This is a genomic window from Methylothermus subterraneus, assembly GCF_054656915.1.
In genome coordinates this window covers 56,739-112,098 of record NZ_BAAHXK010000002.1, presented here as the reverse complement: position 1 = coordinate 112,098, position 55,360 = coordinate 56,739, and the positions used below count along the sequence as shown (strand labels likewise).

The 55,360-nt window shown below is 61.9% G+C and carries 55 protein-coding genes and 1 CRISPR repeat array (2 of these 56 only partly in view); of the genes, 26 read left to right on the top strand and 29 right to left on the bottom strand.

The annotated features are described in order from the left end of the window. The 5 genes from ACYQ3M_RS02380 to ACYQ3M_RS02360 form a co-directional block, all read left to right on the top strand. Positions 1 to 235 carry the 3' end of an OmpA family protein gene (locus ACYQ3M_RS02380; RefSeq protein ID WP_460034449.1) on the top strand. The gene continues 311 nt to the left of window position 1, outside the view, so the window shows 235 of its 546 coding nt (coding positions 312-546); its start codon lies off the left edge, out of view; the stop codon is at positions 233 to 235. An 8-nt stretch (positions 236 to 243) separates the two neighbouring features. Beyond that, complete coding sequence (locus tag ACYQ3M_RS02375; RefSeq protein ID WP_460034448.1) at positions 244 to 927, top strand: head GIN domain-containing protein; 684 nt, start codon at positions 244 to 246, stop codon at positions 925 to 927. 13 nt (positions 928 to 940) lie between these two features. After that, positions 941 to 1,372, top strand: a complete 432-nt coding sequence (locus ACYQ3M_RS02370) for a hypothetical protein (protein WP_460034447.1) — start codon at positions 941 to 943, stop codon at positions 1,370 to 1,372. 404 nt (positions 1,373 to 1,776) lie between these two features. Beyond that, a complete protein-coding gene (locus tag ACYQ3M_RS02365; protein WP_460034446.1) occupies positions 1,777 to 2,541 on the top strand; it encodes an O-antigen ligase family protein in 765 nt (254 codons plus the stop codon). After that, a complete protein-coding gene (locus ACYQ3M_RS02360; RefSeq protein ID WP_460034445.1) occupies positions 2,538 to 3,899 on the top strand; it encodes an autotransporter outer membrane beta-barrel domain-containing protein in 1,362 nt (453 codons plus the stop codon). The genes ACYQ3M_RS02365 and ACYQ3M_RS02360 overlap by 4 nt, the downstream gene beginning before the upstream one ends. A gap of 2 nt (positions 3,900 to 3,901) precedes the next feature. Here ACYQ3M_RS02360 and ACYQ3M_RS02355 read toward each other — a convergent pair whose 3' ends face one another. Next, positions 3,902 to 6,547: a caspase family protein gene (locus tag ACYQ3M_RS02355; protein ID WP_460034444.1), complete on the bottom strand. Its 2,646-nt coding sequence runs from the start codon at positions 6,545 to 6,547 to the stop codon at positions 3,902 to 3,904. A gap of 168 nt (positions 6,548 to 6,715) precedes the next feature. On the opposite strand from ACYQ3M_RS02355, the gene ACYQ3M_RS02350 reads away from it, so the two are divergent. From ACYQ3M_RS02350 to ACYQ3M_RS02300, 11 genes are all read left to right on the top strand, one after another. Then, positions 6,716 to 7,588, top strand: coding sequence for an alpha/beta fold hydrolase (locus tag ACYQ3M_RS02350; protein ID WP_460034443.1), 873 nt, complete (start codon positions 6,716 to 6,718; stop codon positions 7,586 to 7,588). An 83-nt stretch (positions 7,589 to 7,671) separates the two neighbouring features. Continuing rightward, positions 7,672 to 8,493 carry a hypothetical protein gene (locus tag ACYQ3M_RS02345; protein ID WP_460034442.1) on the top strand — a complete coding sequence of 274 codons (822 nt, stop codon included), beginning with the start codon at positions 7,672 to 7,674 and terminating at the stop codon, positions 8,491 to 8,493. A gap of 26 nt (positions 8,494 to 8,519) precedes the next feature. Continuing rightward, positions 8,520 to 9,407 carry a zf-HC2 domain-containing protein gene (locus ACYQ3M_RS02340; RefSeq protein ID WP_460034441.1) on the top strand — a complete coding sequence of 296 codons (888 nt, stop codon included), beginning with the start codon at positions 8,520 to 8,522 and terminating at the stop codon, positions 9,405 to 9,407. 5 nt (positions 9,408 to 9,412) lie between these two features. Beyond that, positions 9,413 to 11,197 (top strand): M48 family metalloprotease, encoded by a 1,785-nt coding sequence (locus ACYQ3M_RS02335; protein ID WP_460034440.1) that lies wholly within the window; start codon positions 9,413 to 9,415, stop codon positions 11,195 to 11,197. After that, entirely contained in the window at positions 11,194 to 12,156 is a 963-nt protein-coding gene (gene rluD, locus ACYQ3M_RS02330) for a 23S rRNA pseudouridine(1911/1915/1917) synthase RluD (RefSeq protein ID WP_460034439.1), read from the top strand. Before ACYQ3M_RS02335 ends, rluD begins: the two co-directional genes overlap by 4 nt. 22 nt (positions 12,157 to 12,178) lie before the next feature. Beyond that, on the top strand, positions 12,179 to 12,397 hold the full coding sequence (locus ACYQ3M_RS02325; protein ID WP_460034438.1) for a hypothetical protein: 219 nt from the start codon (positions 12,179 to 12,181) through the stop codon (positions 12,395 to 12,397). Further along, positions 12,394 to 13,110, top strand: a complete 717-nt coding sequence (pgeF, locus tag ACYQ3M_RS02320) for a peptidoglycan editing factor PgeF (RefSeq protein WP_460034437.1) — start codon at positions 12,394 to 12,396, stop codon at positions 13,108 to 13,110. Before ACYQ3M_RS02325 ends, pgeF begins: the two co-directional genes overlap by 4 nt. Before the next feature lie 65 nt (positions 13,111 to 13,175). Beyond that, positions 13,176 to 15,758 carry an ATP-dependent chaperone ClpB gene (clpB, locus tag ACYQ3M_RS02315; RefSeq protein WP_460034436.1) on the top strand — a complete coding sequence of 861 codons (2,583 nt, stop codon included), beginning with the start codon at positions 13,176 to 13,178 and terminating at the stop codon, positions 15,756 to 15,758. Positions 15,759 to 15,821: 63 nt separating this feature from the next. Continuing rightward, positions 15,822 to 16,940, top strand: coding sequence for a methyltransferase domain-containing protein (locus ACYQ3M_RS02310; RefSeq protein ID WP_460034435.1), 1,119 nt, complete (start codon positions 15,822 to 15,824; stop codon positions 16,938 to 16,940). 2 nt (positions 16,941 to 16,942) lie between these two features. Beyond that, on the top strand, positions 16,943 to 17,629 hold the full coding sequence (locus ACYQ3M_RS02305) for a TIGR04283 family arsenosugar biosynthesis glycosyltransferase (protein ID WP_460034434.1): 687 nt from the start codon (positions 16,943 to 16,945) through the stop codon (positions 17,627 to 17,629). After that, positions 17,626 to 18,276, top strand: a complete 651-nt coding sequence (locus ACYQ3M_RS02300; protein ID WP_460034433.1) for a TIGR04282 family arsenosugar biosynthesis glycosyltransferase — start codon at positions 17,626 to 17,628, stop codon at positions 18,274 to 18,276. The genes ACYQ3M_RS02305 and ACYQ3M_RS02300 overlap by 4 nt, the downstream gene beginning before the upstream one ends. Here ACYQ3M_RS02300 and ACYQ3M_RS02295 read toward each other — a convergent pair. The 8 genes from ACYQ3M_RS02295 to sdhC are packed head-to-tail and all read right to left on the bottom strand — an operon-like array spanning position 18,225 to position 22,971. After that, the gene (locus tag ACYQ3M_RS02295; RefSeq protein ID WP_460034432.1) at positions 18,225 to 18,629 is read right to left on the bottom strand and encodes a protein YgfX; all 405 of its coding nucleotides are present in this window, start codon (positions 18,627 to 18,629) and stop codon (positions 18,225 to 18,227) included. The genes ACYQ3M_RS02300 and ACYQ3M_RS02295 overlap by 52 nt on opposite strands. Then, complete coding sequence (locus ACYQ3M_RS02290) at positions 18,590 to 18,856, bottom strand: FAD assembly factor SdhE (protein WP_460034431.1); 267 nt, start codon at positions 18,854 to 18,856, stop codon at positions 18,590 to 18,592. Before ACYQ3M_RS02290 ends, ACYQ3M_RS02295 begins: the two co-directional genes overlap by 40 nt. After that, positions 18,846 to 19,091 carry an anti-sigma factor family protein gene (locus ACYQ3M_RS02285; protein ID WP_460034430.1) on the bottom strand — a complete coding sequence of 82 codons (246 nt, stop codon included), beginning with the start codon at positions 19,089 to 19,091 and terminating at the stop codon, positions 18,846 to 18,848. Before ACYQ3M_RS02285 ends, ACYQ3M_RS02290 begins: the two co-directional genes overlap by 11 nt. Further along, the gene (locus tag ACYQ3M_RS02280) at positions 19,091 to 19,639 is read right to left on the bottom strand and encodes a sigma-70 family RNA polymerase sigma factor (RefSeq protein WP_460034429.1); all 549 of its coding nucleotides are present in this window, start codon (positions 19,637 to 19,639) and stop codon (positions 19,091 to 19,093) included. Before ACYQ3M_RS02280 ends, ACYQ3M_RS02285 begins: the two co-directional genes overlap by 1 nt. Next, positions 19,636 to 20,418, bottom strand: a complete 783-nt coding sequence (locus ACYQ3M_RS02275) for a succinate dehydrogenase iron-sulfur subunit (protein ID WP_460034428.1) — start codon at positions 20,416 to 20,418, stop codon at positions 19,636 to 19,638. Before ACYQ3M_RS02275 ends, ACYQ3M_RS02280 begins: the two co-directional genes overlap by 4 nt. Continuing rightward, on the bottom strand, positions 20,418 to 22,205 hold the full coding sequence (gene sdhA / locus ACYQ3M_RS02270; RefSeq protein ID WP_460034427.1) for a succinate dehydrogenase flavoprotein subunit: 1,788 nt from the start codon (positions 22,203 to 22,205) through the stop codon (positions 20,418 to 20,420). Before sdhA ends, ACYQ3M_RS02275 begins: the two co-directional genes overlap by 1 nt. Before the next feature lie 5 nt (positions 22,206 to 22,210). Further along, positions 22,211 to 22,591: a succinate dehydrogenase, hydrophobic membrane anchor protein gene (sdhD, locus tag ACYQ3M_RS02265; protein ID WP_460034426.1), complete on the bottom strand. Its 381-nt coding sequence runs from the start codon at positions 22,589 to 22,591 to the stop codon at positions 22,211 to 22,213. Then, positions 22,588 to 22,971: a succinate dehydrogenase, cytochrome b556 subunit gene (gene sdhC, locus ACYQ3M_RS02260; RefSeq protein WP_460034425.1), complete on the bottom strand. Its 384-nt coding sequence runs from the start codon at positions 22,969 to 22,971 to the stop codon at positions 22,588 to 22,590. Before sdhC ends, sdhD begins: the two co-directional genes overlap by 4 nt. Positions 22,972 to 23,200: 229 nt before the next feature. Between sdhC and ygfZ the strand changes: the two genes are divergently transcribed. The 3 genes from ygfZ to ACYQ3M_RS02245 all read left to right on the top strand — a co-directional run bounded on the left by ygfZ (position 23,201) and on the right by ACYQ3M_RS02245 (position 26,079). Further along, entirely contained in the window at positions 23,201 to 24,169 is a 969-nt protein-coding gene (ygfZ, locus tag ACYQ3M_RS02255) for a CAF17-like 4Fe-4S cluster assembly/insertion protein YgfZ (RefSeq protein ID WP_460034424.1), read from the top strand. A gap of 25 nt (positions 24,170 to 24,194) precedes the next feature. After that, positions 24,195 to 25,025, top strand: coding sequence for an HDOD domain-containing protein (locus ACYQ3M_RS02250; protein WP_460034423.1), 831 nt, complete (start codon positions 24,195 to 24,197; stop codon positions 25,023 to 25,025). A 64-nt stretch (positions 25,026 to 25,089) separates the two neighbouring features. After that, positions 25,090 to 26,079, top strand: coding sequence for a COX15/CtaA family protein (locus tag ACYQ3M_RS02245; protein ID WP_460034422.1), 990 nt, complete (start codon positions 25,090 to 25,092; stop codon positions 26,077 to 26,079). Here the strand turns inward: ACYQ3M_RS02245 and ACYQ3M_RS02240 are convergent. The 6 genes from ACYQ3M_RS02240 to ACYQ3M_RS02215 all read right to left on the bottom strand — a co-directional run bounded on the left by ACYQ3M_RS02240 (position 26,076) and on the right by ACYQ3M_RS02215 (position 30,873). After that, on the bottom strand, positions 26,076 to 26,837 hold the full coding sequence (locus tag ACYQ3M_RS02240) for a type III pantothenate kinase (protein ID WP_460034421.1): 762 nt from the start codon (positions 26,835 to 26,837) through the stop codon (positions 26,076 to 26,078). The genes ACYQ3M_RS02245 and ACYQ3M_RS02240 overlap by 4 nt on opposite strands. After that, positions 26,827 to 27,813 carry a biotin--[acetyl-CoA-carboxylase] ligase gene (locus tag ACYQ3M_RS02235; protein WP_460034420.1) on the bottom strand — a complete coding sequence of 329 codons (987 nt, stop codon included), beginning with the start codon at positions 27,811 to 27,813 and terminating at the stop codon, positions 26,827 to 26,829. The genes ACYQ3M_RS02240 and ACYQ3M_RS02235 overlap by 11 nt, the downstream gene beginning before the upstream one ends. Positions 27,814 to 27,850: 37 nt before the next feature. Then, positions 27,851 to 28,447, bottom strand: coding sequence for a PilZ domain-containing protein (locus ACYQ3M_RS02230; protein ID WP_460034419.1), 597 nt, complete (start codon positions 28,445 to 28,447; stop codon positions 27,851 to 27,853). Next, positions 28,444 to 29,310: a MotB family protein gene (locus ACYQ3M_RS02225; RefSeq protein ID WP_460034418.1), complete on the bottom strand. Its 867-nt coding sequence runs from the start codon at positions 29,308 to 29,310 to the stop codon at positions 28,444 to 28,446. Before ACYQ3M_RS02225 ends, ACYQ3M_RS02230 begins: the two co-directional genes overlap by 4 nt. 9 nt (positions 29,311 to 29,319) lie before the next feature. After that, the gene (gene pomA / locus ACYQ3M_RS02220; RefSeq protein WP_460034417.1) at positions 29,320 to 30,075 is read right to left on the bottom strand and encodes a flagellar motor protein PomA; all 756 of its coding nucleotides are present in this window, start codon (positions 30,073 to 30,075) and stop codon (positions 29,320 to 29,322) included. A 72-nt stretch (positions 30,076 to 30,147) separates the two neighbouring features. Continuing rightward, positions 30,148 to 30,873, bottom strand: a complete 726-nt coding sequence (locus tag ACYQ3M_RS02215; RefSeq protein WP_460034416.1) for a metallophosphoesterase — start codon at positions 30,871 to 30,873, stop codon at positions 30,148 to 30,150. A gap of 69 nt (positions 30,874 to 30,942) precedes the next feature. On the opposite strand from ACYQ3M_RS02215, the gene ispG reads away from it, so the two are divergent. After that, complete coding sequence (ispG, locus tag ACYQ3M_RS02210) at positions 30,943 to 32,163, top strand: flavodoxin-dependent (E)-4-hydroxy-3-methylbut-2-enyl-diphosphate synthase (protein WP_460034415.1); 1,221 nt, start codon at positions 30,943 to 30,945, stop codon at positions 32,161 to 32,163. A gap of 28 nt (positions 32,164 to 32,191) precedes the next feature. On the opposite strand, the gene ACYQ3M_RS02205 is transcribed toward ispG, so the two are convergent. From ACYQ3M_RS02205 to ACYQ3M_RS02145, 13 genes are all read right to left on the bottom strand, one after another. Next, positions 32,192 to 32,623 (bottom strand): YybH family protein, encoded by a 432-nt coding sequence (locus ACYQ3M_RS02205; RefSeq protein ID WP_460034414.1) that lies wholly within the window; start codon positions 32,621 to 32,623, stop codon positions 32,192 to 32,194. Positions 32,624 to 32,824: 201 nt separating this feature from the next. Further along, entirely contained in the window at positions 32,825 to 34,108 is a 1,284-nt protein-coding gene (folC, locus tag ACYQ3M_RS02200) for a bifunctional tetrahydrofolate synthase/dihydrofolate synthase (RefSeq protein ID WP_460034413.1), read from the bottom strand. After that, positions 34,109 to 35,065, bottom strand: coding sequence for an acetyl-CoA carboxylase, carboxyltransferase subunit beta (accD, locus tag ACYQ3M_RS02195; protein ID WP_460034412.1), 957 nt, complete (start codon positions 35,063 to 35,065; stop codon positions 34,109 to 34,111). Then, the gene (gene trpA, locus ACYQ3M_RS02190) at positions 35,062 to 35,871 is read right to left on the bottom strand and encodes a tryptophan synthase subunit alpha (RefSeq protein WP_460034411.1); all 810 of its coding nucleotides are present in this window, start codon (positions 35,869 to 35,871) and stop codon (positions 35,062 to 35,064) included. The genes accD and trpA overlap by 4 nt, the downstream gene beginning before the upstream one ends. Then, positions 35,868 to 37,085, bottom strand: a complete 1,218-nt coding sequence (gene trpB / locus ACYQ3M_RS02185; protein ID WP_460034410.1) for a tryptophan synthase subunit beta — start codon at positions 37,083 to 37,085, stop codon at positions 35,868 to 35,870. The genes trpA and trpB overlap by 4 nt, the downstream gene beginning before the upstream one ends. Continuing rightward, complete coding sequence (locus ACYQ3M_RS02180) at positions 37,069 to 37,698, bottom strand: phosphoribosylanthranilate isomerase (RefSeq protein WP_460034409.1); 630 nt, start codon at positions 37,696 to 37,698, stop codon at positions 37,069 to 37,071. The genes trpB and ACYQ3M_RS02180 overlap by 17 nt, the downstream gene beginning before the upstream one ends. Positions 37,699 to 37,701: 3 nt before the next feature. Beyond that, positions 37,702 to 38,508, bottom strand: coding sequence for a tRNA pseudouridine(38-40) synthase TruA (gene truA / locus ACYQ3M_RS02175; protein WP_460034408.1), 807 nt, complete (start codon positions 38,506 to 38,508; stop codon positions 37,702 to 37,704). Continuing rightward, positions 38,508 to 38,990, bottom strand: coding sequence for a hypothetical protein (locus ACYQ3M_RS02170; protein WP_460034407.1), 483 nt, complete (start codon positions 38,988 to 38,990; stop codon positions 38,508 to 38,510). Before ACYQ3M_RS02170 ends, truA begins: the two co-directional genes overlap by 1 nt. After that, entirely contained in the window at positions 38,987 to 39,760 is a 774-nt protein-coding gene (gene rluB, locus ACYQ3M_RS02165; RefSeq protein WP_460034406.1) for a 23S rRNA pseudouridine(2605) synthase RluB, read from the bottom strand. The genes ACYQ3M_RS02170 and rluB overlap by 4 nt, the downstream gene beginning before the upstream one ends. Further along, on the bottom strand, positions 39,720 to 40,259 hold the full coding sequence (gene scpB, locus ACYQ3M_RS02160; protein ID WP_460034405.1) for an SMC-Scp complex subunit ScpB: 540 nt from the start codon (positions 40,257 to 40,259) through the stop codon (positions 39,720 to 39,722). The genes rluB and scpB overlap by 41 nt, the downstream gene beginning before the upstream one ends. After that, entirely contained in the window at positions 40,250 to 41,029 is a 780-nt protein-coding gene (locus tag ACYQ3M_RS02155) for a segregation and condensation protein A (protein ID WP_460034404.1), read from the bottom strand. The genes scpB and ACYQ3M_RS02155 overlap by 10 nt, the downstream gene beginning before the upstream one ends. Next, complete coding sequence (locus ACYQ3M_RS02150; protein ID WP_460034403.1) at positions 41,026 to 41,676, bottom strand: site-2 protease family protein; 651 nt, start codon at positions 41,674 to 41,676, stop codon at positions 41,026 to 41,028. The genes ACYQ3M_RS02155 and ACYQ3M_RS02150 overlap by 4 nt, the downstream gene beginning before the upstream one ends. 2 nt (positions 41,677 to 41,678) lie before the next feature. After that, the gene (locus ACYQ3M_RS02145; RefSeq protein WP_460034402.1) at positions 41,679 to 42,308 is read right to left on the bottom strand and encodes an L-threonylcarbamoyladenylate synthase; all 630 of its coding nucleotides are present in this window, start codon (positions 42,306 to 42,308) and stop codon (positions 41,679 to 41,681) included. Positions 42,309 to 42,444: 136 nt separating this feature from the next. Here ACYQ3M_RS02145 and cas1f point away from each other — a divergent pair, with 136 nt between their 5' ends. The 6 genes from cas1f to cas6f are packed head-to-tail and all read left to right on the top strand — an operon-like array spanning position 42,445 to position 50,478. Further along, positions 42,445 to 43,416 (top strand): type I-F CRISPR-associated endonuclease Cas1f, encoded by a 972-nt coding sequence (gene cas1f / locus ACYQ3M_RS02140; RefSeq protein WP_460034401.1) that lies wholly within the window; start codon positions 42,445 to 42,447, stop codon positions 43,414 to 43,416. Continuing rightward, entirely contained in the window at positions 43,413 to 46,640 is a 3,228-nt protein-coding gene (cas3f, locus tag ACYQ3M_RS02135) for a type I-F CRISPR-associated helicase Cas3f (protein ID WP_460034400.1), read from the top strand. Before cas1f ends, cas3f begins: the two co-directional genes overlap by 4 nt. Positions 46,641 to 46,644: 4 nt before the next feature. Continuing rightward, a complete protein-coding gene (gene csy1, locus ACYQ3M_RS02130) occupies positions 46,645 to 47,913 on the top strand; it encodes a type I-F CRISPR-associated protein Csy1 (protein WP_460034399.1) in 1,269 nt (422 codons plus the stop codon). Then, entirely contained in the window at positions 47,910 to 48,866 is a 957-nt protein-coding gene (csy2, locus tag ACYQ3M_RS02125) for a type I-F CRISPR-associated protein Csy2 (RefSeq protein ID WP_460034398.1), read from the top strand. Before csy1 ends, csy2 begins: the two co-directional genes overlap by 4 nt. Beyond that, the gene (gene csy3, locus ACYQ3M_RS02120) at positions 48,853 to 49,893 is read left to right on the top strand and encodes a type I-F CRISPR-associated protein Csy3 (protein WP_460034397.1); all 1,041 of its coding nucleotides are present in this window, start codon (positions 48,853 to 48,855) and stop codon (positions 49,891 to 49,893) included. The genes csy2 and csy3 overlap by 14 nt, the downstream gene beginning before the upstream one ends. 3 nt (positions 49,894 to 49,896) lie before the next feature. Continuing rightward, positions 49,897 to 50,478 (top strand): type I-F CRISPR-associated endoribonuclease Cas6/Csy4, encoded by a 582-nt coding sequence (gene cas6f, locus ACYQ3M_RS02115; protein ID WP_460034396.1) that lies wholly within the window; start codon positions 49,897 to 49,899, stop codon positions 50,476 to 50,478. 128 nt (positions 50,479 to 50,606) lie between these two features. Beyond that, positions 50,607 to 54,718: a CRISPR direct-repeat array (repeat unit 28 nt; unit sequence GTTCACTGCCGCGTAGGCAGCTCAGAAA). A 33-nt stretch (positions 54,719 to 54,751) separates the two neighbouring features. On the opposite strand, the gene tsaB is transcribed toward cas6f, so the two are convergent. Continuing rightward, positions 54,752 to 55,360, bottom strand: partial view of a tRNA (adenosine(37)-N6)-threonylcarbamoyltransferase complex dimerization subunit type 1 TsaB gene (gene tsaB, locus ACYQ3M_RS02110; protein ID WP_460034395.1) — the 3' portion only. Its footprint extends 60 nt past the window's final position; the window shows 609 of its 669 coding nt (coding positions 61-669); its start codon lies off the right edge, out of view; it ends in the stop codon at positions 54,752 to 54,754.

The following is a 55,360-nucleotide window of genomic DNA, read 5'->3' as shown; positions in this document are numbered from 1 at the left end:
CTTTGCCGGCGAGAGCCTAGTGATCGAGGGCCACACCGACGCCAAAGGTTCCGACGCTTACAACTTAAAGCTGTCGCAGCAGCGCGCCCAGGCGGTCAAAAAATACCTGACCGCGCAGTTTGCCATTCCGCCCGAGCGCCTGCGCGTGGTCGGCCAGGGCGAGCGCAAGCCCTTGCCGGGCAAGGACCCTTATGATCCTTTGAACCGCCGGGTCGAACTCCATCGGGTGCAATGATGAAAATAATGTACACGCTAGTTGGCCTGCTCGTCCCGGCGCTCGCCGCCTCTGAGGCGTATACTGGAAAAATCGTAATCGACGGGGTGGAATACGGTGGAGGTGAAGTCGTGCGCGGCAACCACCGCCGCGCCGAGGAGACAAGAACCTTGCCTTGCTTTGAGCAAATTACGGTCGAGGCTGGGATTGATTTAATCTACCGTCCGGGAAGCCGCTGCCAGGCAAAGCTTGCCGGAGATTCCAATCTGCTCGGCCTGATCCTCACCGAAGTCGACGGTAAGCGCTTGCGCCTTGGAATCAGCCGTTCGATCCAAAGCCAAGCCCCTTTGCGCGTCGAGGTCCAAAGTCCCAAGCTGAGCGCGCTTGAGGTCGAAGGCTCGGGCGATGTCGAACTCAGCGGCATGGACACTCCAAATCTTAGGATAACCGTCGGCGGCAGCGGCAACGTGCGCGGCGAAGGCCGCGTAGGCGCTCTGGAAGCCCTCGCCGAGGGCAGCGGCAACTTGGACCTGGCCAGGCTCAAGGCCGACGAGGCTTTGATCCGCATCTCCGGCGCCGCCGACGCCAAGGTTTACGCCGCGCGCAGGCTGCAAGTAAGCATCTCCGGGGCAGGCAACGTGGTCTATTACGGCCGCCCGGCGCAGGTCGTCACCGATATCTCCGGGGCGGGCGATGTCGAACCCGGAGAATAACAAGCCTTCCTTCATGGTCTTCGGGTTCCTTGGCCTCATCGCCTCGATGCCGCAAGTCTCCCCAAGCGCAGATGACGGCATGATCCCGACCACCGCGATTTTTCAAAACCGCTCTGCAAACGGCAATCCAGTCACCGACTACCGCCGTCGTTTTGCGAAAGGCGCGTGGATTCGAGTGGGTGGATTTGCCGATTCCAAGTATTTCTACGGCCAGGTGCAGCTTATTGGCAAGCGCAAAGCAGCAGGCTATTTGTACTTCTCTACCCCGCCCCCCAAATCCGAACCTGCAAACCCTTTAGCACCCGATTTCCCACGGCAAAAGCCGGCTCAAATCAGGCAAGAGCAGATTTATGTCTACGGCGAAGTCGTCCGCCCGGGGGAGTTCCGCATGTTCGACCAACAGGGCACGCTGTATCGCCTGCTGGAGATCAAAAACCAGCGCTAGCGGCATGAGCCCGGCCGAGGCGGCGGTTTGGTTTTACCTTTTGACTTTCGCCCTGCCGCTGCCTTGGGACCTTGGTCTTATCGGCCTAAGTCTACTCGGAACCTGGGCCGGATTAACCGGCACGCCGCGCTTTCCGCCAAAAGCCTTGCTCGCCCTTTGTCCATTGGCGCTGACTTTTGTCTTAGGCAACCTGATCAGCCCAGATCCAACTTTGAGCCTACGCTTTAGCCTCGCTTTGTTGCCGGGCTGCGCTGTGTATCTTCTGATCTGTGGCTATCTGGAAGCTTGGCAATTGGCGCGACTGGGCCTGGCGTTGAACCTGATGGTTTGCGTCCTGGGTGGGTGGTTGCTTGCTTGGGGTTGCCGCCACCCACCCGGCCCACTCGCCGCAGGAATGGATAGCGATGAGCCGCCTGACCGCGTTCAAGGTGCCAAACGATGTGGTGTTTTTTGCAGTTTGGCTGCCGTTTGCGCTCGCTTTCCTAGAATGGCCGCCGCAGATTTTTTGGCGCGGCGTTCTGGCGGCCGCGGCCTATACGATCGGCTTGGCCTTAGCGGTTGTTTACCAAAGCCGCGTGGCCGTCCTGACTGCCTTGACCGGCAGCGCGGTGTTTTTTGCCCTGCAAAGGCAGGCAAAGCGCTCTCTGGCCGCGATGGTGCTTGTGGCGTGCGGGGTCGTTTTGGTCGATGCCGCGTTCGGTTTTAAACTGATCGGCAAGCTTCAGGCTTCCTGGACCAGCCGCCTGCCTTTGTGGCTGGCCGCCTGGCGGATGTTCCTCGCCTCCCCGTGGATCGGCCATGGCATAGGAAGCTTTGCCTTGCGCTCCCCTTATGATCTCGATCCGGCCTCTCTGCCCGCCTGGATCGCCTTCGACCCGCGCGGTATACCTTGGGCGCACAACCTTTATCTAGAGATGCTCGCCGAATTGGGCGTTTTGGGACTAAGCGCTTTGCTGTTTCTTATGGCCTTTCCGTTGGGGAAACAGCCCAAACACCCCCCTACTTCCCAAATCGAAAGATTTGCCCGGGCTGCCGGAACTGCATTATTTGCTTTTGCCTTAAGCGCCTTCTTCGAGCTAAGCTTATGGCGCCAATGGGTAGGATTGGCGTTTTTTTTAACCATCGGTTGTCTTACTGCAACCAATAAGACCCAAGAGGGGGCGCCATGAGCACATCGAAACCAACCGAGGCACTGCAAAAGACCGCAACGCTTGTTTGCTCCCTGCTGGCCGGAGGAATCGCCGTCTTCTCCCCGGATTGGCGGCACGAGCTTCTGGCTGGCTACAACCCGATTACCGAAGGACAAAACCTCAACCGCACCCAAACCAGCGCGGCGGATGTCGCCTTCGAGGCCTGCTCGCAGCGCCAGGAAACCTTGGAGGCGCAATTTCGCGATCGCTGTAACGCCCTGGTCGGCGCTGCGGTGGCAAATCCCGGCAGCGCCCAAGTCGGCCAGGCGGTGTTTCAGATTTCCCCGGAACAACTCTCCTCTTTCGGCATCCACGCCACCCGCACCACCGCCGCCCAGATCAACGTCGTCAGCACCGCGGTCTTAGGGCGCCTGGAGACTTTGCGCACCGCCGCCCTCGATCCGGGCACTCGCTTGGCGAGCTTGCAGCTTTATCAGGACGGCAAACCCTTAAGCGGCGGTAACGCCGGCAGCGAAGCTTTTGGGCCTTTAGGCGTGTGGGTCAACGGCAGCTTCCACTTAGGCGAACTGGATTCGACCCCGGCGCAGCGCGGCTTCAACTTCAAGAACTGGGGCGTGACTACAGGGGCCGACTACCGGATCCTCGATTCCCTGGTGCTGGGGGGTGCTTTTAGCTATACTTTGTCCGACAACGATTTCGACCACCACGGCGGCCACGCCGACAACGATGCCTACATCGGCAGCATTTACGGCTCGTATTCGCCGATCGAAAACCTGTTCTTCGACGCCCTAGTCAACTACGGCCACATCAATTTCGATATAACCCGCAACATCCGGTATACGATCCCAGGCGATGTGGTCAACACCAGCGCTCGCGGCGACACCGACGGCAGCCTGTGGGGGTTTACCGCCTCCAGCGGCTACAACTTCCACTACCAGGCGCTCAATTTCACCCCGTACGTGCGCTTTGCCTACCGGCGGTTGAAAATCGACGACTATCACGAGCAGGGTGGCTCCGGCTGGGGGATGCGCTTTGAGGAGCAGCACATCCGCTCGATGAAGTCGGTGGCTGGAGCTACGCTTTCCTACGCCATCAGCCTGCCGTGGGGAGTGTTGACGCCCCAGTTCCGCGGCGAGTGGCACCACGAATTCCGCGACCCGAGCCGCACGATCACCGCCAGCTACCTAGGCGACTCTGCCGCTCAAGGGTCTGCCATCCGCGTCCCCGCCCCCGATCGCGATTACGCCACCTTCGGCGGCGACCTTACCGCCACCTTCGCCTACGGCGTCTCGGCGTTTGTCGGTTACGAGGCGCTGGTCGGTTACCAGCACATCGCCAGCCACCGTATCACAGGCGGCATCCGGCTGCAGTTCTAACCTTACAGCCCGGCCCGCATACCCGCCCCCGCCGGCACGAAGAAGAATTCTCCGGCTTCGTGACCGGCGTGGCGGATCGGGGAAAACTCCGGCACCTGGTGAAAATCTTCGCTCCTTGCAGCGTCGGCGACCAGCGCCGAGACCTCGGTGTAGAGCCTAAAAGATTCAAGAATCCCCTGGTTTTTTTCGAGCGCCTGGATGAGCGCTTTGGCGAACACCGAATGCCCACCACCGCCGCTGTCTAACACCGGATTGAGGCCGCCCGAGGTCAGCGCCATGCGCGATTTGGCTTTGAGCATCAGCTTGATCCATTCGGCCCTTTTTTCCGGCGTCATCCCCCCCTCCAGGCGCGCCACCGAGTTGCGCGTGAGCGAGCCGGAATAGCAGGAGTCGGCGATCACCATCACGTGGGCGGCAGCCATGATCCTGAGCAGATCGGTAATGTCCTGGTTGGAGATCCAGTTGGCGGTGTTCTCCAGCTCGGCGTCCACCGGCAGCCAAAAACCCCGCTCGGTAACTTTCTCCAAGGTCCCGTGGCCGGCGTAATAAAGCAGGAAGTTGTCCTTCTCGGTCAAGGTCTTGCGATATTCGTTCAAGGCCTTGAGGATATCGTAGCGCGTCGCGTCCAACAGCACCTGGGTTTTGAAACCGTAGCGCTCGGCCAGAACCTTAGCCAAGGCTTTGGCGTCGTTGTGTGGGGTGTCCAGCGCCGGCAAGTGGCGATAGGCGTTGTTGCCGATGATCAAGGCGTAATAACCGCCGAAAATCTCGCGCGGCAGCATCGCCGCCAGCGTTTTCCCCTCCTCGTTGGTTTCGCTCTGCTCCGGTTTAGGAACGGGAGCGGCTGCCTTGAGGTCTTGAAAAATCACAAATTCCAATTCCGTGCGCCGGCTGTTTTTGTCGATCGCCGCCAAGTGCACCGGGGTCTCCTTGCCTTTTAAGGGGATCTTCAATTTGAAGGTGCCGTCCGGTTCCGGGATAAAGTCCTGATCGTTGACCAGAAACGCCAAAATCCCGGCGGGCGCGTGGATCTTGCCGATCACCGTGCGCGCCTCGACCAACCCGCGGGTGACGACCATGAGGCTGCCGCGCTGCGGGCGCAGGGGTGGATCGATGATCTCGATCCGAGGACCTTCCCCACTTACCGCCTCGGCGCGGGCGACCTGCAAAGCAGGCTCTTTAGCCGATTTCTCGCGCTCGGCCAACGCTGTCTGTAAACTCTGGATGTGCGCCTGCTGGCGCTCGAGTTCGGCTTGCTTTTCCTTAAGCTGGGCCGCGAGCAAGGCAAGCTCTGCCTGCGAGGCGGTGCGGTCGGATTGCTTTTTCGCCAGTTCTTGGCGCAAGGCTTGGACGGCTTGGCTTTGCGCAGCAAGGCGCGCGTTGGCTTCGGTCAGCTGGCGGCGCAAGGTTTCCAGCGACTGTTCCTTGGCGGCGATTTGGGCCTGCAGGTCCTGCAGCTTGGCTTCCTGACTTTGCACCAGCTTTTCGGTGTGGCTCAAGCGGCCCTCGAGCTCGCTCAGGCGCTGCTGCCTTTGGCTCAACTCGGTCTGCAGCGCCTCGATCGCCGCCTGTTTGGCCGCAAGTTCGGCAGCCAGCCGCGCCAGCTCCGGCGGGTTTTCTCCTTGGGCCTGTTTGGCCGCAAGTTGCTGCCTGAGTCCCTCAAGCTCGGTTAAGCGCGCTTGCAGCTCACGGCTACCCGAAGCGACTTGCTGGCGCAGCTTGTCCGCTTCGCCCTGAGTCTGGGCGAGCTTCTGGCGCAGCGCTTCCAAATCCCGATCGCGCTTGGCGAGTTCTTGTTCGAGCCGTGCGATCTTGGCTTCTTTTTCTTGCACCGCTTGGCCCGAGCCTTGCTTGAGCGCAGTCAACTGCTGGCTTTGCGCCGCCAGCTCTTGCTCTAGACGCGCCACGGCCTGTTCTTTTTCTTTAAGTTCGGCGAGCTTTTGCTCCAGGCGCTGGCGCAGCTCGCCGCTCTCGGGGACGGGTTGAGCCTTGAGCTGCTGCCTCAAACGCTGGACTTGACGCCGGCTGGCCTCGGCCTCGGCGCGGGTGCGCGCTAAACTGGCTAGGGTCTTTTGGTGTTGCTGCTTGAGACGCTCAAGCTGCTCTTTAAGCCCCGCCGCCTCTTGCCGATACTGCGCCGCCTCTTGCCGCAACTCCTCCATCCTGCGGTTGTAGACCTCGACCGAGGCGGCAAAAGCAAGGTCGGTCTTGTCCAGTCCCGAAGCTTTGCGGTACCAGTTGAGGGCAGCGACCGGGTCCTGGGGAACGCCCAGGCCTTTTTCGTACAAAAACCCCAAGTTGATCATCGCCGGCGCATAGCCTTTTTCGGCCGCCTGACGGTACCAATGGGCGGCGGCTTCGTAGTCCGGCTGAATGCCAAGACCCTTCTCGAAAATCTCCCCCACATAGGTCTGGGCTTGAGGGTCGCCTTCCTTAGCCTTAGGCAGCCAGACCTTCAATGCGGTGGCGTAGTTGGCGCGGTCGTAGGCGACGTATTCGCCGCCGCGGATCTCGCAGTCGATCGCGGTGGTGCGAATGGGCTGGCGGGCGGCAAGATAGGTAAAATGCTCGCCCAGTTTTCGCACCTGGGCCGGCAGCAAGCAATCGACCACGTAGAGCTTGTCGGCTTGCTCGGGCCCGATCGCCACCTCCTCATCCGCAGGGCGGGAAGCGCAACCGGCCAACAAGAGCGCGGTCGCCGCAAGGAGGCAGAGCGCAAATTCCGTCGGCGTTGACCCACATCGTCTCATAGGAGTTCTCCGCTGCCAAGCAGCCTCGTACAATCAGACGTACTTTAAAAATCCGACCCGCCGGCGATGCCAACGTTCCCACCTTGGACCTACAGGCGTTTTAGTCTGATAGGAATCGTGTGCCTTGGCCTGACCGGCTGCCTTGCCCCCCTCAGCCTAGACGGGCAAGCTGCCGCCTTAGGCTTGCGCAAATTCTACGTCTCCGGACAGGGTTTTACCCATTTAGTCTATGCCAAGGGCGAGCCGTGCGCTAGGGGCAAGTTGCACGTGTATCTTGAGGGCGATGGGCTGGCCTGGCTGCCGGGCAATCGCATCGCCGCCGATCCCACGCCTAGGCACAGCTGCGTGTTGCCGCTGATGGCTGTGGACCCGGCCCCGGCGATTTATCTGGGCCGACCTTGTTACCACGGCCTGGCAAAAGCGGCCGGCTGCCATCCGGGGCTGTGGACCCAAAAGCGCTACAGCGAAACCGTCCTTGCCAGCATGCTCACGGCGCTCAAGGGCATCGTGGGGGCAAGACCTTGCCGCCCGGTGCTGATCGGTTACAGCGGTGGCGGCACACTGGCGATGTTGATGGCGCAGCGCCTGCCGCAAACTGTAACCGGCGTAGTCACGCTGGCAGGCAATCTGGATGTCGCCGCCTGGGCGAGGTTGCACGGCTACACGCCGCTTTACGGTTCCCTGGATCCGGCAACCCTTCCCCCGCTGCCGCCGGCGATTTTCCAGATTCATCTGGCCGGCGAAAGCGACGATAATATCCCCGCGGCCCTGATCCGCAAGGAAGCCAGCCGCCAACCGGGCGCTAAGTTTTGGATGCTGCCTAGGCACGCCCACACCTGCCCGGAGAAAAAGCTGTGGCCCGGGATTTTGGCGGCGATTTCTGGTTTGGAAGCCAAGCGGCTGGCAAAAGCTGCGCCTTTTGTACGTCTTAACAGGTAACGAGGTAGGAATGACGGAGACCAACCTTGCTTCTACATGTCCTGGCGATCCAACTCCAATTTCGGCGCGGGCAGGGGGTATCGATGAATACCGGCGAAACAGCTTTTTCCCTGCCGCTGTCTGAGGAGGCGGCCAAAAAGGCGGTTTTCGACCACTGGGAGTTCTTGCAATCCCTGGCCCGCCGCCGCTTTCCGAACGATTTTAACACCGCCCATCTGGCTTTGGATTACGTCCTGGAAAACCTCCAGGAGCAAGGCTGGCAGCGGGTCAGGGCCTGGACCGGACAAGGAAAGCTCACCACTTTCCTGGCGGTCTTGACCACCCGGCTGATGACCGATTACGTGCGTAAGGTTTACGGCCATCAGCGCCCGCCCAAATGGCTGAGCGAGAAGCCCGATCCCATCTGGCGGGAAGCCTATCGCGTTTTGATCCTCGAGCGTTTAGACCGTCAAGAAGCTGTCGAGCTGCTCAAAACGCGCTACCCGGAAATCGGAACCGCAACGCTTTATCAGATCGCCGCCGAGGTCATCGCCCGCTCGCCGGTCAGACACCGCTACCAGGACTACCAGGAAGTCGGAATCGAGGAAATCGCCGAACCCGGAAGTTTTGAACTGTCTCCGGAAGCTGAACTCGAACCTAGGCCGCGGGAGCTTGGAGAGGTGCTTGCTGGCTACATCCGCGGTGAAACAGCCGCCCCGGCTGAGGTCCACGCCCTGCTGGAAAAACTTGCGCCGCATCTGCATTTGAGCGACGAAGACCGCCTGTTGCTGCGCCTGCGTTATTTAGAAGGGCTTCCCTTAGAGCAGGTCGTCAAGCTCTTGCACCTGCCAGGCGATCCCTACAAACGCCTAAACAAACTCCTCAAATCCCTGCGCGCCGCCTGTGAGCGCGCCGGATTGGTATGACCATCAGCGCAATCTAGGGCATCGATATGAGGCACGAAAAGACCGCATGGATTGAAGACGAACGACTGGCTGCTCGGCTCGGCCTGGCCGCCAGCAAAGCGAAGCGGCAAGACCCATGCCCCCCGGCGGAGCAGCTTTCCGCTTTCATCGACGGCCGGCTCTCTTTGCCCGAACGGCGAGCGATTCTGGCGCATCTCAACGCGTGCGAGCCGTGTTACCAGGCATGGCTGGAAGCGGCGCTCGCCCTCTCCGAACTGCCCTCGCAGGCGCCCCCAAAGCGGGCCTGGTGGCAGACGCTGCAGGAGGTCTGGCGCGCGCGGCCGTGGATGCTGCCGTTGACGGCGGCGCTGGCGGTGTCTTTCGCCGTCCTAGCGGTGGTAATGCAAAAACCGGCCCCGGAGATCGAGCCGATCCCGCAACTGGCCGCCGTGGTCCGGCATCACCCTGGCCTGGACCAGGCGCTTGCGGCACTTCCGCAAGAACTCGAAAGCACCGGCTTCGCCTTCAGCGACACCCCCCAAGACCTCGCCAAACAGGCGTTTGCCGCGGGCTTCTCGGAAGCGCGGCGGTGGTTCGACGGCGCCCAGCCTGCCGAAGCGGTGGGGCCGGCCCAAAAGTGGCAGCGCCCCCCTGGGCGGGATTATTACGATCTGGGGCAATGGGCCTTTCTGACCTGGGCGCTCGCCCAAGCCGAGAACGTCCGCGCGGAAGAATGGCAGGCCTTCGCGCGCCACGGTCAGAGTCTCATCGCGCGCTTTGCGCAGCACCCTAAGGAACCGCAAGCCACGCAGGTCCTGGATGCCCTGCGCGAGATCCACGCGGCATTGGACGCGCTCGCCCAGCGCCCGGATCCGGCCCTGCAGGTCCGCCTGGTCCGCACGCTCCGCTCGACCGTCCACCAATTCCTCAGCTAAACCCAATGCGCGCGGTGTGGCTGGCGGCGGTTTCAGGCGCGGCGCTGTTGGGCTTTACTGTCCAGGCCGCGCCCACGCAGGCGAGCGTGGATTTTTACATCGCCACCTACGGCGCCCTGGCCCCCGATCAGGACGCGCGCGCCGCCTTGGCCCAGCGCGTGTTCGAGCGGGTTCGGGCGGCGGCGGACAAAAGCCCTCGCCGAACACCCAAGCTGGTAGTCATCGCCGGCGCCACCGACGCCTGGGCGATCGCTTTGCCCAGCGGCCACATCGTGCTCTCGCGCAAGGGGCTGGAGCTGTGCTTCAAAGACGCCGACCCGCAAACGGCCGAGGCGCGCCTGGCTTTCATCTTGGGCCATGAGCTGGCGCATCTGGCCCACGACGACTACTGGCATCACGAGGTCGAAAGCTTCCTCGCCAAGGCCCCGGACACGCAAAAGATCGCGCATTTTCTGGACCAGAGCTTTGAAGCCAGACAGGCCGAACTGGCCGCCGACGACAAGGGCTATCTCTATGCCGCCATGGCCGGCTATCCGGTCGAACGGCTGGTCGATAGTAAAACCGATTTTTTCACCTTCTGGATGCAGCAAACCCAGGCCCGGATCACTTCCTCGCATCCTTTTCCCGAAGATCGGGCGGCGCTCTTGCGCGAGCGCCTTAAGATGCTGCAGGAGAAACTGGCTTTTTTCGACATGGGCGTGCGCCTGGCGCATTTTGGCCGCTGCGCCGATGGGATGTATTTTCTGCAGGAATTCAAGCGCGTGTTCCCCGAACCTGCGGTGCTCAACAACCTGGGAGTCTGCGCTTTGCAACTGGCGCTCCAGGAAATGCCCAAAGCCCAGGTCCAATTTTATTGGCTTCCTTTCCTGCTGGACGTGGAGACTCGCGCCCCCAGGACCCGCGGGGCGGGCGTTGAACCGGCGCGGCGGTTTCTGAAAGACTTTCAGGCCGACAGCCCGCAGGCGCAAAGCCATCTCAAAGAGGCCGCCGAATACCTAGAGCAAGCGGTCGCGGCAGCGCCGGATTATCTTACCGCGCGTTTGAATCTGGCAGCCGTCCGCCTGTATCAAGGCCGCCCCCACCAGGCCCGGGCGACATTGGCCGAGGCGCTGGAACTTAATCCAAACGATTGGCAAGCGAAAATGCTCGATGCTTTAGCGCTGTACGAACAGAGCGAATCGGGCATCGACCTGTGGCCGGCGGCGATCCAACGGCTGGAGGTTTTTGCCGGGGACACGCCGCCCGCCTGGCGCTACAACCTCGCCCGCCTGTTGGAGCTTCGCCCCCGCCCCCAAGAGGCCCAAGACCTGTGGAACTTTTTGGCCCAAACCGCCGCCGAATTGCCAGAAACGGTTCGCCAAACGGTGTGCGCCAAACAGTCTCTAAAGCCGTCCTCTGCGTGCTTAAATCCTGCCCCCCAAGGCGCTGCCTCTCCCTTGCCCTGGCGCTGGCCGGTAGCTGCCGAAGGCGCCCTGCCCGTGACCCCGAGCCTACGCGCCAAGCTGTTTGCGGGGTGGGAGGCCATCCCTTTCGATTGGTTTCAGCCTAAACTTTATGGCTTTATCCACCGCTCACCGGACCGGCGGGTCGAGGTCATGGAAATGGATCAGTTCGTCCTTCTTCAAGCGATCAAAGACGGCCTCCGCCTCTCCATAGAGGAGCTGCCCAAGTTCTGCCCCCGCCCCTTGATCCGGCACCGGCTGCTGAATGGGGAGCTTTTTACCTGCGGCCATTGGGCGGTCTTGGTGCGCGGCGGGCGGGCAAGCGAAGCGTGGTGGATCGCCTCATGACCGAACGTTTTTTATCCTGCACCGTACCGCTTGAATTGGCTGGTCAGCGTTTGGATCAGGCGCTGGCCTGCTTGTTTCCGGACTACTCCAGAAGCCGCCTCAAGCAGTGGATCGAAGCGGGTCGGGTGAGCGTGGACGGCCAAGTTCGGCGGCCGCGCGATCTCCTCAAAGGAGGCGAGCGGATCAAATTGCAGCCGGCGGCCAGTAAACAGGAATCCTGCCAACCCCAGGACATCCCCCTGAACCTGGTCTTCGAGGACGAGCATCTAATCGTGATCGACAAACCGGCCGGCCTCGTCGTCCATCCGGCGGCCGGCCACGCCGACGGCACCCTGGTCAACGCCCTCCTCCACCACGCCCCGGAACTGGCCGCCCTCCCTCGCGCGGGGATCGTCCACCGCCTGGACAAAGACACCTCTGGGCTGCTCGTCGTCGCCAAAACCTTAACCGCCCACAAAAGCCTGGTCGAGCAGCTCCAAGCGCGCCGCGTCAAACGCGAGTATTTGGCCTTGGTGCAAGGCCGGCTCATCGCCGGCGGCACGATCGACGCCCCGATCGGCCGCCATCCGACCGACCGCAAGCGCTTTGCGGTGGTCGAAGGCGGCAAGGAGGCCATCACCCACTACCGCGTCGCCGCGCCCTTCCCCCACCATACCTTGCTCCAAGTCACTCTGGAGACCGGGCGAACGCATCAAATCCGCGTGCACCTGGCCTATCTCGGCTTCCCGTTGGTCGGCGACCCGCAATACGGCCGCCTGCGCTTGCCGCCGGGCGCGAGCGCCGAGACGGTCGCCGCCTTGCGCGGATTCAAGCGCCAAGCGCTGCACGCGGCGCAACTTGGGCTTTGCCATCCAGAAAGCGGGCAAGAGATGCGTTGGCAAAGCCCCTTGCCGGAAGACCTCCGCCAGCTTTTGCAAACCTTGCAGGCAGACCCCGCGGCTGCTAGCTTAAGGGCCTAACGCTTTGTTAAACGAGGACCCCATGCAAGCAAGCCGCATCGCTATCGCCCTATTGGCGCCGCCGTCTTCGGCCCTCGCCCACAGCGGCCCGCATTTAGACGAGGCAACGCTGGAGGCCATTTTCCAGTTCATGGATCGGACTTACGAGAATTTTCTTACCCACTTGCCGCTGATCGGAGGCATCGCCGCCGGTCTATTGGCGCTGTTGGCGGCGCGAAGGATCTGGCGCCGCGCGCGATGAACCTCATCTTTCCCGACTGGCCTGCGCCTTCGCGCGTCAAAGCCGCGGTCACCTTGCGCACCGGCGGGGTCAGCCAAGGCCCATTTTCTTCGTGGAATTTGGCCGCCCACGTCGGCGACGACCCAGAAGCCGTGGCGCGGAACCGGCAAATCCTGCGGGAGCGGCTGGACCTCCCCGCAGAACCCATCTGGCTCGCGCAGCGGCACGGCAACCGGGTGGTCGCGGCCGACGCTGCCCATTCCGGCCCGCCCCCCGCGGACGCGAGCTTCACCGCCTCCCCCAACGTCGTCTGCGCGGTACTGACCGCCGACTGCCTGCCCATCCTGCTCACCGACGGCCACACGGTGGCCGCGGTGCACGCCGGCTGGCGCGGAATCTTGGCCGGGATCATCGAGCAGGCCATCGCCCTGCCCGCCTGGCGCCGGACGCCCATAGCCTGGCTGGGGCCGGCTATAGGTCCTGAGGTGTTCGAGGTGGGGCAAGCGGTCCGCGACGCCTTCGTGAATAAGAATCCCAGCCTGAAAAGCGCGTTTTGTCCTCGCGCAGACCGCTACGTGGCCGATCTCTACGCGCTGGCCAAGAGACTCCTTAACCAAGGCGGGGTGCGCGCGATCTACGGCGGCGGGTTTTGCACCTACCGCGATGCGCGCTTTTTTTCCTACCGCCGCGACGGCGCCTGCGGGCGCATGGCCAGCCTTATCTGGCGCAGTTGAAAAACCCGGGTTTGTTCCCCATATCCAGCTACGGAATCACCACCCACCTCTAGGAGTTATCCTTTATGCGAATGGACAAACTGACCACCAAGTTTCAGGAAGCGCTGGCCGACGCTCAGAGCCTGGCGCTGGGCAAAGACCACCAGTTCATCGAGCCGGTGCACGTGATGGTCGCGCTGCTCGACCAGGAAGGCGGCAGCGTCCGCCCGCTGCTGGCCAAAGCTGGGGTCAACGTCTCCCAGCTCAGAAGCGAGTTGGGCAAGGCCTTGGATCGCCTGCCGACGGTGCAGGGCGTAGGCGGCGAAGTGCACATTTCAAATGAATTGGGGCGCGTTCTTAACCTTACCGACAAGCTGGCGCAAAAGCGCGGCGACGCCTATATCTCGAGCGAGCTGTTCGTGCTCGCGGCCCTGGAAGATAAGGGGAGTTTGGCGGAACTGCTGCGCAAGGCCGGGGCCACCCGCAGCCTGATCGAGAAAGCGATTGAGGAAATCCGCGGCGGCGAGAAGGTGACCGACCCCAACGCCGAAGCCCAGCGCCAAGCTTTGGAGAAATACACCATCGACCTGACCGCGCGCGCCGAACAGGGAAAATTAGACCCGGTCATCGGGCGCGACGAAGAAATCCGCCGCACCGTGCAGATCCTGCAACGGCGCACCAAGAACAACCCCTGCTTGGTGGGCGAGCCGGGGGTAGGCAAGACCGCGATCGTTGAAGGCCTGGCGCAGCGCATCGTCAACGGCGAGGTGCCGGAGGGCTTGCGCGATAAGCGGATCTTGGCGCTGGACATGGCGGCCTTGATCGCCGGGGCCAAGTTCCGCGGCGAATTCGAGGAGCGCCTAAAAGCGGTCTTGAACGACATCGCCAAAGCCGAAGGCAAGATCATCCTGTTCATCGACGAGATCCACACCATCGTCGGCGCGGGCAAAGCCGAAGGGGCCGTAGATGCCGGCAACATGTTAAAGCCGGCCTTAGCGCGCGGCGAGCTGCGCTGCATCGGCGCCACCACCCTGGACGAATACCGCAAGTACATCGAAAAGGACGCCGCCCTAGAGCGCCGCTTCCAGCGCGTGCTGGTCGATGAACCGACGGTCGAGGACACCATCGCCATCCTGCGCGGCTTAAAGGAGCGCTACGAGCTGCACCACGCGGTGGAGATCACCGATCCGGCCATCGTCGCGGCGGCGACCCTGTCGTACCGCTACATCACCGACCGCAAGCTGCCCGACAAAGCGATCGATCTCATAGACGAGGCGGCGGCCAAGATCCGCATGGAAATCGACTCCAAGCCGGAGGCTTTAGACCGCTTAGACCGCAAGCTCATCCAGCTCAAGATCGAGCGCGAGGCGCTTAAAAAAGAGACCGACCCGGCTTCGAAAAAGCGGCTCGAGGCTTTAGAAGAGGAGATCGCCCGCCTCCAGCGCGAGTACTCGGAGCTAGAGGCCATCTGGCAGGCGGAAAAGGCCGCCCTCCAAGGCGCGCAGGCCATCAAGGAGAAACTCGAGCAAGCGCGCTTGGAGCTGGAAAACGCGCGCCGCGCGGGGGATCTACAGCGCATGGCGGAGATCCAATACGGCCGCATCCCTGAACTCGAGCGCCAGCTGCAGGCGGCGCAGGAGGCCGAGCGCAAGGAGTTTAAGTTGCTGCGCAACAAGGTTACCGAAGAAGAAATCGCCGAGATCGTCTCCAAGTGGACCGGCATCCCGGTGGCCAAGATGCTCGAGAGCGAAAAGCAAAAGCTTTTGCGCCTGGAAGAAGAGCTGCACCGGCGCGTGGTCGGCCAAGACGAGGCAGTCAAAGCGGTGGCCAACGCCATTCGCCGATCGCGCGCCGGGCTCTCCGATCCCAACCGGCCGGTCGGCTCGTTCCTATTTTTAGGCCCCACCGGCGTGGGCAAGACCGAGCTGTGCAAGGCTTTGGCCGAGTTTTTGTTCGACACCGAGCGCGCCATGATCCGCATCGACATGTCCGAGTTCATGGAGAAGCACGCGGTCGCCCGCCTGATCGGCGCCCCGCCGGGGTACGTGGGCTACGAGGAAGGCGGCTATCTGACCGAAGCGGTGCGGCGTAAGCCTTATTCGGTGATCCTGTTCGACGAGGTCGAAAAAGCCCACCCCGACGTGTTCAACCTGCTGCTGCAGATCCTCGACGACGGGCGGCTGACCGACAGCCACGGGCGCACGGTGGACTTTCGCAACACGGTGGTGATCATGACCTCCAATCTGGGCTCCGACCGCATCCAAGAGCTCACCCAGGAAGGAGCGAGTTACTCCGTTATCAAGAACGAGGTCATGAGCTACGTCAACCGCCATTTCCGGCCCGAGTTCGTCAACCGCATCGACGAGATCGTGGTGTTCCACCCCTTGGGCCGCGCCCAGATCCACGCCATCGCCGAACTCCAGGCGGCGCGCCTCAAGCAGCGTCTGGAGGCGCGGGAGATGAAGCTGAGTCTGAGCGAAGAGGCGCTCGATCTGATCGCTCAGGCCGGTTACGATCCGGTGTTTGGCGCCAGGCCCTTGCGCCGCGCGATCCAACATCTGATCGAGGAGCCTTTGGCGATGGAGATTTTGGCCGGGAAATTCGGCCCGGGCGATACCATCGTCGCCGACGCACAAGCCGGCAGAATCGTCTTCCGCAAAGGCTATTGACGTGTCAGGTCGCTCTCAAGGTTGCGACTTATAATGGCTTTACAACCTCAAGGAGACAGCCTGATGAGCGTTGAGATCCACGTTTTGAACCGTTACACCGAAGGCGCCAGAAGCCGCCAGGCGGATCTGTGCTGCCCGGTGGACTACGACCCTAAAGCTTTAGAGCTTCTGCCGGAGGAAATCCTCGCCAAGGACTACGGCTGCGGCGACCCCTCGCGCTACGTGCGGGAGGGAGACGTCGTGCTGGATCTGGGCTCAGGTTCAGGCAAGCTCTGTTACCTGGCCGCCCAGTTCGTCGGTCCCAAGGGCCGGGTGATCGGGGTGGACCTGAACGACGAGATGCTGCAGCTGGCGCGCAAGTATCAGGCCGAGATGGCCGAGAAACTGGGCGGCGACCGGGTGCGCTTCGTCAAAGGGCTGATCCAGGACCTGGCCCTGGACGTCGAAGCCACCGACCGCTGGCTGGCCGAGCACCCGGTAAGGAGCCACCGGGACCTGCTCGCCCTCAAAGCCTGGCAGGCCGAGCAGAGGCGACAGCGCCCCCTGATCGCCGACAACTCGGTGGACCTGGTGATCTCCAACTGCGTCCTGAACCTGGTGGACGACGGCGACAAACGCCAGCTGTTCCGGGAGATCTTCCGGGTCGTCAAACCCGGCGGGCGCGTCGCCATCTCCGACATCGTCTGCGACGAGCCGGTGCCGCCGGCGATCAAACGGGACCCCGATTTGTGGAGCGGCTGCATTGCAGGCGCCATGCAGGAGCACGCCTTCCTTCAGGGATTCGTGGACGCCGGTTTCGTCGCGGTCAAGCTGGACAAATGGGCGGATAAACCGTGGCGGGTGATCGACGGCATCGAGTTCCGGGCGGTCACCGTCACCGCGGTCAAACCGCAAGGCACCCAGTGCCTGGACTACGGCCACGCGGTGATCTACAAGGGGCCGTTCGAGAAGGTCTACGACGAGGAAGGCCACGTGTACTGCCGCGGCCAGCGGATGGCGGTGTGCGAGCGGACTTTCCGCTTCCTCACCGAAGGCCCGCTAAAAGACGACTTCATCGGCATCGCCCCCGCGACGATCGGCGAAGGCAAACCCTGGTGCGCCCCGCCCGGCACGCTGCGCTCGCCGGCCCAGACCAAAGGCGGCACAAGCTGTGGGGGTGGCCCTGAGCGCTGTTGCGGCTAGGCGTGAGACCGTTCTCGATCATCATCCCCACCTGGCAGGAGGCGGCCGGGATCGAGGCCTGCCTGAACGCCTTGAGGGCGCTGCGGCCGCGGGCGGAAATCCTGGTGGTGGACGGCGGCAGCGACGACGGCACCCAAGACCTTGCCCGCCCGTGGGCGGACAAGGTCCTGTCCTCCGCGCGCGGCCGGGCGGCGCAGATGAATGCGGGCGCCCGCGCCGCAGGCGGCGCGGTGCTGATCTTCCTCCACGCCGACACCTTGCTGCCGCCCGGGGCGCTCGATGCCATCGAGCAGGCCCGGGCCCAGGGATACCGCTGGGGCCGCTTCGACGTGCGCCTGGATGGCCGCCATCCGCTGTTGCCGCTGATCGCGGCGGCGATGAACCTGCGCTCGCGGCTGACTGCGATCGCCACCGGCGATCAAGCGATCTTCGTCGCCCGCGAGGCGTTCTGGCGGCTCGGCGGGTTTCCCGAGCAACCGCTGATGGAAGACATCGAGCTCTGCCGCCGTTTAAAGCGCCTGGGGCCGCCTGCCTGCCTGCGGCTCAAGGCCACCACCTCGGCGCGGCGCTTTGAAAGGTTCGGGGTGCTCTCCACCCTCTTGCTCATGGGGTGGCTTAGGTTTAGGTACTTTTGCGGCGCCGACCCCAGCGCGTTGGCCAGGCGCTATCCGCACGGGCAGTCGGCGTGAGCGGGTTTGCTTTTCCCGAGGCGGCTATCTTAGTCTTTTTGAAAGCCCCGCTTCCGGGGCAGGTCAAAACGCGCCTCATCGGGGCTTTGACGCCGGCCCAGGCCGCCTCTCTCCACGCCCGCCTGGCGGCAGGCCTGATCGCTCGGCTGGCGCAGGCGAGGCTGGCGCCAATTAAGCTGTATTGCCACCCCGACACCAGTCATCTGTTCTTCCAAGCGCTGGCCAGGCGCTACGGCGTCGGCCTTAGGCGCCAACGCGGCCAAGACCTGGGAGAGCGGATGCTGTCTGCGTTCCAGGCGGCCCTTGCGCTTTCCCGATTTGCCTTGGCGGTAGGCGGCGACTGCCCGGAGCTTGGCGCAGCCGAGTTGAACGCGGCGCTTTTAGCCCTTGCGGAAGGGTACGAGGCGGTGCTGGGGCCTGCCGAAGACGGCGGTTACGTGTTGCTGGGCTTGCGCCGTCCGCAGCCGGAGCTGTTTTTGACCATGCCCTGGGGGAGCGCCACCGTGCTGGCCGAAACCCGCCGCCGGATTTTGGCTTTGGGACTTAAATCCTTAGAGCTTCCTCCGCTCTGGGACCTGGACCGGCCAGAAGACCTTCAACGCTTAAAATCCACTTGCCAGCGCAACACCACCTGGAGGCGGCGGTAATCGTCTTCCGCTAGGCTGTCGCGGAAGACCCGAACCGCCAAGAAACGGCGGTCCGGCAGGCGAAAATGGAGCAAGGTCAAAAGGCGGCTGCGCCAGGTGGAGGGCAAAAGTTCGGCATGCACCGGCGCTAGCCCCGGCCCGGACAAGGTCCAGCGTTCGCCGTCGTAGCCGATCTTCGCGACCTTTTGCCGCCTGGGAACCCATAAGCTTACGCCAAGGCCCGCCGAGGCCAACAGCTTTCCCCACCCGGGTAGGGCGCTCAGCCAGACCGCCAACAGCGCCAAGCCGTGGCCGAGCAGCAGAAAATACCGCTCTATCCTCGAGGGTTTGGGTTCGAACGCCAAAGCGCGCAATTTCTCAAGCTCAGGACAACCTTCATCAGCTCAGGGTCGGGACAACTCTGGCCGCAAAGCCAAGCCCAAAGCTCGCAATCGGAGGCTTCGAGCAAGCGGCAAAACGCCTTTTGCTCGACCGGGTCGGCGCCAGGATAGGCGCATTCCAAATACGCCGCCAAAACCAGGTCCAGTTCCTTCATGCCCCGCCGGCAGCGCCAGCGCAGTCTGCCGAGATCAGCGCTCACCGCGCAGCTTTTCCAAGATCCGCTCGCGCGCCTGCGGCGAAAGCTTCCCTTCGGCCAGCAGATCTTCCGGGCGCAGCAAGGCGCACAAGCGCTCGAGCAAGTTTAGCTGCCGTGCGTAACGGCGGCACAGAGCGCACAGCCAAAGGTGCAGCCTAAGCGCCAGCCGCTCGCGCACGCTCAAAGGAACATCCAAGGCTTTGGAAAGCAATTCCACCGCCTGCCTGCACGTGAGCATCAATCTTTCCCGCCGAAACCCGCCTGCTCCAGACACCGGCGCAACCTGAACCGCATCCGCGACAGCATCACCCACACGTTGTTGGTCGAAGAGGCGGGCAATTGCCTACAGATTTCCTCCGCCCGGAGCCCCTCCACCTCGCGCAGGTAAAACAGGTGGCGGAGCCTGGGCGGCAGCTTCTCAAGGCAGCGCAAAAGCGCGGCCTTAAGCTGGTCAAGCTCAAGATCCCTTTCCGGGTCGCCCAAGTCCTTGGGAGCCTCTCGCCAATGGCCGAACTCGTCGAAAGCGTCCCAATCCAAGCCGAGCTCCTCCAGAGAAGAGGAGGAAAATTTGCGGAAGTGATCGGCGATCTTGTGTCTTAAGATGCCTACCAGCCAGCTGCTTTCGGAAGAGCGGCCGGCAAACTCGGCGCGCCCGCGCCAGGCGGCAAGCAAAGTCTCCTGGACCAGATCCTCGGCCACCGCGTTATCCCCCACCCGCGCCAGGGCATAGCGGAACAAAAGATCGCCGTAGCGCTCGAGCCAGCGTTCGGGATCAAGCTCAGTCACTGCCGCCGCGCGAGAAGCAGCTTTTTGATCTCGGCGATGGCTTTGGCCGGGCTCAAGCCCTTCGGGCATACGTCGGTGCAGTTGGTAATCGTGTGGCAGCGGTAGAGTTTAAACGGGTCTTCCAGCTCGTCCAAGCGCTCGCCAGTCATCTCGTCGCGGCTGTCGGCGATCCAGCGATAGGCTTGGAGCAGCGCCGCCGGCCCTAAGAAACGGTCGCCGTTCCACCAGTAGCTCGGGCACGCGGTGGAGCAGCACGCGCACAGGATGCATTCGTACAGGCCGTCGAGCCGAGCCCGTTCTTCCGGGCTTTGCAGGCGCTCGCGGTCGGGCGGCGGGGTCACGGTCTGAAGCCAAGGCCGGATCGCCGCGTACTGGGCAAAAAAATGGGTCTGATCGACGACCAAGTCCTTGATCACCTCCTGGTGCGGCAGCGGATAGACGCGGATGGTATCGCCCAAGTCGGCGACCGGCTGGATGCAGGCCAAAGTGTTTTTGCCGTTGATGTTCATCGCGCACGAGCCGCACACCCCTTCCCGGCACGAACGGCGGAAAGCCAAGCTGGTATCGATCTCGTTCTTGATTTTGATCAGGACGTCCAGCACCATCGTCCCGCACTGCTTACGGTCCAGCTGAAAAGTATCCAGGCGCGGATTGGTGCCGGCCTCCGGATCGAAGCGGTAGACCTTGACCGTAATGAGCTCCTTAGCCCCTTCCGGGGCGGGCCAGGTTTTCCCAGGCAGAATTTTGGAATTGGGCGGCAGGCGCAGCTGAAAACTCATCAATACACCCTAGGCTGCGGTGGAATGGGTTGGACCTCCCCGGTCAAGGGCTTAAGATGCACCGGGCGGTAGGCGATCCGGTATCCTTTGGGATCCAGCCAGATCAGCGTGTGCTTGAGCCAGTTGGCGTCGTCGCGCTGGGGATAGTCTTCGCGCGCGTGGGCACCGCGGCTCTCGGTGCGGTTTAAGGCCGAAGCGATAGTCACCCGGGCCTGGGCGAGCAAGTTGTCGAGCTCCAACGCCTCCAAAAGATCGGTGTTCCAGATCAGGGAGCGGTCGCTCAGGCCGATCTCGGCAAAGGCTTCGACGACTTGCTCGAGCTTTCTCTGCCCTTCCTTGAGCAGCTCGCCGGAGCGAAATACCCCGGCGTAGTCCTGCATTACCCGCTGCATCCGCTCGCGCACCTGGGCCACCTTCAGGCGCCCGGAAGCATAGCGGAGGCGGTCAAAGCGGGAAAGCAAGGGATCGAGCCGGTCGGGCGAAAGCGGCTTGTGGGGCCGGCGGGGCTTGACCAACTCGGCGCAGCGGATCGCCGCGGCGCGGCCGAACACCACGATGTCCAAAAGCGAATTGGAACCCAAGCGGTTGGCGCCGTGGACCGACACGCACGCCGCCTCGCCCACGGCCATCAAACCCGGAACCGGGGTTTCCGGGTCGTCGTCTTCCAGAGTGACCACTTCCGCGTCGATGTTGGTAGGAATGCCGCCCATGTTGTAATGCACGGTCGGGATCACCGGAATCGGCTCGCGGGTTACATCCACGCCGGCGAAGATCCGGGCGGTTTCGGCGATTCCCGGCAAGCGCTCGTGGATGATCTTAGGGTCTAGGTGCTCCAGGTGCAGGTGCAGGTGATCCTTGTGGGGACCCACCCCGCGGCCTGCGCGGATTTCGAGGGTCATCGCCCGGCTGACCACGTCGCGGGAGGCCAAATCCTTGGCGTGCGGGGCGTAGCGCTCCATGAAGCGCTCGCCCTCGGAATTGGTCAGGTACCCTCCCTCCCCACGCGCGCCCTCGGTGATCAAGCACCCCGAGCCGTAGATTCCGGTAGGGTGGAATTGCACGAACTCCATGTCCTCAAGCGGGAGCCCTGCGCGCAGCACCATGGCGTTGCCGTCGCCGGTGCAGGTATGGGCTGAGGTGCAGGAGAAATACGCGCGCCCGTAGCCGCCGGTGGCGAGCACCGTCATGTGGGCGCGGAAGCAGTGCAGCGAACCGTCTTCCAGACACCAGGCCAGCACGCCGCGGCACACCCCCTCCTCGTCCAGGATCAGGTCGAGGGCAAAATACTCGATAAAGAACTCGGCCTGCGCTTTCAGGGATTGCTGGTACAGAGCGTGCAAGATGGCGTGGCCGGTGCGGTCGGCGGCGGCGCAGGTGCGCCGGGCCTCGCCCTGGCCGAAGTGGGTGGTCATGCCACCGAAAGCGCGCTGATAGATCTTGCCTTCGGGGGTGCGCGAGAACGGCACCCCGTAATGCTCGAGCTCGATCACCGCCGGGATGGCCTCGCGGCACATGTATTCGATCGCGTCCTGATCGCCCAGCCAGTCCGAGCCTTTGACCGTGTCGTACATGTGCCAGCGCCAGTCGTCCTCGCCCAGGTTGCCTAACGCCGCGCTGATGCCGCCTTGGGCCGCCACCGTGTGGCTGCGGGTGGGAAAGACCTTGGTCAGGCACGCGGTCTTGAGGCCGCGCGCCGCGATTCCCAAGGTGGCGCGCAGGCCCGCGCCGCCGGCGCCTACGACCACGGCGTCGTAAGTGTGAAAGTGAATCGGATAGGCTTTGGCCATAGCTTTCAACCTGCAATCACCAGCCGCACGACGGCGACGACGGCGATCACCGCCAACAGCGCCAAAGCCAGCTGCATGGCTACTAAGCTGACGGTACGCAGCCAGTAGGTGGAAACGTAATCCTCGATCACCACTTTAAGGCCGAGCATGGCGTGGTAGATCGCCGCCGCAAAGTAGGCCAACAGCCACACCGCGCTCTCCGGTTTAGCCAGAGAGCGCGCTACTTCAGCCTGGGAAAGCTCAGGCAGCCGCGCCAAGAACCAAGCCAGCCACAACGACAGCGGAACCAAGGCCACCGCCGTCACCCGCTGCGCCCACCACGCGCCGCTGCCGCTTCGGGCGCTGCCCAAGCCACGCGCTTTGCTCAGCGAAGTTCGCAAATTCATGTCAACCAATTGCCTAAAGTCGTGATCAGAGTCAGCGCGACCGCCACGCCCAACTCCCACCGGCTGTGGCGAAGCAAAACCGCACGCTCCAATCCAAAACCCAAATCCCAAAGCAGGTGGCGGATGCCGTGGCAGAAATGGACAAACAGCGCCAAGATCCAAAGCCACAGCCACGCCCGCCCGACCCAACCGCGCAAAAACCCCAAAATCGCCTCGTACCGGGGAGGGTTGGGCACCGCCAGCAGCAGCGCGACCAAAACGAGCAACCCAAAACTCAAGATCACTCCCGTGATGCGGTGGCTAATCGATAACCACGCCGTCAGCGGCAGGCGATAAACTTGGAGGTGGGGAGATAAAGGGCGAGACGACCGAAGATCCATGGTTAAAAACCAATGCACCGACCGCGCCGGAATCTCTTCCTCTCCCGTCCAGGAGAAACTTGGCCGAACTCTGCCTCGTCCTCAGAACCAGCGAAAGGATCGTCTTGCATCTGGCCTCCTGTTTTTGAAAGCGTTTTTAGCCATTCTAAGCCGGATCGGCGCCATTCTCAAGCAAGCGCAATTTAGGAGTAGACTTTCAAGGCAAAAAGTTTTTGATCGGAGACAAACCATGGATCCAAACGGGCAAAAATTTATCGAGCAACGCACGCTAAAAACACCCAAATCCGCGGGAGTTACCCTTTGTCCTCTGCCGCCGACGGCGGTCTTGCGCATCCGGGGAGAAGATGCGCCGGCCTTCCTGCAAGGGCAGATCACCTGCGATGTGCGCCAGATCACCCCCACCTGCGCGGGACTTGGGGCGATTTGCACGCCGCAAGGGCGGGTGATCGCGACTTTTTGGCTGCTGCGCGACGACCTCGGCTTTTGCATGCTGCTCGCCGCCGATCTGGCGGAAAAGATCGCGCACCGCTTGCGCCTGTACATCCTGCGTTCCAAAGTCACGATCGCGGCCGAGAAGCCGGCGCTGTTTGGCGTGAGCGCAGCCGCCCCGGATCGGTTACGGCGCGCGCTGGGGGACCTGCCGCAAGCGCGCGGCGCGGTCGTCCACGCCCATCGCCTGTACTGGCTGCGGATGTTGCCTCCTGGAGAGCGCTGGCTAGTGTTGGGGGAAGCGGAGGCGGCGCAAGCGCTGTGGCTTGAGCTGGCAGAAACCCTGGGCGCGGCCGAGTCTCCGGCGACTTACTGGCAGCTTGCCGACATCCGCGCTGGTTTGCCTCGCGTCACCGCCGCCACTTCGGAAGCCTTCCTGCCGCAGATGCTCAACCTGGACCGGCTAGGCGGGATCAGCTTCGACAAGGGCTGTTACACGGGTCAGGAGATCATCGCCCGCGCGCATTACTTGGGTCAGATCAAACGCCGCCTTTACCGCGTCCGGCTTGAAGGCCCGCATACCCCCGACCCCGGCGCGCCTCTGCTTGTGCAGGGCGAGAGCGTAGGCCAGGTGGTCAACGCCGCTCCCGCCGATTCCGGCCAAGAAATGCTGGCGGTAGTGCGCTGTGATCAAGCGCACAATCCGGCCATTCGGCTGGCAGGCCATAGCGATGCGCCCTTACAATGGCTAGACCTGACCTATACTTAAGGCAAGGCAAAATCCGCTCTCGGCCATGGAACTCCGTCACGACCAGGAATTTCTCGACTACTTGCGCGGCGAAATCCAAGCCAACCGCCTTATCCTCCCTTCCTTGCCGGAAGTGGCGCTCAAGGTGCGCGATGCCGTCGACCGCGAAGAGCTCAGCGCCGCCAAACTGGCAGCGCTGATCGCCGAGGACGCAGCCTTGGCCGCGCGCCTGATCCAGGTCGCCAACAGCCCGCTGTACCGCGGTCGAGTGGAGATCACCAGCCTGCCGATGGCCATCACCCGCCTGGGAATGAACACGGTCCGCACCTTGCTTTTGAGCCTGGCCATGCAACAGGTCTTCCAGCCCACCTCCCCGCTGCTGGACCGCTACTTTCACGCCATCTGGCAAACCAGCGTCGAGGTCGCCGCCATCGGCCGCGCCCTCGCCTCCCTCTGCCCGCACCTGAACGCCGAGCACGCGCTTTTGGCCGGGCTGATCTTCCAGATCGGCAAACTCCCCATCCTTACTTTGGCCGAGCAGACCCCAAACCTGGCCAACGATCCAAAACGCCTAGAGTCGCTGCTCGAAGCCCTGCATCCTGCAATCGGCGAAATGGTCTTACGGAGTTGGCATTTTCCAAAGACCTTGCTCGACGTGGTGAGCGAATACCTAAACTGGCAACGCCAGCCGCCGGGCGAGCTGGCCGACTACGTGGACTTGGTCCAGGTGGCCTATCTGGAACATAGGCTTAGCCGCGGTCAAACCCTGCCTGTCGATCCAGCGCAGGTGAGCGCCTTTGCGCGCCTTCGGCTGACGCCGAACATCGAGGTCGTAGAAATGGAAGAGGTGGACGCCGCCAAACGCCTGTTCGCTTAAAACCGCTTGTTTGCAGCGCTGCCGCTCGGTATAGTGCGCTCGAGTTTTTTCTCAAAGCAAAGCGATGAACGAGGCTGCAATCGGGCGCTTTCGGCGCATCGGCATCCTGGCGCTAACGGCGGTGTATCTGGTGATCCTGGCGGGAGCGATCGTGCGCGCGAGCGAGGCGGGAATGGGCTGTCCGGACTGGCCGACGTGCTTTGGCCGCTGGATTCCCCCCACCCAGGAATCCCAACTGCCGCCCAACTACCACGAAATCTATGCCCACCTGGGCTATGCCGAAACCAACTTCGATCCGATCAAGACCTGGACCGAGTACCTCAACCGGCTGGTCGGCGTCGCCTGCGGCTTTTTGATCCTCCTGACGGTCGCCTTCGCCGTCCCGTTCTTAAAGCGCGATCCCAAAGTCTTCTACGCGGCTCTGGCGGCCTTGCTTTTAGTCTTGTTCCAAGGTTGGCTGGGGGCGGTGGTGGTCAGCTCCAACCTGCACCCCCTGATGATCACCGCGCATATGATCTTGGCCTTGAGTATCGCGGCGCTGTTGATTTACGCCGTTGCCCGCTCGCAGAAGGAGGCGTTTTATCGCCTCTCTTCCCACGCCTTGAGCGCCAAACTGGAACTCGCCGTCCGGTTGGCGCTGGCTTTGACCCTAGTTCAAGTCCTCTTGGGCGCCCAGGTGCGCGAGGCGGTCGAGACCCTCGCCCGCCACGCAACGACGCCGCGCGAGTTCTGGCCCTTGGAGCTGCCTTGGGTGTTCTACGTCCACCGCGCCTGCGCCTTCCTCTTGCTGTGCACCAACCTCGGGTTGGCGTGGCAGTTCCTGCGGCGCCTGCCGCAAGATCACCTGCTGTTCCGCCTCAACCTAGGTCTGGTCTTGCTGACTCTGCTGGCGGTCGCCACCGGAATCGGCCTAGAGCGCTTCGGTATTCCCCCCGCCATTCAGCCGCTGCACCTGTTGCTGGCCAACCTGATCTTCGGCGCCCAGTTCCTGCTCTTAGTGAGCCTACCCTACTTTCGCCCACGCGGGCTCGAAAAGCACGCGCCGCCGGCCTAGGGGATCACCCGCGCGACCACCGCCAGCCCTTCGAGCACCAAATCCGGCACCACCTGCGCCGGAATCTCCAGCCCTAAAGCCAACTCGGCCGCGTCCCCGCCGGTTAAGAGCAGGCGGAGTCCAGGGTAGAGGCTCTGTTGCTGGCGAAAGGTGCGCTCGATCAGCCCCAAAGCGGCCTGCCGCGCCCCAAGGCAAACCGCGGCGGCAGTCCCATCGCCCAACCCCTCGCGGCGACCAGACCAGGCCGTCCAACCGATGCCCGAAGCTCTAAGCGCCAACGCTTCGGCCATGAGCTTGAGCCCCGGGCAGATCAGACCGCCTCGGTGCCGGCCGGCAGAGTCGATCACGTCCACCGTCAAAGCCGTGCCGCAATCGGCGATCAGGGCCGGCAAGGCATAACGGTTGCGCGCCGCAACCAGAGCCAGCCAGCGGTCCACTCCCAAAGCTTCCGGCTGCGCGTAGCCGCTGACCACTCCAAATCCGGTCGCCTGGGAGCGCACGAACTCAGGTTCAAACCGCCAGCGCGTGCGGATGAAAGCGCAAAGCTGCTCGGCCGCCACCGGCCCGGCGACGTTGGCGATCAACGCGCGCTGCGGGGCAGGCGCAAGCTCTCCCCAAAGCCTGTGCAGCTCGGCTTGGGCGATCCTGCCGGCGGTCAGCACGGGAGAACCCGAAATAAACCGGTCTCCGCGCAAAACCGCCCACTTCAGGCGGCTGTTGCCGTTGTCCACCAGCAACGCGCAAAACTCACGCTCCACCTTCTACCCTAAGCGAGACTTCCCCTGCGGCCAAAACCTGGCGCCGATCCCCGCGCTGCAACACCAAAAACCCTTCCTCGGTCACGTCCACCGCCGTCGCCTCATAAGTAAAATCGGCCTGACTCACTTTCACCTTGCGCCCTAAGACGCAGTTCAAGCGCCGCCAGTCTTCCAACCACGGCGCCAACCCTGAGCTCGAATAGCCGTGCAACAGAGCCAGAAGCCGGCCGAGCAGCTCGGCCACGATCCGGTTGCGCGAAGGCAGCGCCTCGCCCAAAATCGTCCAGCCGTCCACCCAAGGCTGGTCGATGGCCGAGGACGCCGAAGGCGCCAGCCACAGATTTATTCCTAAGCCCACCACCGCGACGCAAGGGCCGTGCGGTTCGCCGACCGCCTCGACCAGGATCCCGCCGAGCTTGCGTCCTTGCCAAAGAATATCGTTGGGCCATTTCAGCGCAAGTTCCGGAAACCCCAGCGCCGCAAGCCCAGAGGCCGCCACCACTCCGGCCGCCAGGCTCAGGCCAGACAAAGATTCCCCGCGCTCGAACCGCCACAGCACCGAGAGGTAAACGTTGTACCCAAACGGGGACGCCCAGGCGCGCCCTAACCGCCCCTTGCCCTGGGTCTGGGCCTCGGCCAAGCAGACGCTGGCGCACGGGCGCCCGGCGGCGGTCTTAAGCAAATACGTGTTGGTCGAAGGCAAGCAGGCGTGGATTTCCACCACCGGCTCAGGGCAGCCTGCGGGGATTTGCAGCGCGGCGAGGATCCGCTCTTGGTCCAAAAGCTCCAGCGGCCGCGCCAAGCGGTAGCCGCGCCCGGCGACGGCCTGGACCTCGACCCCGAGGGCGCGTAAGGTTCTAAGGTGCTGCCACACCGTGGTGCGGCTGGCGTTAACGGCCTTAGCCAGCGCCTGGCCGGAGTGAAACTTGCCGTCGGCCAGGCAGCGGAGCAAGGCTTCGGCGGTTGGGGTCAGCATGGCGGCCAGAAGGCGCAATCTTAAAGACCTGAGTATATCAGGTTCGGTCGCTTGGCGCTTGCCTCTGCTCGCGCAGCCTAGCCAGCTGGCGCTTGACTACATGCCGGATCAGGAATTCGCGGTCTTGGTCGCGCAAAGCCAGAAAATCCACCCCGATCCGATACCGGCCAGATTCTTGCTCGCAACAATAGACCACCCTGCCGAAGGTCAGGATGCCAACCAAAGCCGGCGGCACGATCATTTTCAGCTCCAAAACCTGGCCGGCGGCTAAAAACTGCTCGGCGTCGAAAGCGATCCCCGAAGCGCTCAAGTTTACCTTGTGGGTCGGCTGGTCTGTCAGGGGATTCGTGCTGATCATGAGCGCCTGCGCCAGGACGTTGAGCTTGCGCTCGAGGACCTCGAGGTACTTGGCGACCTCTGGGTAGTCCCGCTGAATGAGGCGTAGCGGCACTTGAGATTCGCGGCTTAAGTACTCCAAAGTCGAAGTCAGGGCGAAGCGATCGACGAACTGGCTTGGAAAGCGCTCGGGATCCGGCACTTCTTCGGGAGGAATGGTCCGGTACACCAAAACGATCTCGTCCTCGATGCGAAAATACCGGCGGCGCTCGGGGGAGGTGGGCAGAGCTTCGTTCATCGGACGGCCTTTGCGTTTGGGGGATTGGTTGCCTGCGGCGCTTCCTGTTCTAAAAGGATCTCCACGCGCCGGTTACGGGCCCGGTTGTTCTCGTTGATGTTGGGAACCAGCGGGCGGTTGTCGGCATAGCCTGCCACCATCATCCGCTTAGGATCGACCCCCCCTTTGAGGAGCTCGTGCGCCACGGTCACCGCCTGCGCCGCCGACAGCTCCCAGTTGGAGCGATATTGCGCGTTGACGATCGGCACATCGTCGGTGTGGCCGGCGACGACCACTTTGCCTTGGCTTGCCTTGACCGCCTCGGCGATCTTGGTCATCGCCGGGCTGAAGCCGGCGTTCAACACCGCGCTGCCGGAAGGAAACGACCCTTTCTCGTGGATGCGGATGATGATTTTCCACTTCTCCGTCTCGACGCTGACCTTGCCGGCTTTGATCTCATCGACCAAAGACTCGCGGATCTTTTTCGCCTCCTCTTCCAGCTTTTTGAGCTGCAGCTCCTCGAAGCGCTTTTGAATCTCTTGCGGGCTTAGGTTCTCGGTGTTTTCGGGGATGTCTAGATAAGGGTGTTCCTCGGTGGTCTGCTGGCGGATTTGGTCCATCGGCGTGGGTTCGACGCGACCTGGGGTAAAGTGCTCGGCCACCACGCTGGTCCCCTTGACGGTGTCGTACGCTTCGATCTCGGTCTGCACGCCAAAGGCGTTTTTGAGCGAGGCCGCCATCTGGCGAAACTTGATGATGTCCATGGTCGCAAACGACAGCAGCAGGACAAAGAAACACAACAGCAGGCTCATCATATCGCCAAAGGTGACCACCCACATCGGGGCGCCAGGTTTGCATTTGGGGCACTCGGTTTCCTCAGCCATAACTTCTCCTCATTCGCTGGTCGGGCGTTTTTTCTCCGGCAGATAGGTATGAAGCAAGGCTCCGAGCACCTTGGGATTAAGGCCCTCCTGGATTCCGTTGATCGCCTCGACGATCAAAGACTTGGAAAGCTGCTCGTAGCTGCTGACCAAAGCCAGCTTGTCGGCTAAGGGAAGCGCGACGGCATTGGCGAGGACCGCGCCGTATAGGGTGGTCAAAATCGCCACCGCCATCGCCGGGCCGATGCTGGAAGGATCGGACATGTTGGCGAGCATCTGCACCAACCCGACCAAGGTGCCGATCATGCCAAAGGCCGGCGCCACGTCTCCCACCGCCTGCCAGACCGCGCGGCCGGTTTCATGGCGTTTGACGGTTTGGTGGATCTCTTCCGTCAGCATCTTGCGAATCAGCGCCGGATCGTAGCCGTCCACGCACATGTTGATCCCTTTCTTCAAAAAGGGGTTGCTAATGGTTTCGTTCTCCAGCGCCAAAAGGCCGTTCTTGCGCGCCACATCCGCGAGCCGGACGACCTCCTCGATCAATTTGACCGGGTCTTCTTGCTTGTTGAAAAACGCCTTGGCCGCCACGCTAAAAGCTCTTAAAAAATCGCCCAAGGTGAATTTCATCAGCACGACCATCACCGTGCCGCCGAGCACGATCAAGATCGACGGCACATCCACAAACTGGCCCAAATTCCCGCCGACGGCGATGGCGCCGACGATGACCCCCATCCCGCCTAAAAAACCGATAAGCGTCGCGATGTCCAAGCAACTCCCTCCTGTGCAATTTCACTCACTCCTATCTAAAAGTAGCACGCCTTAAGAGAGAGTTTGTGCGACTTACAAGACCGCCAGGCGATCTGGGCGAAAATCCTCCACCAGCTTGTAGCCGTGATAGCCGCGGGGATTGCACAGGACGCGGGTGCCGGCACAGCGATAATCCCACACCGCATGGGTATGGCCGTGGAACCACAAAGCGATCTCGTATTCGTACATCAATTCCCGCAGATCGCTGCAATAGGCCAAGCGCATCAACGCGCTCGGGCGGCCGTCCCAGCTCCAGAACGTGGGCGCGTGATGGGTGACCACCACCGTGGGGCCGGAAAAAGGCGTCTTCAGGTTCTCTTCTAACCACGCGCGCGAACGCCGATGCAAGCGTGTATACTGCGCCAAGCTGTAGTTCTCGTTGCCAAACCGGATCTTGCGAAAGTCGTTGACCAAATCTTCCAGCGCCGAAACGTCTTCTTCCCCACCGCCCAAGTCGGTCCACAAGGTGCAGCCCAAAAAGCGCACCCCGCCGATGATCCGGCTTTGGTTTTCGAGAAAATGCACCCTGCTGCCTGCCGCGGCTTGCTCCAATCGGGCGAGCAGGCTGCCGTGTTCGTGGGCGTAAAACTCGTGGTTGCCGGCCACGTACACCACCTCGCGTCCCAGCCGGGCGAGCCAGTTTAGCCCTTGCAAACCGATGCCGATGTCGCCGGCGGCGACGACGACATCGGCGTCCACTTCCGGCAGCTGAAAATCGCCAAACTCCAAATGAAGATCGGAAAAATATTGAATTCTCACGGTGGCGAGGTTTCGCTTTATAATTGAATAATTGAGCTTTGGTTAAATACTAGCCGCAAACGCTTGCCCATGAGTACCCCTGCCATTCCCAGAAGGCCTTCGCTCGGCGTCCAAGTCGGCCACGTCCAGATCGGCGGCGGCGCGCCGATCGTGGTGCAGTCCATGACCAACACCCCCACCGAGGACGTTGCCGCCACCGTGGAGCAGGTGATAGAGCTGGCCCGGGCCGGCTCGGAAATCGTCCGTATCACTGTCAATACCGAAGAGGCCGCCGCCGCCGTGCCCAAAATCCGTGAGGAGCTCGACCGGCGGGGCTGCGACGTCCCCTTGGTGGGGGATTTCCACTTTAACGGCCACAAGCTGCTAGCCCACCACCCGGCGTGCGCCGAGGCCTTGGCCAAGTATCGCATCAACCCCGGCAACGTCGGCCGCGGCAGCAAGCGCGACGTGCAGTTCGCGCAGATGATCGAGTTCGCCTGCCGCTACCGCAAACCGGTCCGGATCGGGGTCAACTGGGGGAGCTTAGACCAAAGCGTGCTGGCCCGCTTGCTGGACGAGAACGCCAAGCGGCCGACGCCGCGCGATTTAGACAAAGTCATGCGCGAGGCGGTGATCACCTCGGCCTTGGAGAGCGCCGCGCGCGCCGAAGAATTGGGGCTGCCGGCCAACTCGATCGTGATCTCCTGCAAGATGAGCGGCGTGCAGGAGCTGATCGCGGTCTATCAGGAATTGGCCAAGCGCTGCCGTTACGCTTTGCACTTGGGGTTGACCGAGGCCGGCATCGGCACCAAAGGGATCGTCGCCTCCACCGCCGCGCTGGCGGTGCTGCTCCAGCAAGGCATCGGCGACACCATCCGCATCTCCTTGACCCCCGAACCCGGAACCTCGAGGACGCGGGAAGTCGTCGTCGCGCAGGAGATCCTCCAAACCATGGGGCTAAGATCGTTTGTTCCCATGGTGATCTCTTGTCCCGGCTGCGGCCGCACCACCAGCGATTACTTCCAGCGCCTGGCGCAGCAGATCCAGGATTTCCTCAGAGCCAAAATGCCGGAATGGAAGAGCCGCTATCCCGGGGTGGAAAACCTAAAAGTGGCGGTGATGGGGTGCGTGGTCAACGGCCCCGGCGAGAGCAAAAACGCCAATTTGGGCATCAGCCTCCCGGGCACGGGCGAAGTTCCGGTCGCTCCGGTCTATGAGGATGGAGAAAAAACCGTCACCTTAAAAGGGGACAGGATCGCGGAGGAGTTCCAGGCCATCGTCGAGCGCTACGTCGCCACCCACTACGGTTGAAAAGCCGGGACAAATTAACTGTCCCAGCTCAATTCCAGCGCTGGACCTGGGCTTTCCAGCTGCCGTCCGGCTGGCGTTTGAAGACGTTGTAGATCACGCCTTCGTAGGAATATTTCAATCCGCCGTCGCGGCTGGACCAGCGCAAAGTCGAAACCACCGTGTCGTCCTGGGAATAAAGCACCTTGTCCAAATCCAGCGCATAGCGTCCAGCGTGCGCCGCAAGCAACCGGCGCCAGAATTCCCGGATCGCCTCTGGATCGCGGACCGCCTTCCCATCGGGCAACAACACCATCGCGTCTTTCGCGTACAGGCGCAGCAACTCATCCAGCCGACCGCTCTGAAGCGCCGCGTTCCACTGCGCGACCGCTCCCTGCGCGGTGTTTTCCGCAGTTTCTCCGGCCAGCGCAAACGGCAAACCACCCAAAGCCAAAGCGAACAGCAATAACAACTTCTTTACCATAAGCCTTCTCTCCAAGATTCCCCTGGAACCTTATATAACATATAGATTATTAATAAACTATGACAGTAAAAATTAAATTAAATTTCTTAAAAAGAAACAAAATGGGGGAACAAACCCCTTCAGAGGCAAGACAAAGGGTATTAATCCGGGTAGGAAATAGAGATTGCGTCTAGTTCGAACCGCCGTCCGACCGCCTGCATTTCAGGCAAGGTTCCATCCCTCGCCGCAGCTTGCCAACACCGCCGAAACCAAAAAGAACGAGCCAAACGCCACGATCAAGTCGTCCGGTCCCGCCTGTCGCCGCAAAGCCTCAAGCGCTTGAAGACACGAAGAAAACCCCAAAAGCGGCGGCGGCAGACCGACTTTTTGAAACGCCTGCACGATTCGACCCTCGGTCGCCGCGCGCGGATTGCCCGGGAGCGGCCCCAGCGCCCAAACGCTTACCGTCTGCCCCATGCGCCGCAAAATCCCCTCGATGTCCTTGTCGGCCATTACCGCAAACAAAGCCAGGACGCGCCGCTCGGGATAAACGCTTTGCAGATATTCGGCCAAGCGCCCAGCGGCCTGTGGGTTGTGCGCCACGTCGAGCAACACCGGCGGGAAGGTAGGCAAGAGCTGATACCGCCCAGGCAGACGAACCGTCTTTAGCCCAATCCGGATGGCCTGCTCCGCAATCGCTAAGCTTCCCTCAAGCTGCGCCAAGGCCGCCAGCACCGTGGCCGCATTATCGAATTGTTGGCGTCCGGGCAAAGCCGGCAACGGCAAGGCCGCCAACGTCCGTTCCGGTCCCGACCAATCCCAGCGAGCATCGAAGCAGAGATAGTCAAATTCGCGCCCCAGACTCCAAAGCGGGGTGCCAAGCGCTTTTGCGTGATCCAAGACCGATTTGGGCAGATCGCGGTCGCCGACGACCGCCGGCCGCCCTGGACGGAAGATGCCGGCCTTTTCCCATCCGATTTGCTCCCGCGTCTCTCCCAACCATTGCTGGTGATCGAGGTCGATGCTGGCGATGATCGCCACGTCGGCATCGACGAGGTTGACCGCGTCCAAACGCCCTCCCATCCCCACTTCCAACACCTGCACCTCGACCCCGGCTTCGGCGAACAATTCCAACGCCGCGAGGGTGGCGAACTCGAAAAAGCTCAGGCTGGTGTCGCCCCGCACCGCGTCGATCTTGGCAAAAGCCTCGACGATGGCTTCATCCGAAGCCATTACCCCGTCGATGCGGATGCGCTCGTTGTAGCGCAAGAGGTGAGGCGAGGTATAGGCTCCCACTTTCAACCCCTGGGCACGCAGGATGGCCTCCAGCAGCGCCACGCAGGACCCCTTGCCGTTGGTGCCGCCCACCGTGATGGTCAGGGGCGGTCGGTAAGCCGGGCGCAGCGCCTGAAACACCTTGCGCACCCGTTCCAGCCCGAGGTCGATCCAACGCGGATGGAAAGACTGCTGCCAAGTCAGCCAGTCCGAGAGTTGGGTAAAGCGCATTTATGAGGCTTCCTCGCCGTTTGGCAGGCCGTCTAGAGGAATCGCCGGCAACGCCTCGTCTCCCATTTCTGCCTGGACCTCAACCGCTTCAGCCAAAGCTTCCGCTTTGGTGTGGGTTAGAAGGGCGAGCAAACTGGCAACGGTGTCGCGCAGGTCGCGGCGGTCCACGACCATATCGAGCGCGCCGTGTTCGAGCAAAAACTCGCTGCGCTGGAAACCTTCCGGCAGTTTCTCCCGCACCGTCTGCTCGATCACCCGCGGGCCGGCAAACCCGATCAGCGCTCCCGGTTCGGCGAGGTTCAAATCCCCCAGCATAGCCAAACTCGCCGACACTCCGCCCATGGTCGGATCGGTCATCACCGAGATGTAAGGCAGGCCCGCCCCCGCCAGACGCGCCAGGGCCGCGGCGGTCTTGGCCATCTGGAACAGAGACAAGAGCGATTCCTGCATCCTCGCTCCCCCGCTGGCGGTGAACACCACCAGCGGGATCTTCTCCTCCAGGGCGCGGTTGACGCCGCGGACGAAACGTTCGCCCACCACCGAGCCCATCGACCCGCCCATGAAGTTGAAATCAAACGCCGCCGCCACCAACGGCTGGCCCTTGAGCAAGCCGCGCACCACGATCAGCGCCTCCGTCTCTTCGGTCTCTTTTTGCGCCTGCGCCAAGCGATCTTTGTAGCGTTTGGTGTCTTTGAACTTTAAAGGATCGGCCGAGCGCAACTCGGCCCCGATCTCCTCGCGTTGCTCCGGATCAAGGAAGAAGTGCAAGCGTTTGCGGCCGGAAATCCGCATGTGGTGATTGCACTTGGGACAAACTTCTAAGTTTCGCTCCAGCTCCGCCTTGTACAGAATCGCGTTGCACGCCGGGCACTTGCTCCACAGGCCTTCCGGAACCGTGGCCTTGCGGTTGCCGTCGGTGCGGATTCTGGCCGGAACCAGCTTTTGAAACCAGCTCATAAGCTATCCATCGCTTGGCGCATGGCTTTGACCAAAGAGGTGATCGCCGGCTCGATTCGGGTCGGATCGGCCAAGTTTTCTTCGATTTTCTGCACCAAGGCGCTGCCCACCACCACCGCGTCGGCCACCCGCGCGATCTTGGCGGCAGTCTCGGCGTCCTTGACCCCAAACCCTACTCCGATCGGCAGGTGCGTCAGGGAACGAATCGTCGCCAGCTTGGCCGCCACGTCCTCCAGATCCAAGTGCCCCGCCCCGGTGACCCCCTTGAGGGAGACGTAGTAGAGATAGCCGCGCCCCAAAGCATCGGCCTGCTTGATGCGCGAGGCGGTGCTGGTAGGGGCGAGCAAGAAAATAGGGTCGATGCCAGCCTGGTACAAAAGCGGCAGCATCTCTTCTTTGGCCTCTTCAGGCGGTAGGTCCACGGTCAGCACCCCATCCACCCCGGCGTCCTTGGCAGCGCCAACGAAAGCCTCATAGCCCAGACGCTCGATGGGGTTGAGGTATCCCATCAGCACGATCGGGGTGGCTTGGTCTTGCCGGCGGAACCTGGCCACCAACTCGAGCACCTGCCTTAGGCTCACTTTGCCGGCTAAGGCGCGCTCGCTGGCGCGCTGGATCACCGGGCCGTCGGCCATGGGATCGGAGAACGGCACCCCAAGTTCCAAGATATCGGCGCCTGCAGCCGCCAGCGCGCGCAGGTAGCGCAGCGTGGATTCCAGGTCGGGATCGCCGGCGGTGACAAAGGGAATCAAGGCCTTGCGCCCTTGGCGCGCTAAATTCGCAAACACCGTTTGAATCCGACTCACAGCGTAAGCCCCTCCCGCGCCGCGACGGTGTGAATGTCTTTGTCGCCCCGGCCCGACAAATTGACGAGGATAATTTGGTCTTTGTCCATCTCCTGCGCCAGTTTCATGGCATACGCCACCGCATGGCTCGATTCCAGCGCCGGCAGGATGCCCTCGGTGCGGGTCAGGCGGTGGAAGGCTTCGAGCGCTTCCTCGTCGGTGACGGCGACGTAGGTGGCGCGGCCTGTGTCTTTGAGCCAGGCGTGTTCGGGGCCTACGCCCGGATAATCGAGGCCGGCGGAGATCGAATGGGTCTCGAGGATCTGGCCGTCGTCGTCCTCCAGCAAATAGGTCCGGTTGCCGTGCAATACCCCCGGCCGCCCGGCGCACAAGGAAGCGGCGTGGTGGCCAGTAGCGATGCCTTCACCTGCCGCCTCCACCCCGTAGAGCGTGACCTCGTCTTCCAAGAAAGGATAAAACAGGCCCATGGCGTTGGACCCGCCGCCCACGCAGGCCACCAGCGCGTCGGGCAAGCGCCCGGCCTGCTCCAAGATCTGGCGCTTGGCCTCGCGCCCGATCACCGCCTGGAAATCGCGCACCATCGCCGGATAAGGATGGGGACCGGCGACCGTACCGATGATGTAGAAGGTACTGTCCACGTGGGTGACCCAGTCGCGCAGGGCTTCGTTGAGCGCATCTTTCAAGGTGCGCGAGCCGGACTTGACCGGCCGCACCTCCGCTCCCAGAAGCGACATCCGGTAGACGTTGAGCTTCTGCCGCTCCACGTCGACCTCGCCCATGTACACCACGCACTCCATCCCCAACCGGGCTGCCACCGTGGCCGTAGCCACGCCGTGCTGGCCGGCGCCGGTCTCGGCGATGACCCGCCGCTTGCCCATGCGCCGGGCGAGCAAGGCTTGGCCGACGGTGTTGTTGATCTTGTGGGCGCCGGTGTGGTTTAGATCCTCGCGCTTTAGGTAAATTTTTGCCCCGCCCAGCTCGCGGCTCAAGCGCTCGGCGAAATACAGCGGGGACGGGCGGCCGACGTAATCTTTGAGGTCTCGGTCCAATTCGGCGAGGAACTCCGGGTCGCGCAAGTACTTGCGATACGCCCGGGTCAGTTCTTCCAAGGGATACATCAAGGTCTCGGCGACGAAAATACCGCCGTAGCGGCCAAAATGCCCCTGCTCGTCGGGAAAAGAATAGTTTGCAAGCGATTTAGGTGCTGTAGCCATCGTGTACCTCGCGTAAAAATGCCGCCATCTTGGCCGGGTCCTTGATTCCCTTCGCCTTCTCCACCCCGGAACTGACATCCACCGCCCAAGGCCTGACCTTGGCGACGGCGGCGGCGACGTTTTCTGGATCCAGCCCTCCTGCCAGAATCAGAGGCTTGCCTAACTCCTTGGGGATCCGGTCCCAGTCGCAGCGCCGCCCCGTTCCCCCCGGAACGTCGGGATCGTAGGCATCGACCAGCAGCCCACAGGCGGTGGGAAAGCGCGCCGCCTCGCGGCGCAGATCCACCCCTTCGCGCAGGCGGATCGCCTTGAGGTAAGGCCGCCCAAAGCGCGCGCACTCGACCTCCGTCTCTGCGCCGTGAAACTGCAAAAGCCCCAACGGCACCCGCCGCAACACCGCCTCAACGTAAACAGGATCGGCGTCCACAAACAGCCCTACGGCGGTCACGAACGGCGGCAAGGCCAAGGCGATTTGCCGGGCCTGTTCGATCTCCACCGCGCGCGGGCTTTTGGGGTAAAACACCAAACCGATGGCGTCCGCCCCGAAACGCGCCGCCGCCAGCGCGTCCTCCACGCGCGTCAATCCGCAGATTTTAACCCGGATTCTAGGCAAAAGTTAAACCTCCTCCACCCGCCGCAAATCCTGCGGCAAGCGGCCAAAGATCGGCTGGCGCGGCAGACCAAAGCGTTCAGGATACAAGACCCCGGCCAGATACAGCCCATCCGCCGGCGCGGTCACCCCTCCGGCGCGGCGGTCGCGTGCTCTTAAAACCTCTTCCGCCCACTCCGGCGAGGCTTGGCCGCTGCCGATGGCGAGCAACACCCCGACGATGTTGCGCACCATGTGGTGCAAAAAAGCGTTGGCGATGATATCCACCCACACCTCCTCTTCCACGCGCCGCACTTCCAAGAGATAAACCCGCCGGTAGGGGCTTTTGGACTGACAGTACGGCCCCCGAAACGAGGAAAAATCGTGCTCGCCGACCAGATAGGCGGCGCCCTGGCGCATCCGCTCCACGTTTAGGGGAGGATACCACCAAGTGACCCGCCCGCATTCCAAGGCCGGGGCGACCGGACGATTGAGGATGCGATACCGATACCAGCGGGCGAGCGCCTGGGTGCGCGCATGAAAGCTCGGCTCCACGGGCCTGGCCCAGAGAATCCTTACGTCCTCCGGCAGGCGGGTGTTGGCGCCTTGAACCCAGGCGCGCTCGGGGCGCGCCGCTTGGGTGTCGAAGTGGACGATCTGCTCGAGGGCGTGAACCCCGGCGTCGGTGCGCCCAGCGGCCACTACCTGCACCGGATGGGCGGCCACATAGCTCAGCGCCGCCTCGACCGGTTCTTGGATGGAAGGGCTGTGCGCCTGGTATTGCCAGCCGGCGTAACGCCGGCCGTCGTATTCCAGCTTGAGGGCGATGCGCATCACGGCTCCACCGCTTTCACGTAACCGCACAAGGCCAACTGCAAGGTCCTCAGCAAATCGTACTCTTCCGGGATCGCGCCTCGGCTCAAAGGCCCGCGCCTTAGAACCGCGTCTTTGACCTCGGCCATGAATTCGTCGATCGAGACTACCCGCCCGCCGCCCAGCTCCCGCCGGGACGCGCTGACCAGGATCGCCACCTGCTCGACCGGCGTGGCCGGCTCCAGCCAGGGAAACACGTCTTGGCAGATGTAGCGCCGACCGAGCTCGAATTTTTTCTGGAAGCGCGCCTCACGGCGAGGCCAAGGATCGGCGTCGAGCGAAGGCTCCAAGTGGATCAAATGGCCCACCTGCGGGTGATAGGCGACCACGTCCAACTCCCCTTCCCAGCCGCCGTGGGCCAAGGCGCCGACCTTGACGTTGCCCCGCACCAGATAACCCCGCCAGGCGTAAAACTGGCTCACCAGCTTCTCTAGATGGTTCATGCCTCAAGCGCATCCTCCAGTCGCCGGATCTCGGCGGGACTAAGTTCGCGCACCTGCCCACGCTTAAGCCCTACAGGCAAGGCGATGGGTCCGTAGCGGATGCGGATCAGACGGCTGACGGTCACCCCCGCCGCTTCCCACAGGCGCCGCACCAAACGGTTGCGGCCCTCCTTGACCACCACCTTGTACCAGCGGTTCGCCCCTTCTCCGCCGGCCGGTTCGATCGTCTCAAAGCGCGCCAACCCGTCTTCCAGTTCGACTCCCAGGCGCAATTTCTCGAGCCAGTCCTCGGCAAGGCGGCCGTAGATCCGCACCGCGTACTCGCGTTCCAGCCCAGACGCAGGATGCATGAGGCGGTTGGCCAATTCCCCCTGGTTGGTGAACAGCAGCAAACCCTCGGTGTTGAGGTCCAGCCGCCCCACCGCGATCCAGCGCCCTTTGAGGAGTTTGGGCAGCCGCTCGAACACCGACGGCCGGCCTTGGGGGTCGTAGCGGGCAACGATCTCCCCGGCCGGCTTGTGGTACGCCAGCACCCGCACCCCACCGTGCAGGCGCCGCTCCAGTGGCACGGGTCGGCCGCGGATCTGGACCCGGTCCCCTGCCTGCCAACGATCGCCCAGCTTAGCGACGCGGCCGTTGAGGCGGACCTGACCTTCGCGGATCCACGCCTCGATCTGGCGGCGCGACCCGAGGCCTGCGTGCGCCAATACCTTTTGCAGGCGCTCGGGTTCAGACAGGCGACTTGAGGAGGGGTTCGCTCGCTTCGACATCGCTTAAGGGAGGCAGTTGACTTAAAGAATCCAAATTAAAATCGTCCAGGAATCGTTCGGTGGTGGCCAGCAGCGCCGGGCGCCCGGGGACTTCTTTGTGCCCTACCACCCGAATCCAGCCACGCTCTTTAAGGGTATTTAAAACGCTGCTGCTTACCGCCACCCCGCGGATCGCCTCGATCTCGCCTCGGGTAATGGGTTGCCTATAGGCGATGATGGCCAAGGTCTCGAGCACCGCGCGCGAATAGTGGCCGGCTTTTTCTGGGAACAGACGGCTGACCCACGGAGCCAACTCACGCCGCACCTGAAACCGCCAGCCGCTGGCCACGCGCACCAACTCCAGGGCGCTTAAGCGGTAATCGGCGGCCAGTTCGGCCAGCGCTTCCTCCAACTCCTTGCGCTCTACCCCTTCGTCGGCCAGCAGCGCCAGCAATCGGCGCAGGTCCAAAGGTTCGGGCGAGGCGAACAGCAACGCCTCGACGATCTGTTTCAAACGCATCGCAGTTTGACCTGAAGCGGAGCCAAGGGTTCGCTCTGGAGGATTTCCACCAGCCCTTCCCGACACAGCTCGAGCAACGCCAGAAAGGTCACCACGATCCCGGCGCGCCCCTCGCCGGGGTCGAACAAGCTCGCAAACGCAAGGACCGAAGCGCCGCGCAGGCGGTCCAAGACCGCGCTCATGCGCTCGCGCACCGACAGCGCCTCGCGCGCTATGGCGTGGACGCAAAGCTCGCTCCGCGCCAGCACCTGCCGCAAAGCTGCCGCCAGATCTGCCACGTCGACTTGGGGGTACGCTTGCCCTTGAGGCAACGTAAGGTCTACCCACACCGGAAAAACGTCGCGTTCCATCCGCGGCCGCTCGTCCAAAGCCAAAGCGGCTCTTTTAAAGCGCTCGTACTCTTTAAGGCGCCGCACCAACTCGGCGCGCGGGTCTTCCTCTTCCTCGGCCTCGCTGGTCGGCTGCGGCAGCAGCAGGCGCGATTTGATTTCGGCCAACGCCGCCGCCATCCAGAGGTACTCGGCGGCCAACTCGAGCTTGAGCTCTTGCATCAGCGCGATGTACTCAAGGTATTGCTCGGTCACCTGGGCGATGGAGACCTCCATGATGTCCAGGTTGCGCCGCCGGATCAGGTAAAGCAAGAGATCGAGAGGGCCTTCAAAAGTCTCCTCCAGAAAAACCCGCAGCGCGTCGGGAGGGATGTAGAGATTTTCAGGCAAAGACGTCACCGGCGCGCCGTAGACCTTGGCGATAGGAGCAACCGCGTTCACGCCAGCCCCGCCAGAGCGAAAAAGACCTGCTGCAAGGAGAAAATCAGCGGACTCAAAAGCCGCCCGAGAAAGCCGGTCACCAGCAACAGCAGCAAGATCGCCAAGCCATAAGGCTCAAGCTGCGCCATTTTTTCGCCCCAAGAAGCCGGCAGGAGCCCAAGCAGCACCCGCCCGCCGTCCAAGGGCAGCAGCGGCAGCAGGTTCAGGACCATCAACACCACATTGAAAGAAATCCCAGCCGCGCCCATGTAGGCCAAAGGCAAGGACACGTAAGGCCAGGCCAGCGCCATTCCGAGTTTGGCGAGCAGCGCCCACCCCAAGGCCATCGCCAGATTGGCTCCCGGGCCGGCCAGCGCCACCCAGACCATGTCCCGCTTGGGATGGCGCAGCTTGTCAAAATCCACCGGCACCGGCTTGGCCCAGCCAAAGATGAAGCCGCCAAGCAGCAGCATTCCCACGGGAACCGCGATCGTCCCTATCGGATCGACGTGATTCAATGGGTTCAAAGACAGGCGCCCCAAACGCTTGGCGGTCTTATCCCCGCACCACCAGGCCACCAGCCCGTGGGCGACCTCGTGCAGGGTGATGGCAAACAAGATCGGCAATGCCCAGACCGAGAGTTTCTGGGCCAAAGTCAACTCTTCCATCGCTATCCCAAAACGGCCTCGAGTTTCTCTCGCCCCTTGCCCAAACGCACGACCTTGGGCACATCCTCGCTCAGATCGACGATGCTGGTGGGAGCAAAAGGCACTATCCCGGAATCGATCACCAAATCCACCTGAGTTTCCAGGCGGTCGCGGATTGTTTCTGGGTCCTCCAGCGCCGTCTCCGCACCGGGCAAAATCAGCGTCGTGCTGAACAAGGGCTCTTGCACTTCGGCCAACAACGCCTGCGCCACCGGATGGTCGGGAATGCGGATGCCGACGGTCTTGCGGCTGGGGTGCTTCAGGCGCCTTGGCACCTCGCGCGTGGCCTGCAAAACGAAAGTATACGGTCCGGGAGTGAGAGCTTTGATCAAGCGATAGGCCTCGTTGCTCAAGCGCACAAACTGGGATACCTGCGACAGATCGCGGCAGACCAAGGTGAAATCGTGCTTCTCCGGCAGCTGGCGGATACGCCGAATCCGCTCCAGAGCCTTGACCGCATCGATCCGGCAAGCCAGCGCATAGGAAGAATCGGTAGGATAAACGATCACCCCCCCTTGCCAAAGGATCTCCGCCGCCCGCCGGATCAAGCGCCATTGGGGATTGTCGGGGTGGATTTGAAAGTACTGGGCCATCGCGGCTGCCACTGCAAAAAAATATAGGGTAACACGTTTTATTTAGTGGGTGAGCGATGCCTTAAAGCTTTATTCAACGGCCAAGGTTCACCCAAGCCAACTAAACTTCGGTTGACAGCAATAAATACGTTTAACGATGGACGACATCGCGCCTTCGGATCTTAAGGCCATTTTGCACTCCAAACGCGCCAACCTCTACTATTTGGAACATTGCCGGGTATTGGTAAACGGTGGGCGCGTTGAGTATGTCACCGAGGAGGGGCGTAAGCAGCTCTATTGGAACATCCCCATTGCCAACACCACCGTGCTGCTTTTGGGCACCGGCACCTCCATCACCCAGGCGGCGATGCGCGAACTCGCCAAAGCTGGAGTGATGGTCGGTTTTTGTGGAGGCGGGGGCACTCCGCTCTTTGCCGGCACCGAAGCGGAAATCGCCGTCGAATGGCTTGTACCTCAGAGTGAGTATCGGCCAACCGAATATCTGCAACGTTGGGTGCGTTTCTGGTTCGATGAAAAAAAGCGTCTGAAAGCCGCCAAGTTTATTCAGCTTGCCCGCATCGAGCGCATCTGCGCTACGTGGCGGCACGAGCACCTCATTGAAGCGGGCTTTGACGTGTTGTCCGAAGACCTGAACCCGTTGCTGCACAACGCGCGAGAACGGATCGAAGCGGCGGAAGAAGTAACAGCGCTGCTCACCGAAGAGGCCCGAATGACCAAGCGGCTGTTTAAGCTTGCGGCGAGCGCGGTGGGATACGGGGAATTTACCCGCGCCAAGCGAGGAAGCGGCACCGATCCGGCCAACCGCTTTCTCGACCACGGCAATTACCTAGCCTACGGCCTTGGAGCGGTCGCCACGTGGGTGCTCGGCCTGCCGCACGGACTGGCGGTATTGCACGGGAAGACCCGCCGGGGCGGGCTGGTGTTTGACGCGGCCGATTTGATCAAAGATGCAGTGATCTTACCGCAAGCGTTCCTCTCTGCGGTGGCTGGGCACGAAGCGCAGGAATTTCGGCAACACTGTATCGAAGCGCTGACCGAGAGCGAAGCGCTCGATTTTATGATCGACACGCTCAAGGCCATCGCCGACGATTTGGGAAAAGGGCCATGAATGTCCTGTTTGTTTCCCAATGCAGCGGCCACGCGCTCACCGAAACCCGTCGCATCTTAGATCAATTCGCCGAGCGGCGGGGTGAGCGCAGCTGGGTCACACCCATCACTTGGGAAGGGCTCAAAACCGTCTACAAACTCCTGCGCCAATCGGCGCGCAAAAACACCGCTGTCGCCTGTTTTTGGCTGCACCGCAACCGCAGCGAACTCATGTGGATCGTGGGCGATGCGCGCCGCTTCAACGAACACGGCACCACCCCCACCAATACCACCACCACTGATGTCCTAAGGCGGCAAGACGAAAACGACTGGCGCCACGGCGAGACCATCCGCTTGCTCGCTAGCCTCGCTGCGCTCTTTCACGATTTTGGCAAGGCCAGTGCAGCGTTCCAAAAAAAGCTTCAAGGCAATGCCCGCACTCAAGACGCCTTGCGCCACGAGTGGGTCTCGTTGCAGCTCTTTGCCGCCTTAGTAGACAACGCTCAAAATGATCGCGATTGGCTAGACCGCCTCGCGTCAGAACAATACCCCAAGATCACTTCGTGGCCGCAGCGTTTGGCTCAGGAGGCGCTCGCTGCCCCTTTGCAAACGCTCCCTCCCCTGGCCCAAGCGGTGGGCTGGTTGATCCTGACCCATCACCGCTTGCCGGTGGGCGAAGTCGCGCGAAGTTCTACGCTCAAACAGATCGAGTCGAGCTTTAAGGCTGATTGGGGCTACGCCGCCAAAGCGGTTAAAGATTCTGAAATACGGGCCTGCTGGCGCCTCGATTCGCTTCCTTGGGAGAGCACCCACTGGCGGCGCCACGCCGCGCGCTTGGCTCAACGCTTACTGAAAACCGTCCTGCAAACGAACTGGCTTGATGACCCTTACGTCCTGCACCTTGCGCGCCTGACCTTGATGTTGGCCGACCATTTCTACTCCGGCCAACCTTCCCACGCCCGCTACGGAGACTCCAATTTCCCGCTCTACGCCAATACCGACCGGGAAGGCGAGCTCAAACAGCGCCTGGACGAACATTTGATCGGCGTGGAAGTAGCCGCCGGCCGCATCGCTCAGGTTTTGCCGCGCTTGCATTGGCAACTGCCGCGCATCGCCCGCCATCGGGGGTTGCGCCGCCCCACCCGGGAGCGGCCCTTCCTGTGGCAGAACAAAGCCTTTGAACTGGCCGAGAGCCTGCGACCACAAGCAACCGCCCACGGTTTTTTCGGAATCAACCTGGCCTCGACCGGTTGCGGCAAGACACTTGCCAACGCCCGCATCCTCTACGGCCTGGCCGATCCCCATCGCGGCGCCCGCTTCACCGTCGCCTTAGGCTTGCGCACGCTCACCTTGCAAACCGGCGATGCGTACCGCGAGCGCTTGGGGCTTGGCTCCGAAGACTTGGCGGTGCTGGTAGGAGGCGGCGCCCTCCGCGCGCTCCACGATCACCACCTCGACCGGCAGTCAGCCGAACAAGAGGAGGGTGCGGAAAAAACGCCCGGAAGCGAGTCGGGCGCCGATCTTCTCCTGGAAACGCAATACGTTCATTTTGAGGGAAGCCTTGCCGACGGCCCGCTGCGCCGTTGGTTGGAAGACCAGCCGCAAGCCTTGGTGCAAGCGCCCATCGTCGTCTGTACCGTTGACCACCTGGTGCCCGCCACCGAAAGCCTGCGCGGCGGGGGGCAGATTTTACCGATGCTGCGGCTTTTGACTTCCGACCTCGTGCTCGATGAAGTCGACGACTTCGACGTGCCTGATTTACCCGCACTCACCCGCCTCGTGCACTGGGCCGGGATGCTGGGTAGCCGCATACTGCTCTCCTCGGCAACGCTTCCCCCTGCCCTGGTGTACGGTTTGTTTCAGGCTTACCTTGAAGGACGCAAGACTTTTCAGGCCAACCGAGGGGAACCCGGAACGCCGCTCAACGTCTGCTGCGCCTGGTTCGACGAATTCAGCGCTTCCTCAAGCAACCACGCCGAGCTTAAATCTTTTGCCAAAGCCCACGAGGAGTTCGTCGCCAAGCGCCTGCGCAAACTCAAAGACTTGCCGCAACGCCGCCGCGCAGCGATCAAGCCGTTGACTCTGAACGCCGCCGGGCAAGGCTGGGAGAAAACGCGCTTGCTCTGCGAACAATTGGCTGAAGTCCTAAAAGAATCAGCAATCGAGCTGCATCAAAAAAACCACCAAACCGATCCCCAAAGCGGCAAGCGGATCAGCGTAGGTCTAATCCGCATGGCCAACATCGACCCGTTAGTCGCCACGGCTCGTGCGCTTCTTGAAACCGGCATGCCGGAAAACTGTCGGCTCCACCTTTGCGTTTATCACGCCCAGTTTCCGCTCTATTTGCGCGCCGCCATCGAGGCGCGGCTTGACCGGCTGCTCAAGCGCCACGACCCCAACGCGATCTTTTGCGACGCGCAGATGCGCGCCCTCATCGATCGTTACCCCGAACCGGACCAGATTTTTCTCGTCTTGGCCACGCCCGTGGCCGAGGTGGGGCGCGACCACGACTACGACTGGGCGATCGTCGAGCCCTCGTCTGTGCGCTCGATCATCCAACTCGCCGGCCGCATTCGCCGCCATCGCCTAGAACCCCACCCCGAAACAAACCTCTATCTACTTTCCACCAACCTAAGAAGTCTGCGCGGCGAAGCGATCGCCTACTGCAAACCCGGCTACGAAAGCCTAGAGTTTCCTTTGACCACCCACGACCTTAGGCAGTTGCTGCGGGAAGAAGAGCTTACGCGAATCGATGCAGCGCCAAGAATTTCCGAAGCCAAACCTCTGCAACCGGCAAATAAATTGGCGGACCTCGAACACGAGGTTTTGCGCCAATTGATGCTCAATGAAGGAAAAGCGCGCCTTCCCGTCACCCTTTGGTGGGAAACCCGCGCCCACTTGAGCGGGGTGTTGCAGAGCCGGCAGCGCTTTCGTGCTGGCCAAGCCACCGACACCTACCTTTTTCTTCCCAGCGAAGAGGGCAACTTGGATTTTTGCCGCCTAGACCCCGGCGGCCTCTGCACGCCCACCAAGTACTTGCTAAACTTACGGGAAATCCACCCCGGGCCGCGTGTGGGCTGGTGGAGCGAGACAGACGCTTTAGATGCGCTCGAGCAGCTGGCAAAAGACTTGGATTTGGATCTTGACACCTGCGCCCGCCGTTTTGCCACGGTCGAACTGGAAACGCGTCAAGAAGGCTGGTGGTACCACCCGGGGTTGGGTTTGAGTCGCAAACGGGAGGAATAACAAGATGCCTGACCCCAATGTCGTTGCTCAATTGCGCCAGGCAATTGCCGACTTCATCGCCGAACGCGGCCAAGCCAAACTCGACAAAGCCAAAGACGAGACAAAACGTCAAACAATCCGGCAAAACTTTGCCCCGGAAGCCTGGATTGCCGACGCCGCCAAACGCGCCAAACAGATCCAGATCGTCACCCACGCGCTCAAGTACGCCCACCCCGATGCCCGCGGCACGAGCCTCTACGTTACCGGCAACGAATACGCGGGAAACACGCTCATCGGCACCCACTCCTTGCAAGGGCAAATCACGCCAGACGTGGTGGGCAACGCCGCAGCGCTCGATGTCGCCAAGTTTTTGAGCATCGAAGTGGATGGCAAACCGCTTTGGCAACGCGCGGCCGAGCGCGATCCGGATTTGCTTGCGGCCCTTCCCGGTGAAGCGTCGCAAAAGCACGCTTGGCTTGAAGCGTTCGCTGCGGTCGTGCAGCCCAAAGGCTCAGTCGCCTCCCATAAGCTCGCCAAACAGCTTTACTGGCCTTTGTTTGACGGGGACTACCATCTCCTTGCGCCCCTCTTTGCCACGTCTTTAGTCCAGCGCGTTTGGGAAATCCTTTCCGAGGATCGTTTTTCGGAAGAAAGCAAAAACGCGCGCGCAGCACACCGCGATGGCGCCCCGTACCCTCGAGGCTATCGCGAATGGCCAAACCTCCTGATCCAAAAGCACGGCAGCACCAAACCCCAAAACATCAGCCAGCTCAATACCGAACGCCACGGCGAGGTGTGGCTGTTGCCCTCGCTGCCGCCTCGATGGCAAGCCCGGGGGGTTCCGTACCACGTCACAAACATTTTCGATCGCTTTGGGCGCCTGCCGGAAATTCGCGAACAGATCGAAGCGCTCGGCACATTTCTGGCGCAAGCCAAAGACTGGAACAACGCCAAAATCCGCTCCCGGCGCGCCCAATACGTCGAGACCATCATCGACACGCTCTTGCACTACGCCGCCGCCATCCAACAATCCCCGCCTGGATGGAGCGCGGCCTCTGAGTGCGAACTCCCGGAAGCCCAGCGCCTGTGGCTCGACCCCGATCGCGACGACCCCGAATTCCAAGAGCGCCGCGCCGAGAGCGACTGGCCGCGGAAAATCGCCGAATCCTTCGGCGCCTGGTTCAACGAACAGCTGCGCCGCTTCCGGCTGCCGGTCGGGGAAGCCGAATTCCACGCCTGGCGCCGCGAATTTGAAGCAAGCCTCACCGACACGCTCAAGGAGATGGCGCCATGACCGACACGTGCGCATTGATCTGGCTCAAACACGTGCGCGTAGAAAACGCCAACGCGATCTCCGGCAACCTCCTCTGGGGGTTCCCCTCCCCGTCGGCGTTTCTTGGTTTTGCACACGCTTTAGAGCGGCGCTTGAACTCTGTGAAGCTGGGCGGGGTCGGAATCGTTTGCCACCGGCTGGACCCGCAAGTTTCCCATCCCGATGGCCCCTTTCGCCCTGGGCGCTTTCGCCTTGCGCGCCACCCTTACATCGCCGGCTGGAAGAAGTTCAAAAACGAACCGGCCGCCCTGATCGAAGAAGGAAAAGCGCATCTTGAAATCACCTTGGTTTTAGAAGTGCGCACCGAGCTCGACGAGGGCAATCGTCAAGCACTGGCGCAAAAAGTGCGTTCGACCGTGCCTAGCTTACGCCTTGCCGGCGGAAGCATTCGCGGATGCTCAGACGTTCAGGTAGACGAGTGGCCGGAGTGGGAAGAAGACCAGCGCAAAGCCTTTCGCAAGCTCCGCTACCGCCTGCTTCCAGGCTTTGCCCTGGTTGAGCGGCAGGACCGGCTAGAAGAGCACCTCCAAACCCTGCGCGCGCAAAACCCAGAGACGACCCCCCTCGAGGCCTTTTTGGATCTTTTGGCGCGGCGTTGGGAACCTTCGGACACAGACGAAAACACCGGAAAATGCCGCTGGCAAATCCGCCCCCGCCCGGGCTGGCTCGTTCCTATCGCGGTAGGCTATGCGGCCCTCTCCGAGCTTTACCGCGAAGTGGCTTCCAGCCGCGACCCCAACGTCCCTTTCCGTTTTGTCGAAAGCCTCTACACGGTTGGCGAGTGGGTAAGCCCTCACCGCCTGACCTGTCTGGAGCAACTCTTTTGGCGTTTTGAAACCGACCTCGAAAAAGGACTCTACCTCTGCCGCAACCGTTACATCCAAGCAAAGGAGACTCCAAATGGCAACGACTGAGCTCAAAACCCCTTCTGTTCTCGCTTTTGAACGCAAGATCGACCCGTCCGACGGCTTGTTTTATGCCGGCCGTTGGGAAAACAAAGAGGAATCGGAATGGTTTCCCGTCGCGATCCACGAAAAATCGGTGCGCGGCACCATTTCCAACCGCCTTAAGACCAAAGATCAAGACCCCGCCAAGCTAGACGCGGCGATTCAAAACCCCAACCTGCAGCGGGTGGATGTAGCCACTTTGCCACCGCACGCAGACGCGCTCAAAGTCCACTGGAGCGTGCGGTTGCTTCCCGGGCTGGGTATTCCCTCGGCGTGCAACAACATTCAGTACCAGCAAAAGCTGCAAGAAATTGTCAAAACCTATCTAGAGCAGCCGGGACTTAGCGAACTTACGCAGCGCTATGCCCAGAACCTAGCCAACGGGCGGTTTCTCTGGCGCAACCGCCTATGCGCCGAAGCGGTGGAAATCGTGGTGCGCCGTGTCGATCAAGGGCAAATCAAACAAATGTGGCGTTTTGATGCGCTCTCCTTTTCCTTAAGAGACTTTGCAACGCCAAGCCAATACCAAAAAGAGCTGATGAGCTTGGCGCAGACGATCGAACAGGGCCTTAAAGAAAAAGCCGTGTTTCTCGAAGTCATTGCCTTTGCCCGCATGGGGGCGGGACAAGAGGTCTTCCCCTCGCAAGAGCTGATCCTCGACCAAAACAGCAACCAAAAAGGAAAGAAAAGCAAAACCCTCTATCAGGTCCAAGGCACCGCCGCGCTCCACAGCCAGAAGATCGGCAATGCCTTGCGCACGATCGACACCTGGTACCCAGAAGCCGAAGAGCTTAACTTGGGTCCCATCGCGGTCGAGCCTTACGGTTCGGTCACGTCGCGGGGAATCGCCTGTCGCCAACCCAAGCAAAAAATGGATTTTTACACCCTGCTCGACCGCTGGGTGCTCAAAGACGAACCCCCGCCTACTGAACAACAGCATTTTGTCATCGCCAACCTCATCCGCGGCGGCGTATTCGGGGAAAGCGAGGAGTAAGCCATGACGACTGGCCCAAAACTGGACCGCTACATCGACATTCGCTTGCTTCCCGATCCCGAATTTCCCGCCACGGTGCTCATGAACGCGCTGTTTGCCAAACTCCACCGTGCCTTGGTAACGCTAAAAACGGATCAAATCGGTGTGAGCTTTCCCGATGTCGAAAACGTCGATCGCGGTTTGGGGGAACGATTGCGCGTGCATGGCGACGCCCAAATGCTGCAACGTTTGATGGAGTTAGGATGGCTTACCGGTCTGTCCGATCTCCTAAAGGTCTCTGCGGCACGACAAGTGCCCGCATCCGCGCACCATCGAACCGTGCGCCGAGTGCAAGCCAAAAGCAGCCCCGAGCGCCTACGCCGCCGCTGGATGAAGCGTAAAGGTTTGAGTGAAGAGCAAGCGCGGGAGATTATTCCCGACTCCGCTGCCGAACGGCTTGATCTACCTTACCTCACCTTGACCAGCCGCAGCACTGGGCAACGCTTTAGGCTGTTCATCGAGCACGGACCGCTTTTGACGGCGCCCATCCCAGGGTGTTTTAGCCGCTATGGCCTAAGTTCAAAAGCGACGGTGCCGTGGTTTTGACCCTTTTTGGGAGCGATGTAAATTTTCTTTACAAATCAATTACTTATAAAATTGGTCAGAAAAAGGATCAAAGGCCATTTCTTTAGCTAAGCCCTTTAAAAATCTGGATTTTTTTAAGTTAAAATCTAGTTCACTGCCGCGTAGGCAGCTCAGAAAGGTTCGATGGCCACTGCGCGCGTCCTCACGATGTTCACTGCCGCGTAGGCAGCTCAGAAACTCATGTGTGCGCGACAGGGATGTCGCGCGCAGTTCACTGCCGCGTAGGCAGCTCAGAAAAGAGCGATTCGAGTTGAGCCATGGCTATTTAAGTTCACTGCCGCGTAGGCAGCTCAGAAAAGCTGGCGCGGCGGCGGGGGCAGCAATCACGAGTTCACTGCCGCGTAGGCAGCTCAGAAACACTCTTCTTGCGCAAGCTGAACGCCTTCTGCGTTCACTGCCGCGTAGGCAGCTCAGAAAAGTGAGAGTCACTATCAGCACGTCACCCAGCAGTTCACTGCCGCGTAGGCAGCTCAGAAACTTTCGGTCCGCGAGCCGGCAATGCAACTGCGGTTCACTGCCGCGTAGGCAGCTCAGAAATGCCAGTTGATGCTGGGTGACGTGCTGATAGTGTTCACTGCCGCGTAGGCAGCTCAGAAAATCGTGATTGCTGCCCCCGCCGCCGCGCCAGCGTTCACTGCCGCGTAGGCAGCTCAGAAATCAAGCCTTCAACATTATCGTGAAAGTGCGGGGTTCACTGCCGCGTAGGCAGCTCAGAAAGTATCGCTCACGGATGTGGCAGCGGGTGAAAAGTTCACTGCCGCGTAGGCAGCTCAGAAACGCCGTCTTCGTCGCTCGCGATCCATCGCTTCGTTCACTGCCGCGTAGGCAGCTCAGAAAGATGCGGTCGGCGTCCTGCGCCAGGCGCTTGACTTCACTGCCGCGTAGGCAGCTCAGAAAATCGTCAAGCGGCTCAAACAGACGCCGCCCGAGTTCACTGCCGCGTAGGCAGCTCAGAAAAGGTGCCCGGCCTGCGGCGTGGCGTTGTAGGCGTTCACTGCCGCGTAGGCAGCTCAGAAAGGGCTGGGCGGCCCCACCCAAGCCCGCCTTCAGTTCACTGCCGCGTAGGCAGCTCAGAAAGAAATCGGCCGAGGTACAGCGTCACGGTGACTGTTCACTGCCGCGTAGGCAGCTCAGAAAACGTGCTGCGGCCCATCGTGGGCGAGGTGCAGGTTCACTGCCGCGTAGGCAGCTCAGAAAGATACCCGGCCAGCGCCAGCTTGCCGCGCACCGTTCACTGCCGCGTAGGCAGCTCAGAAAGACCGAGGGTGGGGACAGGGATGTCACAAGCGGTTCACTGCCGCGTAGGCAGCTCAGAAAGCTTCGTGGAGGGCGAGCGGCGCTATAGCCTCGTTCACTGCCGCGTAGGCAGCTCAGAAAGCGGCCCGATGGCCAGGTGGCCTGGGCGCGGTGTTCACTGCCGCGTAGGCAGCTCAGAAAGCAGGGACGACGGGGATTGTGCTCAAGGCCGAGTTCACTGCCGCGTAGGCAGCTCAGAAAAGCTTCCGGTCGAGTCCCACCGGCGGCGACGGGTTCACTGCCGCGTAGGCAGCTCAGAAACGCCTCGTCCCGCCCCTTCCCGCTATTTTTGTGTTCACTGCCGCGTAGGCAGCTCAGAAAACCTCGCCGGGCTTGAGATTCGCCGCCGTGCGGTTCACTGCCGCGTAGGCAGCTCAGAAAGCCACATCGTCGCGGCGGATGCCCTGGCCCTTGTTCACTGCCGCGTAGGCAGCTCAGAAATGGGCGTGTCGGACGCCGCGGTGGGGCGCATCGTTCACTGCCGCGTAGGCAGCTCAGAAAACCTGGATTGGGCGGCTGGGCCGCTTTGCTCCGTTCACTGCCGCGTAGGCAGCTCAGAAACTGCTGCGCCCACAGGCCGCGCACCACCTGGGTGTTCACTGCCGCGTAGGCAGCTCAGAAAGTGATGCGCTCGCGCGCGGCGCTGAAGCCCGGGTTCACTGCCGCGTAGGCAGCTCAGAAATCTGCGCCAAACCCACGGCGGAACCGGATCCTGTTCACTGCCGCGTAGGCAGCTCAGAAAAGATCGGAAGGCTTTCGCCTTCGGATTGTATCGGTTCACTGCCGCGTAGGCAGCTCAGAAATCTTCGAGCCTTCCCACCTGCTCGATGGCCAGGTTCACTGCCGCGTAGGCAGCTCAGAAAGATCAAATGCCCGAACTGTTTCGGTTTGGGAAGTTCACTGCCGCGTAGGCAGCTCAGAAATCATCGAGCAGCCCGACTAGCTTGCGCGCCTCGTTCACTGCCGCGTAGGCAGCTCAGAAAGTCACGATGCTGATTGTGGGCGCGGCGGTGGCGTTCACTGCCGCGTAGGCAGCTCAGAAAACTAGTCCGAGCCGCTCGGCCTCATCGAGCAGGTTCACTGCCGCGTAGGCAGCTCAGAAAAGCCAGCTGCCGCCCAGCTCGAAACAGCCAGCGTTCACTGCCGCGTAGGCAGCTCAGAAAGTCACGATGCTGATTGTGGGCGCGGCGGTGGCGTTCACTGCCGCGTAGGCAGCTCAGAAAGTGCAGACGGCGCAGGCGCTTGATTTGAGGCCGTTCACTGCCGCGTAGGCAGCTCAGAAAAAGCCGCAGCGCGGTCTGCTATTGCTGCCGCTGTTCACTGCCGCGTAGGCAGCTCAGAAAACGACGCTCTCCCAGGTGCTGGCGGGGAAGTAGTTCACTGCCGCGTAGGCAGCTCAGAAACTTGGCCGGGGGCGCCAGTGAGTACCCGGCTGGTTCACTGCCGCGTAGGCAGCTCAGAAAACTTATCCACAACCCCGTTCGCAAACCACCGCGTTCACTGCCGCGTAGGCAGCTCAGAAAACTTATCCACAACCCCGTTCGCAAACCACCGCGTTCACTGCCGCGTAGGCAGCTCAGAAAAGTAGGATCGACGCGAAGCGGGTTGGTTGTGGGTTCACTGCCGCGTAGGCAGCTCAGAAACGATGCGACGCCTGCCTCGAGCCGACGCCGACAGTTCACTGCCGCGTAGGCAGCTCAGAAAGACAGCACACATGCGCATCCTGCGCGTCTGCCGTTCACTGCCGCGTAGGCAGCTCAGAAATCCAGTCCTGCCTGGACGGCGTCGGATATGCTGTTCACTGCCGCGTAGGCAGCTCAGAAAAATCGGTTGCAGTAGTCCGTGACGCGCTATGTGTTCACTGCCGCGTAGGCAGCTCAGAAAATCCCTCGTCGAAGTCGAAGGCCTCCTGCCTTGTTCACTGCCGCGTAGGCAGCTCAGAAACCAGAGGAGCTGGTAGCGTCCACCATCGATCGGTTCACTGCCGCGTAGGCAGCTCAGAAACAAGCCGCTCTGCTTCATCGAGCAGCCCGACTGTTCACTGCCGCGTAGGCAGCTCAGAAAGCAAGCCGCCCGCCGCGTCCCTGCGTCATGCGGTTCACTGCCGCGTAGGCAGCTCAGAAATTTCGATCGACTCCATCGCCGAGCGCATCGGTGTTCACTGCCGCGTAGGCAGCTCAGAAATTCACGCTCATCGAGCGTCTCTGGATGCCCAAGTTCACTGCCGCGTAGGCAGCTCAGAAATATGGACCCCGGGTGGCTTCATCCACTATCTCGTTCACTGCCGCGTAGGCAGCTCAGAAATGGGCCTTCTCTGGCGCATCCACGCCATAGATGTTCACTGCCGCGTAGGCAGCTCAGAAAATTGTGATCGGATCGCGGTCGCCACCCCACAGGTTCACTGCCGCGTAGGCAGCTCAGAAAACCAGCCTGCCGTAGATGTCGCGTTCTACAGGGTTCACTGCCGCGTAGGCAGCTCAGAAAACCAGCCTGCCGTAGATGTCGCGTTCTACAGGGTTCACTGCCGCGTAGGCAGCTCAGAAATGGCCACGCGTGGCCAAGACTTTTTCCGGTTTTGTTCACTGCCGCGTAGGCAGCTCAGAAAAAAGTCGAACTCGAACCGGGACAGAATGTGCAGTTCACTGCCGCGTAGGCAGCTCAGAAAGCTGATCGCAGCCAGCAGCGCTAGCGCACAAAGTTCACTGCCGCGTAGGCAGCTCAGAAAGCTGGCTGGCTACTGCAAGGCACCGCGGCATCGTTCACTGCCGCGTAGGCAGCTCAGAAAGATCCAATGCCCAGTCTGCTCATCGGGCTGGAGTTCACTGCCGCGTAGGCAGCTCAGAAAGATCCAATGCCCAGTCTGCTCATCGGGCTGGAGTTCACTGCCGCGTAGGCAGCTCAGAAATGAAAGCTGGCCGAGCTGATTATGCAGCCGATTTCAGAAAACGGAGCGCGTCACTCGGTCACGTAAGTACACGGGCAGGGCGTGTTCCGGCCTCACCGCCTCGCCGCGGGCGAGTTTTTCCGCCGCAAGCCGCGCCACCGCCGAGGCTCTGGGCCAATGCTCGGGCCAAACGGCAAGCAGCCGCTCCTTTCCCACCCGGCGGCAGAGCACCTCGCCGTATACTTGCCAGCCCGGACCGATACCGACGCACGAACCTGCTGCCGGAACGCTTATCTCCTCAGGAGCGGCCAGAACTTCCTGGCCTTCCTCTTCCCCGCGGCCATATACTCCCCAATACACCTCACCCATGCGCGCGTCCAGCGCGGCCAGAGCATAGTCGGCTAAGCTTTTGTCGAATGCTTCCCAGGCCAAGGCCGCCAGGCTCGAAACCGGAACCACCGGCCGCTCCGCCCCGAGCGCCAAACCTTGCACCACACCGGCAGCGATCCTAAGGCTGGTAAAAGCGCCGGGGCCGCGGCCAAAGGCCAGCGCATCCAAGTCTTTCAAGGCCAGCCCCGCTTCCTCCAGCAGCTCTTCCACCAGTTTCAGAATCCACTGAGTATGCAGGCGCTTTGTCGGCACAAAGCGCTCAAGGACATCCCC

Bases quoted from the DNA above. Each gene is read 5' to 3' on its own strand.
- csy3 (WP_460034397.1), top strand. From the start codon at position 48,853: ATGGCAACGACTGAGCTCAAAACCCCTTCTGTTCTCGCTTTTGAACGC.
- ACYQ3M_RS02325 (WP_460034438.1), top strand. From the start codon at position 12,179: ATGCAAGCAAGCCGCATCGCTATCGCCCTATTGGCGCCGCCGTCTTCG.
- rluB (WP_460034406.1), bottom strand. From the start codon at position 39,760: ATGTCGAAGCGAGCGAACCCCTCCTCAAGTCGCCTGTCTGAACCCGAG.
- ACYQ3M_RS02375 (WP_460034448.1), top strand. From the start codon at position 244: ATGTACACGCTAGTTGGCCTGCTCGTCCCGGCGCTCGCCGCCTCTGAG.
- ACYQ3M_RS02310 (WP_460034435.1), top strand. From the start codon at position 15,822: ATGAGCGTTGAGATCCACGTTTTGAACCGTTACACCGAAGGCGCCAGA.
- ACYQ3M_RS02230 (WP_460034419.1), bottom strand. From the start codon at position 28,447: ATGAACGAAGCTCTGCCCACCTCCCCCGAGCGCCGCCGGTATTTTCGC.
- sdhC (WP_460034425.1), bottom strand. From the start codon at position 22,971: ATGGATCTTCGGTCGTCTCGCCCTTTATCTCCCCACCTCCAAGTTTAT.
- ygfZ (WP_460034424.1), top strand. From the start codon at position 23,201: ATGGATCCAAACGGGCAAAAATTTATCGAGCAACGCACGCTAAAAACA.
- ACYQ3M_RS02360 (WP_460034445.1), top strand. From the start codon at position 2,538: ATGAGCACATCGAAACCAACCGAGGCACTGCAAAAGACCGCAACGCTT.
- csy2 (WP_460034398.1), top strand. From the start codon at position 47,910: ATGACCGACACGTGCGCATTGATCTGGCTCAAACACGTGCGCGTAGAA.
- cas6f (WP_460034396.1), top strand. From the start codon at position 49,897: ATGACGACTGGCCCAAAACTGGACCGCTACATCGACATTCGCTTGCTT.
- csy1 (WP_460034399.1), top strand. From the start codon at position 46,645: ATGCCTGACCCCAATGTCGTTGCTCAATTGCGCCAGGCAATTGCCGAC.
- sdhD (WP_460034426.1), bottom strand. From the start codon at position 22,591: ATGAATTTGCGAACTTCGCTGAGCAAAGCGCGTGGCTTGGGCAGCGCC.
- ACYQ3M_RS02235 (WP_460034420.1), bottom strand. From the start codon at position 27,813: ATGCTGACCCCAACCGCCGAAGCCTTGCTCCGCTGCCTGGCCGACGGC.
- folC (WP_460034413.1), bottom strand. From the start codon at position 34,108: ATGCGCTTTACCCAACTCTCGGACTGGCTGACTTGGCAGCAGTCTTTC.
- scpB (WP_460034405.1), bottom strand. From the start codon at position 40,259: ATGCGTTTGAAACAGATCGTCGAGGCGTTGCTGTTCGCCTCGCCCGAA.
- ACYQ3M_RS02225 (WP_460034418.1), bottom strand. From the start codon at position 29,310: ATGGCTGAGGAAACCGAGTGCCCCAAATGCAAACCTGGCGCCCCGATG.
- ACYQ3M_RS02370 (WP_460034447.1), top strand. From the start codon at position 941: ATGGTCTTCGGGTTCCTTGGCCTCATCGCCTCGATGCCGCAAGTCTCC.
- accD (WP_460034412.1), bottom strand. From the start codon at position 35,065: ATGAGCTGGTTTCAAAAGCTGGTTCCGGCCAGAATCCGCACCGACGGC.
- ACYQ3M_RS02205 (WP_460034414.1), bottom strand. From the start codon at position 32,623: ATGGTAAAGAAGTTGTTATTGCTGTTCGCTTTGGCTTTGGGTGGTTTG.
- ACYQ3M_RS02150 (WP_460034403.1), bottom strand. From the start codon at position 41,676: ATGGAAGAGTTGACTTTGGCCCAGAAACTCTCGGTCTGGGCATTGCCG.
- ACYQ3M_RS02335 (WP_460034440.1), top strand. From the start codon at position 9,413: ATGCGCGCGGTGTGGCTGGCGGCGGTTTCAGGCGCGGCGCTGTTGGGC.
- ACYQ3M_RS02275 (WP_460034428.1), bottom strand. From the start codon at position 20,418: ATGAGTTTTCAGCTGCGCCTGCCGCCCAATTCCAAAATTCTGCCTGGG.
- ACYQ3M_RS02245 (WP_460034422.1), top strand. From the start codon at position 25,090: ATGAACGAGGCTGCAATCGGGCGCTTTCGGCGCATCGGCATCCTGGCG.
- pgeF (WP_460034437.1), top strand. From the start codon at position 12,394: ATGAACCTCATCTTTCCCGACTGGCCTGCGCCTTCGCGCGTCAAAGCC.
- rluD (WP_460034439.1), top strand. From the start codon at position 11,194: ATGACCGAACGTTTTTTATCCTGCACCGTACCGCTTGAATTGGCTGGT.
- truA (WP_460034408.1), bottom strand. From the start codon at position 38,508: ATGCGCATCGCCCTCAAGCTGGAATACGACGGCCGGCGTTACGCCGGC.
- ispG (WP_460034415.1), top strand. From the start codon at position 30,943: ATGAGTACCCCTGCCATTCCCAGAAGGCCTTCGCTCGGCGTCCAAGTC.
- ACYQ3M_RS02345 (WP_460034442.1), top strand. From the start codon at position 7,672: ATGAATACCGGCGAAACAGCTTTTTCCCTGCCGCTGTCTGAGGAGGCG.
- ACYQ3M_RS02350 (WP_460034443.1), top strand. From the start codon at position 6,716: ATGCCAACGTTCCCACCTTGGACCTACAGGCGTTTTAGTCTGATAGGA.
- ACYQ3M_RS02340 (WP_460034441.1), top strand. From the start codon at position 8,520: ATGAGGCACGAAAAGACCGCATGGATTGAAGACGAACGACTGGCTGCT.
- trpB (WP_460034410.1), bottom strand. From the start codon at position 37,085: ATGGCTACAGCACCTAAATCGCTTGCAAACTATTCTTTTCCCGACGAG.
- ACYQ3M_RS02145 (WP_460034402.1), bottom strand. From the start codon at position 42,308: ATGGCCCAGTACTTTCAAATCCACCCCGACAATCCCCAATGGCGCTTG.
- sdhA (WP_460034427.1), bottom strand. From the start codon at position 22,205: ATGGCCAAAGCCTATCCGATTCACTTTCACACTTACGACGCCGTGGTC.
- clpB (WP_460034436.1), top strand. From the start codon at position 13,176: ATGCGAATGGACAAACTGACCACCAAGTTTCAGGAAGCGCTGGCCGAC.
- ACYQ3M_RS02250 (WP_460034423.1), top strand. From the start codon at position 24,195: ATGGAACTCCGTCACGACCAGGAATTTCTCGACTACTTGCGCGGCGAA.
- cas1f (WP_460034401.1), top strand. From the start codon at position 42,445: ATGGACGACATCGCGCCTTCGGATCTTAAGGCCATTTTGCACTCCAAA.
- cas3f (WP_460034400.1), top strand. From the start codon at position 43,413: ATGAATGTCCTGTTTGTTTCCCAATGCAGCGGCCACGCGCTCACCGAA.
- ACYQ3M_RS02365 (WP_460034446.1), top strand. From the start codon at position 1,777: ATGAGCCGCCTGACCGCGTTCAAGGTGCCAAACGATGTGGTGTTTTTT.
- ACYQ3M_RS02170 (WP_460034407.1), bottom strand. From the start codon at position 38,990: ATGAACCATCTAGAGAAGCTGGTGAGCCAGTTTTACGCCTGGCGGGGT.
- ACYQ3M_RS02285 (WP_460034430.1), bottom strand. From the start codon at position 19,091: ATGCTCACGTGCAGGCAGGCGGTGGAATTGCTTTCCAAAGCCTTGGAT.